A 56,523-nucleotide genomic window follows, 5' to 3' on the forward strand; every position below is an offset into this window, starting at 1 on the left:
AGCCAGGCCTGCCGTCGGCTGGGCATCCGTCATCGCCGGACACGGCCCTATACGCCGCGAACCAACGGCAAGGCGGAGCGCTTCATCCAGACCGCCCTGCGCGAGTGGGCCTACGCCTTCACCTATGCCACCTCGGAGGAGCGCAAACGCCACCTGCCCCGGTGGATCCATGACTACAACTGGCACCGCCCACACGGTAGCCTGAACAAACAGCCACCCATCAGCGTCCTCGGGCTACCTGAGGACAACCTTGTGAGACTCCACACCTAGAGCTTGGGCTCGCGCCGGATCCTCCGTCTGGGTGCGGTTACTCGCCGGAAGCGTGAGCTTTCCGTTAGCCGCATTAGGGCGAAATCTGAACTGAATCACGGTTTGTGATCTGATACCGCTCGAACGGCGCCTGGTGAGATTCGGGCGATCATGACATCGGGGCGGTCGTTGCGCGGTTCCGATCGACACGAGAGGTGATGGATGGGACGAGTGACACGGTGGGCGCTGGTGGCTGCGGTCGGGATGGCCACGATGTTGGCGGGGGCCGCCAAGGCCGACGAGGTTTCCGAGCTGCGACTCGAGAACCGCTCCAGTGAGGCACTGCAGGGGACCATTACGGTCCTGCACGGATCGGCGGATTATGAACAACGGCAGTTCAGGCTTGCCCCCGGCGCCAGCGAGGAATTCGTCTGGGACGGCTGGTATGGGAACTACGCGTATCAACTGGACGGGGGCGACCTGAATTCGGTTCGGATGTCGTTGCCAGGATATGCCTCCTATTACTCCAGTGAAGTCGAGATCACCTGGTATGACGATCAGGATGAACTGAGCCACCGGGTCGAGTGCTCCAAGTCTTGCCGGTGGCCGTGAGCCGCCTCCGCTTCGCGGCTGTCGAGCAGCTTCCAGGCAAACGTATGCAGAACCCAATTACAACGGCACCGCGGCACCGTTGAGGCCCTCGCCCTTTCACGGGGGAAGCTGAACGGCTGTCTGATGGATTCGACAATTAGGAGAAAAGATGAAAAAGCGACTGGCTACGATGATGCTGCTCGGTGGGGTGATGCTCGGCGCGACCGCGAACGCTTCTACGATTTGTGTGTGCGTGGGTATAGGAAGTACCGGAAGTGGCTGTGGTAGTGGCGCAACCGGTGCGAACTTCGGGCAGTATTTTGGAAATGTGAGCAACTCGGATCTGGACTCGTACCTGCGCGAGCATCATGCCGAACGGCTCAGCAGTGGTGCCAGCAGTAGTGAGTATTCGTCCCAAACCGGTTGGCTGTGCACTCGGGAACGACGTTAGGTCTCGGATCTAGACGAACCGCACGTGTTAGGTGACACGCGAGGCTGGCCAGCATGCTGGGTCACGGGTGTGCTGGCCAGCTTGGCGTTTGCAGTGTCCGCATGGGTTGTGATGCCCACGGCCGCTGCTTCTGCAGGTAGTTTCAATGTCCACGAATACGAGCCTGCCCCACTGTCGGGCAGCGAGTTGGAGTTGGGGCTGGCCGAGGCCATTGCCCTGGCCCTGCGGCGGAATACCCAGCTGCAAAGCGCGTATCTGGATCGCGTGGTGGATCAGTTGAATCTGGCGGTGGCCGAGGCGCAATTTCGGCCGCAGGGTACGATCGTATTGGGCGCCCAGCAGAACCGCGCGCCCGGGGACGATGCCGATACTCAGCGTTCGAGCACCCTCTCGCCCTCCCTGGATACCGAACTTCCGACCGGGGGGCGGATCGGTTTCAGCTGGAATCTTGACCAGGACCATGGCCTGGATGAGCCCGCCATCCAAACCTCGCGCAGCTCTCAACTTTCGCTGGACCTGAATCAGCCGTTACTGCGTGGCGGCGGCCTGGCGGTGGGTCGGGCTCCGCTGGAGATTGCCCGCTTGCAGGAAACCGCGAGTGCCCTGGGGCTGGAAGAGACGGTGGTCGGGACCATCGATAGTGTGATTGCGGCGTATCGCTCGCTGTTGCAGGGCCAGCAGCGCCTGGAGATTGCGATAGCATCCCTGGAGCGCACCGTTGAACAGCTGGAACGCAATCGTGCGCTGGTGGAGCGAGGGCGTATGGCAGCCAACGAACTGGTGCAGACCGAGTCGCGCCTGGCCAATCAGCGCTTCAGTGTTAGCCAGGCCGAAGACGCCGTGGATCAGTCGCGGCTGGAGCTCCTGCGACTGCTCAACCTGGGGCGTGACACGCGCCTTCGTCTGCGTGACACGGTCGAGCTGGAGGCGCTTGAGAGCCTTCGCGTTCGATCTCCCTCGCTGGAAGCGGCCACATCGATTGCGCGTGACAACCGTCCGGATTATTTGCGCCTGCGGATCGCGCGCGAGATCGAATCGATCGGGCAGATGCTGGCCGAGAATGAACACCTCTGGAGACTCGATCTGAATGCCTCGCTGGATGCCGGGGCGACCGGGCGAAGCGCTCGGCAGGCCACCGGTTCGACGCTTGACGAGCGTCCGGGATATGCGTTGGGGCTGGAGTTGGAGATCCCGATCCTGGATCCGGAGCGGCCGGTTCGGCTGCTTGAGTCCCGCATTCGCCTGCAGCAATCGGAAATCCAGTTCTCCGAACGAGAGGTCGAGCTGGAGCTGGAAGTGGAGCGTTCCCTGAATGATCTGAACAGTCGCTGGCAACAGTTGGGCTTGGCGCAGCGTTCGCTGGAATTGGCGCGCGAAAGCCTGGAGATCGAGCGTGAGCGGCTGGCCGTGGGACGGACGACGTCGTTCCAGGTCAATGCAACCGAACAAAACCTCCAGCAGGCCGAGCAGAGCTTGTTGGACGCTGTGATTGCGTATCTGAATGCGCAGACTGCGCTGGACCGGGCGCTGGGGACCACGCTGGATAGCTGGGGGCTGTCGCTCCCTGACGCAGGAGTGATGCCATGAGCGACAGTCCAGTTATGTTGAGTCAGCAGATCCTGGATTCGATGGCGGATGGGGTGCTGGTCGTCGACGCCTCTGGCGCGATCACAACCTTGAATCCCGCCGGGGCGGCGATTCTCGGGTTACGGGCCGATGAGGCAGAAGGACGCAGCCTGGCCGAGGTGTTTATCGGAGAAGAGGGCTACGCGGCCTTCGTCGATGCTTTGTTCGAGGCGGTCTATTCCGGTGTGATGCAGCCCGACCAGATGGTGTCCATCAGCGTGGGTGGGCACGTACGTTCGCTGAAATTGACCACCTCCTATCTGGCGCCCCGGCAAGCCGGGGGCGAGCGCGCCGTGCTCGCGGTGTTTACGGATGTGACCGACCTGGAGCAGGCACGTCAGGCCGAGCAGAGCCTTTCCGATGAGCTGCGCGGCAAACACAAGGAATTGCAGGACGCCTTCCTGGAAATCGAGGCGAACAGCGAGGCCTTGCAGCAGGCGTACCGCCGTTCCGGCCGCATGCGGCTGATGATGACGGCCGCCGTTGTGGCCGTGTTTGCGGGTGCTGGGTACTGGGCCATTCCGAACGCCGCGTTGCCCGAATTTGGTGCCAGCGATGCCCCGGTCGTCGACGCCACTCAGCCCGGAGCGTTCGAGGTGCAATCGCGCGCGGTGGAAAGCACCACGAGCTTTTCCGGGCGGTTTCGTCCGGGCGATGTCATTACGCTGGTCAGTCCTTTCGAGTCCACCGTGGTGGCCCGTCACGTTGAGTATGGCGAGCGGGTGGACGAGGGTGATCTTCTGCTGGAACTCGATTCGACCGAAATCGATATCCGCTATCGGCGTGCACGCAGCGACCTGGCGGATGCCGAGTCGGAGCTTGAGGACCTGGAGGACTGGGAGCAGGGCCGCGAGATGGCCAGTTCACGCCGCAGTCTGAGGCAGGCCGAACGCAATTTGAGTAACGATCAGCGCGAACTGGATGATGTCGAGCATCTATTCGAGCGTGGCATCGTTCCCGAGCGCGAGTTGCGGGCGGCCCGGGAGCGAGTGGAAGAATCCCGAGTGCGGGTCGAGGCCGCGCGAGAAGACCTTGCGGAGACCTCGCGTCAGGGCGGTGAACGGGCGATTGCGCGGGCGCGAGTCGAGGTGGAGAACGCGCGCGCGGAGTATGAGCAGGTACAACGCCAACGTGATGGGGCCCGCGTGTATGCCCCGGTCGATGGCGTCGTTCTGGCGCCCCTTGGCGAGGACCGGGATGACGGCGAGCGGGTGGAGGCTGGGGGGCGTGTGTCCAGTGGTGCCGCTCTGCTGGCGGTGGGCGACCTGTCTTCCCTGGAGATCGAAGGCACCGTTGATGAGCTGGATATCCATGACGTCCAGGCGGGCCAGTCGGCCCGGGTGAACGTGGTGCGAGGCGGGGGTGACCCGATGCCGGCCCGGGTGTCCTATGTGTCTTCGCAAGCGCAGGAGGGGAGCGGACGAGGTCTGCCATCGTTCCGCCTGGTCGTGCGTATTGATGACCTCGACGACCAGGACCTGGAACGGATTCGGGTGGGGATGTCCGCCTCCGTGGATGTGATCACGCAGCAGGATTCGGATGCGGTGGTCGTGCCCCATGCCTATCTGGGCGGGAGCGGGTCGGAGCGTTGGGTCCTGCGGCAGACATCCAACGGCTCCGAGCGCATCGCGGTGGAACTCGGCCGGTCCCGATACGATGGGGTCCAGGTGCGAAGCGGCGTGGAACCCGGAGACCGGCTGTTGCCACCCGGGGGTGAAGTTTGATGTCCGCGGCGCAACCGCTGGTTAGCCTGCAAGACGTCCATCGCTCCTATCGCGTCGGACCCACCGATGTGCACGTCCTGCGCGGAGTTCAACTCGAGATCCACCGGGGTGAACTGGCCTCGCTGATGGGGGCTTCCGGCTCCGGCAAGTCCACGCTGATGAACATCATCGGGATGCTTGAACGCCCGTCTTCGGGTGATTTCTTTTTCGAGGGTCGGGACGTGCTGCAACTCGCGCCCGATGCCCTGGCGCATTACCGCAATCAGCAGATCGGTTTCGTATTCCAGACCTTTCACTTGCTGCCGCGACTGACGGCCCTGGATAACGTGGGGCTGCCGCTGCTGTATCAGGACGTGAGCAAGCGGGAGATGCGTCGCCGTGCGCGCGAGATTCTGGGTCGAGTCGGCATGGGTGATCGCGTTGATCATCGACCCAACGAGCTCTCCGGCGGCCAGCGCCAGCGGGTCGCGATTGCGCGTGCACTGGTGGGGAACCCTTCCGTGGTGTTGGCGGATGAGCCCACCGGTGCGCTGGATTCGAGTGTGGGCCGCGAGATCATGGATTTGTTCCACGAGCTGAACGGCGAAGGCGTGACCGTGGTGATCATCACCCACGACCCGGCCATCGCACGGGAGTGTCCCCGGCAACTGGTCATCCGGGACGGTGTGGTCGCCGGCCCGGAGCAGGTGCCGGCATGAGGCTGGGGATGCTCCTGGGCGAGGCGAGCCGCAATATTGTGGCGACCAAGCAGCGCTCCCTGCTGGCGCTACTGGGGATCGTGATCGGCACGGCCTCGGTTATCGCGATGCTGAATGTCGGGTCCATCATGCACAACGCGGTGCTGGAGCAGTTTCGCGCGATGGGGACCAATGTCATCAATATCCGACAGCGCTACGCCACGGATGAGGACGACCCCGCGCGTAACCAGCTGGACCTTGGACTGGCTCGGGCATTGGGGCCGGCCCTGCCGCAATTGATTCAAGTCGCGCCATTTGATTCTGCGAGTGCGCAACTGCGAGCGGGCGCGGAGACCCAGAATGTCCGGCTGACGGGGGCGACCGAGGCGTTACAGGGGCTCTTGCGGGTGCGCCTGGCCGCCGGGCGCTGGGTCTCCGAGCTGGATGGGGTGGAGCTCCAGGGTGTGGTCGGTTCCGAGGTGGCATCGAACTATGCCGCGCAAACCAACCAGCCGCTGGAAGTGGGTGACCGAGTGGGGCTGGACGGCTACACCATGACGGTGGCCGGAATCCTGGAGCCGTATCCACGAGGCGGCGGGGTGAGTCCGATCTCCCCGAACCGGACGATCTTTCTGCCGATCAAAGCCTTGCAGCGTTTCGATGCCGATAACCAGCTGGAAGGCATCCTGGCGCGTGTGCATCCACAGGCCGACCATCAGGAACTGGCGCGAACCATCGAGACCTGGGTGGAGGAGCGCGCCCCGGGGTTGCCCGTCGAGGTGAATAGTGCCGAACAGTTGCTGGCCAACATGGAGCAGCAAAGCCGCATGTTCACGATCATGCTGGGCGCGATCGGCAGTATTGCGCTCATCGTGGGGGGCGTAGGGATCATGAACATCATGCTGGTATCGGTCACCGAGCGACGCAAGGAGATCGGCATTCGGCTTGCCATCGGGGCCCGCAATGCCGACATCCGTCGCCAGTTCCTGGTCGAGGCGGTCATGCTGTGTCTGCTGGGCGGTGTCATTGGGGCCGCGTTGGGAACCGGGGTGGCCATCGCCTTTGCCCATTTCACTGGTAACCCGTTCGTGGCGGCACCCATGGCGGTACTGCTGGGCGTTTCCGTCTCCACGCTGACGGGGATTGCCTTCGGGTATTACCCCGCCCTGCAGGCCTCGCGGCTGGATCCGATCATCGCACTGCGTAGCGAGTAGAGCGTCCCCGCCGGCGCCAGCCACGATGGAGGCTGGCCAGCAGGACCAGCACGGCCAGGCCGTGAATGAAGCGGTCGCCATGGCGCTGGTAGAAAGGGCGCTCCGCCACGGTGTGGACCACGATGCTTTGAGTCGTGCTCCGCCACTGTGGCGTCTCGCTACCTGGCACCACTCGGCCCGTCGCGTCGAAGACAGCCCCGCCCCCGGTGTTGTGCAGCATGACCAATGGACTGCGGTTCTCCAGGCTGCGTGCGCGCGCGATGGCCCGGTGCGCATCCGCGGCGCGCGGCGAACCGAACCAGGCGTGATTGCTGATGTTCACGATGATCCCCGCTTGCCCCGACAGGTTCTCGCGCACGAGGTTGGCGAACAGACTCTCGAAACAGATCGTCGGGGCTAGGTGCACCCCGTCGGGCCCGGTCAGGGACGGTTCCGGGTGTCCCGGGCTGAAGCGTGAGGCATGTGGCAGGCGCTCGCGTAGCCAGGGCAGTTGCGCTTCGAACGGCAGGTATTCGCCGAATGGCACGAGCTTGCGTTTGCGGTAGGTCCCGGACAGGCCGGCCCCAGGCTCGAACAGTAGGGCGACGTTGTGAGTGTCATGGGCCGGGTCATCCCGGTGTTCGGTCCCGTTGACCAGTATGGGTACCCCGATCTCGTCGGCCAGGGCGGCAAGGGCGCGATGCCCCCAGGATTGCGGAGCCGCCTGAAGCGTCATGGCCGCCTCGGGCCAGATCACCAGATCCAGATCCGGGTCGGTCTTGTGCAACTTGCGGGTCTGCGCAATGGCGGTGTCGATGTCGTTGTTTCGATCGGCCATCGGCATGTCGTCGCGCCGCACATGTACCGGGATATTGGGCTGTACCAGGCCCAACCGGGTGCTGTGTTCCGGAGCGGCCCGTTCCAGTGCATCCAGGCGCAGGCTCCCGTAGGCCAGCACGGTCACCACCAGCAAGCCGAGCAGTACGGGCGCGACTGGGGTGAGCGTGTGGCGACTCACCGCGATCAGCATGCCGGCGGCGAGAAAGCCGATCGCGGCCGAGAAAAAGAGCAGCAGGGGCATGCCGCCCAGATCGACGACTTGTGCCAGCAGGGGGTGGGCGAGCAGGGCGTAGGCAAAATGTCCGGGAACGACCTGCGGCGAGAAGGACAGGACCACCGTCAGCAGCCCCGCTGCGAGCAGGGCCTCAGCGGGACGTTCCAGGCGCAGTGCAAGTGCGGCGACGGCACCGGAGAACAGCGCGTAGGGTGCTGCGTGCAGGAGCGCCAGCCCCAGCACCATCAGGCTGCCAAGGATCCATGGGAAGCCGAGCCAGGCTTCGGTGCCGGATACGACCCATCCGAGCGATGGCAGCCAGTAGCCCAGGCCCGCCAGAAGGCCGGTCGTAGCGGATGCGCCGATGGTCAGGCCCTGCAACGCGAGCCCCAGAAGGGCAATGGATATCAGGACGAAGGCCCCGGGCAGGGGGCCCTCCGGAAAACTCAGGTGAAAGAGAACCGCGGAACCTGCCAGCAGGCCCGCACGCGCGAGTGCGGACAGGGCGGACCGCTGGATCACGGGTGCCGTAACGGTGGGTGTGGCGGAGCTGCTTGGCGGATTAGCGTATGCCGAGGCGGTTCGGACAGCCGCCGCCGCTGTAGTTGATCTCGGTGATCTCGACCTGCCCGGAGACTACGTGAACCTCCGAACGGTGGCTGAAATCCAGCCGCTTGCTCTCGCCTTCGCGCCACTGTTCCCGGTCGCGGGCTGTGAGTGTGAGACTTTCCATGTGCGAGTCTGGGTCCATCACCATTGCATATCCCTGCAGGGTGCTGTCGGCAAGTCCGCGGAATCCGATGCACCCGGTGGCGAAGCTTTGCGTGGCGAGCTGCACGCTGTCGCCGCTGCGCAGGACGTCCCCTTCATTGGCGGAGCTGCCACCCCCTGAGGCGACCGCAGAGGATAGGGTCACCGAGGCGAACGAAAGCACGATCGCAGTGGTGAACAGGCGAGAAACTGGATTCATTGCGGATACCGGGTTGGGGTGGGGGTGCAGGTTTGCCCTGCCGTGGCCATCAGCCGACGCGCAGTCCGAGGCGATCGGGGCAGCCTCCGCCGCTACGGTTGATCTCCGTTATCTCCACGGAGCCAGAGAGCACCATGATTGCCGAGTTACGGAAGTCGAACCGTTTCGTCTCGCCTTCGCGCCAGCGCTCCCGATCGCGGTCCTTGACCGTGGTCGTGAGGCCTCCACGGTAGGACTCGATGATCTGATATCCCTGCACCTCACTATCGCTCAGGCCCCGCAGTTCCATGCAGCCGGTGGAGCCGATCAAGGCCTTTACGCGGGTCTGGTCCCCCGCGCGCAGCACGTCACCTACGTTGGCGCTGCTGGTGTTCGAGGCCAGGCTGGATCCCGAGGTAGCCACCAAGGCAAATGTCATGCTCAGCAATAAGGCGCGTCGTATCGGTAGAGGGATCATTTGGACGTGGCCTCCGTGCTTGTTCGCCGTTGAATGCGAGCCAGCCTAGCATGGGCAGTGCCGACACCTTTATACGGCGTGAGTCCAACGTAAGGTGAGGTGTTTTGGGCGGGGATGAAGCCTCCGGGCATACGCCGGATGACCGAGCCACGATGCGGATCTCAATCGATGTATGCGGATGTGTCTGTTGTCCTGGATGGGATCGCCAGATCCCAGCGTTCGAGCACGATGCCCATCGCCCGATCCAGTTCGGTCTGGGCGTTCTGGTAGTTGATGGCGGCATCCAGCAACGCCTGCTCCGCCTCCCGGAGCTCGCGCTCCACGCTTTCGACCTCGAACCCCGAGGAACGCCCGACTGCGAGCTTTTCCTGCTCGATCGCCACGGCCTGTTGTGCCAGATCCAGCGCTTGTTCGGCCAGATGGAGTTGATCCCGTCGGCTCTCCAGCGCCCCAAGGGCACGTTCGACCTCGATGCGGATGGATGTTCGGAGTTCCTGGGTCCGCAGGCGCGCCTGACGCTGCTCCACCCGTGCCGCGCCAAGGCGTTGTTGGCGCGTGTGCCGGTCTCCCCAGGGGATGCTGAGGCGCAGGCCCAGGGAGTGGCCTGGAGACTCTTCGAAGCCGCGCTCGATGGCTCGAGTGGTGGACGGGCTATCGCCCCGCAGCTCGACCGAGGCGGACACATCCAGTTGCCAACGGTTGGCGTCCTCGGCCAGCGTTCGATCGAGAGCGGTCAGTCGTTGCGTGACCAGCGATTGGCGAAATTCCGGACTCCGATCCAGTGCCGTATCCATCGCGCTTTCGAGGGGGGGTGTATCGGCGAGGAGTCCGTCAATGTCGTGGACATCAATCGCGTCCTGCGGCTCGAGCCTCACCCCGGGTTCCAGCCCAATCAGTCGAATCAGATCGAGCTCGGCCTGATCCCGGCGCTCCTGGGTCTGCGCCTGCTGTAGCTCTTGACGCGCAAGGCTCTCGCGCGCCGGGGCCAGATCCGCCGCTGCCAGCCGACCGCGTTCCACCAGCTCCGTCCGGTTTTCCAGCTCTTGGCGACTTCTTTCCAGGGCGAGCTCGGCGAGTTCGACCCGCTGGTTTTCCAGGATCAGGTTGCGGTAGGCCTGAATTACCTGGGCGAGGGTGCTGATGACCTGGGACTCCAGGGCCAGTACATTCTGTTCCTCGTTCAGGTGCGCACGTTCCACTGGCGCCCGGCCAATCTCCAGACCGCCACCGCGCAATAGCGGCTGGGTGATGTCCAGCGTGACTGCGGAGGCGCTGTCTGGCGGGGTGTTGGGCGCGTCGGATTCGAGTACCCGTTCAATCCGCCAGTTCAGGCCCGCCTGCGCGCCGGTGGGAAGCGCGAGGCTGGCACTTGGATTGACACTGGCGGTGCGGGTCCGCACGCCGTTCGCGCCCGCTGTACGCTGCTCGCGAGCTTGAAGCGTCACGGCGCTCCGGGGATGAAAGGCTTGGTTGGCCAGATCCAGATTGGCCCGGTCGACCACACGGCCCAGGTACGCGCCGCGCAGTGACGGATTGCGGGCAAGCGCGACCTGCAAGGTCTCGCGCAACGTCAGGCGCAGGGGCGCGCTCCCGGCTCGCATGCGCGATTCAATTGCGGAGTCGGCCGCCGCGACTGCGCGGTCCGGGTCGCCAGGGTTCGCCGGGTCAGCCGCGGCGGTCGTCGCCAGGATCAGGAGGCAGCCGAAGAGGGCAGGATGTTTGAACAAACGCATGGCTGGCGGGAGGGGAGCGCGATCTCGATCAGCGGGTGAGTTTCCGGCGACCGCCCGCAAACCTGCGCGCCATCCCATGCAGGCAGTATCCCAAGCCGACCCTTATGCAGTAAAGCTGCGGCTCGACCGGCCGCAGGGGTGCCGGCATTGACCATCATCGGGAATGGATCCCGATCCTCGACCCGACCGCAGCGCGAAGAGCGCACGTCGGTACCTGTCGGCTTGAAGCGCAAGCGAGGGCGGTGTCATGGAAATCGCGAAGGCGGTCTCGTACTCTGGCACGCCATTCGTCCATACCCTTCTGGAGACATCGTGGCCAACATCCTGAACCCGTACGCCGACGATCAGCCGGAACCGAAACACATCGTGCTGCGTGCCCGTAGCGGCCAGGCGGTCTCCGCCGAATTTACCCTGCAGGATCGGCGAGGGCGCCAGAGCGCGGCGGAATATCTGTTCCATCTCTATTCCACCATCAAGCAGAAGCTGGACGAGCCGGTCCTGGACACCGCCGCGCCATCGCCGGACGACCAGGCCGCCATGCAGCGATTGATCCTGTACTCCGCCGGCGCCCACGACACCATGTTCGGCACCTTCAATGGTTCCAATACCTCCTCGGAGATGCCGGAGGAGGAGCGCAACGAGTTCGTGGAAATCTTCCTGCTGGCCTGCGCCACGGTCATCGAGGGCCAGCGGATCACTGTCGACCTCCAGCGAGGCTTCATCACCGCCGAGGCGGCCTGAGCATAAGCCGGGGTCAGGCTTTTCCTTTTGACCCACCTACACCAGAGAGGCAAAAGGCAAGGTCTGACCCTCCGGGCTACGAAAGGCAAGGTCTGACCCTCCGGGCTGCGCCCCGCCAGTGAAAAGCCCGGAATTCAGGCTAAGGCCATGCGATCCGGCTATCCAAGGCTGGCGCAGAGCTGCAGTAGGAACCCGGTAGACATTACCGCGAGTCCAAGGCCAGTGATGAGGCGCCGCCGCCGCACCTTTTTGGTAGGCGGGAGCCGGTAGGTTTCCGCTTCAGTGGTGGCGTGCTGATAGCCGAACCCAGCCTCGGATAACACGTCGCGGCGACTCCATGGCAGCTGCACCAAGGCGGCCGCCAAGGCGCCACCGAAGTTCAGGGCCATACCCCATTGCGCAAGATCCATCGTTCCCCCTTGGTTGGGCTACGGACAAGCCCATCCAGTCAGAAGCACGCTACCCGTACCCAGCAATACGCCGACAAAGATGCCACCAAGTACCTGAGCAGAAGCCTGTTGCAAAAGGCCGCGCCACCAAGTCGCCTTGGCTTGTACCGCCGTTTCCTGTGCTTCCCGGTGCCGTAGAACTTCGCGCATCACGGCCCGGGCGTCACGCTGATACTTCCCGCTCGGCCGATCCAGGAAGATGCGTAGTTCACTCAGCGGCGCCTGTTCGGCTTCGCTACGGAAATGCGTCTGTTCTTCTGCCGCGGTGTCGGCCGTGGAGTTGCAGGCATCGCGCAGCCGCGATTGCCAGTCCCGGTCGCTGCTGTCTGTTGCCATAGTTGCCCCTCTTGGTGGTGGTGCCCTGACCATAGCCGGACGGCCCGGCCTCGCAAAGTAAAACGCCCCGGAAGACCAAGCTGCCGGGGCGTTTCTTGCGTGGTTCGGCCACTCTGGAAAACCGCTTCCCATGTGCTTCCCAGCCCCTGTGGGCGCTGTCTTTGGTGCTGCCGAAAAGCGTGTGACTAACGGTTTATGTGGTGGGCCCGGTCGGACTCGAACCGACGACCAAGGGATTATGAGTCCCCTGCTCTAACCAACTGAGCTACAGGCCCGTATTCGGGGAGGGTACAAACGACTGCGGCGCCATTCTACCCGGAAAGGCAGGGATGGCGCCGCAGCGGCAGGGCAGGTTCCGGCTGTTTGGCCGGGACGCCGGTTACTCGGCGTCGGTGTAGGTGCGCAGCAGTTCGGCGCGGGTCGGGTGGCGCAGCTTGCGCAGGGCCTTGGCCTCGATCTGACGGATGCGCTCGCGGGTGACGTCGAACTGCTTGCCGACTTCCTCGAGGGTGTGGTCGGTGTTCATGTCGATGCCGAAGCGCATGCGCAGGACCTTGGCCTCGCGCGGGGTCAGCGTGGACAGGATCTCGCGTGTGGCCTCGGTGAGGCTTTCCTGTGCGGCGGACTCGGACGGCGAGGCGACCTTTTCGTCTTCGATGAAGTCGCCCAGGTGGGAGTCTTCATCGTCGCCAATCGGGGTCTCCATGGAGATCGGTTCCTTGGAGATCTTGAGCACTTTGCGGATCTTGTCCTCGGGCATCTCCATGCGCTCGGCCAGCTCTTCCGGTGTGGCTTCGCGGCCCATCTCCTGCAGCATCTGACGCGAGACACGGTTGAGCTTGTTGATGGTCTCGATCATGTGCACCGGAATACGGATGGTGCGGGCCTGGTCCGCGATGGAGCGGGTGATGGCCTGACGAATCCACCAGGTGGCGTAGGTCGAGAACTTGTAGCCGCGACGGTATTCGAACTTGTCCACGGCCTTCATCAGGCCGATGTTGCCTTCCTGGATGAGGTCGAGGAACTGCAGGCCGCGGTTGGTGTACTTCTTGGCGATGGAGATCACCAGGCGCAGGTTGGCCTCGACCATTTCTTTCTTCGCGCGCCGGGCCTTGGCCTCGCCAATCGACATGTGGCGATTGATCTCCTTGATCTCGGAGATGTTCAGGCTGGCCTCGTGTTCGATCTCGGCCAGCTTTTTCTGCAGGCGTACGATTTCTTCTTCGTGCTGGGCCAGGGCGGTGGTGTACTTGCCCTTGGCCTTGCAGGCCTCTTTCACCCAGCCGGTGTTGGTCTCGTTCTTCGGGAAACTGTCGATGAACGCCTTGCGCGGCATCTGCGCCTGGCCCACGGCGAGATCCATGATCCGGCGTTCGTGGCGACGGATGTGGTCGATGCTGCCGTGCAACTGGGTGGTCAGCTGGTCGACCATGCGCGGGACCAGCTTGAACTCCATAAAGTACTTGGCGGTGGCTTCGCGCGCGGCGGCGTAGGCCTCGCGGTTGCCTTTTTCGAAGGCCTTGTTGGCTTTGGCGTGGAGCTTGCGTAGCTTGTCGAAACGGGCGCGGGCCTCTTCCGGGTCCGGCCCGGTATCCACCGGCTCGGCGGCCTCTTCGTCATCCTCGGCGTCTTCGACCTCGTCGACGATGGCGTCCAGTTCGGCCGCGGCCTGTTGCTCGGCTGCAGCCGCGGCGGCGGCCTTCAGTTCGTCCTGCGCCTTTTGAGACTGCTCCGGCGTGACCAGTCCCCGAGCCACGGCTTCGCCATTGGCATGGTCGCTCGGGTCGATGAAGGAGATGACCAGGTCGGTCAGGCGACTATTGTTCTCGACGATCTTGTCGTATTCGTGGATCAATCGTTCGATCGCACCCGGATGATGGGCCAGCGCGAACAGGACCTGCATCAGGCCCTCTTCGATGCGCTTGGCGATGCGGATCTCGCCCTCGCGGGTCAGCAGCTCGACCGTACCCATCTCGCGCATGTACATGCGAACGGGGTCGGTGGTGCGACCGAAATCGCTATCAGCGGAAGCCAGCGCGGCCACGGCATCTTCGGCGTCCTCGTCGGCGGAGACGGAGCCGTCGGACAGCAGCAGGCTGTCGGCATCCGGGGCCTGCTCGTGCACCGCGATGCCCATGTCGTTGATCATCGCGATGATGTCTTCGACCTGGTCGGAATCGATGATCGAGTCGGGCAGGTGGTCGTTCACCTCGGTGTACGTGAGGTATCCCTGCTCCTTGCCCTTGGCAATCAGTTCCTTGAGCTGGGATTGCTGCTCTTCACGATTCATTCGTCAGTACTCCGAGGGAAGTCGAGTCGGCCAAAAATTAATCCTACATTGTAGCAGAAGATTCTTATATTGCTGGCTGCCCGACCGATTCTCCGGTCAATGGGCGCTGCGCGGCCGGTTCCATGCCTTGAATCATGTGGGCAAATGGCGCCGCTTCAAGGTGCGTCCGGGCTATCGAGGCGCGTCGAATCTCTGTAGCTGCTCGGTAAGACGGGCGAGCTCGGCGCGTTGTTCCGTGCCGAGTTCGCTCCCAGGGCGAGTCAGTTCACGAATTCGGGAACGATAGTGTTGACGCAGGAGCTGCCGGGCGCAGTCCAGCGCCGTCTGCCGGGTGACGGCCTCCTCGCCGTCCTCCAGCTCCTGGTGAGCCAGTGCCATCAGGCGCTGGAAGTGACGCTGCTCGCGAAAACGCTCCAGCAGACCGGCCGTGTGGCGGTCCGGGTTCTCCTCCAGGGCCGCGAGCAGGTCGCGCAGCGTGGTGGCGGCGACTCCGGGCAGTTCGACGAGCTGGCGGAATTCGGGCTGGTTCCAGTCCAGCTCCGGATGTTGCAGCACGCGCGCGAGCAGGGCGCCCCACAGGGCGGGCGGGGTTTCGCCGTTGGCACCGCCCCGGTTTTCCTGGGAGGTGGCTGGGAGGTCGCGGTCCGGGCCGGTGTCAGCGGCGCGTCCGAGTGGAGTTGGCTGCTCGGCCAGGACCTGCTCCAGGCGTTCAGGGCTAAGCCCAGTCTCCTGCCCGATGCGCTCGACCAGTTGATCCCGGAACAAGGGGTCACGGGTGGTGGCCACCAGTTTCATGGCCGCGTGGGCGAAACGGGTGCGACCTTCGGCGGTATCGGTGGGGTGCTCGTCCCGTTGTAGACGCACCAGGGTCTCGGACAGGGGCAGGGCTCCGGCCAGGCGTTCCTCCCAGTCGGCAAGGCCGTCGCGCAGGACCAGGCTGTCGGGGTCGTCGCCCTCCGGCAGGAACAGTACGCGCACCTCGCGTAGGCCCTGTATTGCGGGCAGGGCCTCGGCCAGCGAGCGCCAGGCTGCGCGACGGCCCGCGGCGTCGCCGTCGAAACACAGGGTAATGCGAGAGACCTGACGGAACAGGCTGTCCAGATGGGCGCGGGTCAGGGCGGTCCCCATGCAGGCCACGGCACGGCGAAAGCCTGCGCGCGCCAGGCCGACCACGTCCATGTAGCCCTCAACCACGACGATGTCGTCCAGTCGTGTGCCGGCTTTGCGCGCCTCGAACAGGCCGTAGATGGTCTGGCCCTTGTGGAAGACCTCGCTCTCCGGGCTATTCAGGTACTTCGGCTCGCCGTCCTCGATCAGGCGCCCGCCAAAGCCGGTGATGCGGCCGCGCCGGTCGCGGATCGGGAACATGATGCGCGACCGGAACCGCTCGCGAATGCCGCCGTCGTCGCGTCGCGCGGCCAGTCCGGCATCCACCAGCTGCTGCGGCGTGAAGCGTGGCTTCAGTGTTTCGATTAGCCCCGAGGGCGGCGCCCAGCCGATCTGGTAATCCCGAGCGGTGGCGCCGTCGATACCGCGGTTCTTGAGGTATTCGACTGCCTTCGGTGTCTGGCGCAGCTGCTGCACGTACCACTGCGCGGCGGCGTTCAGCGCGTCATACAGCGGCGCGTGGGCCTCGCGTCGATCGTCCCCGTCGGTCTCGCGCGGCACCTCGAGGCCGGCCTGGTCGGCCAGCTGTTCGATCGCTTCGGGGAAGCTGAGGTTCTCGTACTCCATCAGGAAGCTAATGGCGGTGCCGTGCGCGCCGCAGCCAAAGCAGTGATAGAACTGCTTTTGCGGGGAGACATAGAACGACGGCGTCTTCTCGCCGTGGAACGGGCAGCAGGCCGCGAACTCGCGCCCGGCCTTCTTCAGGCTCACGCGGCGCTGGATCACCTCGACGATGTCGCTGCGCTCGAGCAGCTCGTCGATAAATGCCTGTGGGATGAGGCCTGCCATGGTGTCGCCGGGTATTCCTCGGGGATGTGCTCGTCGTCAGGTTCGCATGATAGCCCAGCGTCGGGCCGCAACACGTCACTGCGGGACGCCGCAGCCGACGCGGCGAGTCCCGGTGGTCTCCGGGGCGGACGCCGGGGTTGCCCGTGGAGATCGCCACGTCGCTTCGCTCCTCGCGATGACGCTACTTTCTACCTCCCCGTCATTGCGAGGAGCCTTGGGCGACGAAGCAATCGGTATCCGTCAGCCTCCGGTCGCGGGAGGGTGTCCGGGTGCTGCCTGGTAATTGAGAGCGCAGCGAAGCAATCGCTTGACGCTGTGTTCTGGTGGCAGTTCCTGGAGATTGCTTCGCTGCGCTCGCAATGACGGGTTTTTTGGCACTGCAAACAAAACGGGCCCCGTGAGGGGCCCGCATTACAATACCGCCGGGTGGCGGATCAGGCGGCCTGGCGCAGGTTGGCCAGCAGGCCCTTCAGCTCGGAGGCCTTCGGCTTCACCAGCCAGAACGAGCCCTGGTAGTCGTCGAAGCGTTCCAGGATCTCGCGGCCCCAGGCGCTGTCGGTCTCGTGCACGAACTCGGTAATGAGTTCCTCCAGGTAGTTCCGGTGCGCCTCCATGTCCTCGATGTCGAGGCGATGCAGGTCGATCAGCTCGTTGTTGATGCGGTCGGGGAAGTCGTTCTCCCGGTCGAGCACGAACGCGAAGCCACCGGTCATGCCCGCGCCAAAGTTGATGCCGGTGTTGCCCAGCACCACCATCACGCCGCCGGTCATGTACTCGCAGCCGTGGTCGCCGATGCCTTCCACCACCGCAAGCGCACCCGAATTACGCACGCCGAAGCGCTCGCCGCACTGGCCGGCCGCGAACAGCTTGCCGCCGGTGGCGCCATACAGGCAGGTGTTGCCCATGATGGTGGTGTCCTGGCTGGCGAAGCTGGAGCCCTCCGGCGGACGGATGACCAGCTTGCCGCCGGTCATGCCCTTTCCGACGTAGTCGTTGGCATCGCCTTCCAAGTACAGGTGCAGGCCACCGGCGTTCCAGACGCCGAAGCTCTGCCCGGCCGTGCCCTTCATGCGCACGGTGATCGGGGCATCGGACATGCCCTGATTGCCGTGGCGCTTGGCGATCTCGCCGGACAGGCGCGCGCCGATCGAGCGGTCGGTATTGGCGACGTCGAAACGGTACTCGCCACCGGCCTTGTTCTCGATCGCCTCGAGCATCTCGGCGACCATCTTCTCGGCCAGCTCGCCTTTGTCGAACGGCTCGTTCTTCGGCTCCTTGCAGAAGCGCGGCTTGTCGGCGAGGCCGCCGCTGGCCAGCAGGCCGTTCAGGTCCAGGTGTTGCTGCTTCGGCGCCTCGCCCGGCAGGACCTCGAGCAGATCGGTGCGGCCGATCAGGTCGGTCAGGCTGCGCACACCCAGCTTCGCCATCCACTCGCGGGTCTCGCGGGCGACGAACTGGAAGTAGTGCATGACCATCTCGGGCAGGCCGATGAAGTGGTTCATGCGCAGCACCTTGTCCTGCGTGGCGACACCCGTTGCACAGTTGTTCAGGTGGCAGATCCGCAGGTACTTGCAGCCCAGCGCGACCATCGGGCCGGTGCCGAAGCCGAAGCTCTCGGCGCCCAGGATCGCCGCCTTGATCACGTCGAGGCCGGTCTTCAGGCCGCCGTCGGTCTGCAGGCGCACCTTGTCGCGCAGGTCGTTGCCGCGCAGGGTTGCGTGGGTTTCGGTCAGGCCCAGCTCCCACGGGGTGCCGGCATACTTCACCGAGGTCAGCGGGCTGGCGCCGGTGCCGCCGTCGTAACCGGAGATGGTGATCAGGTCGGCGTAGGCCTTGGCCACACCGGCGGCGATCGTGCCGACCCCAGCCTCGGAGACCAGCTTCACCGAGACCAGCGCGTTCGGGTTGACCTGCTTGAGGTCGAAGATCAGCTGCGCCAGGTCCTCGATGGAGTAGATGTCGTGGTGCGGCGGCGGCGAGATCAGGGCGACGCCCGGATTCGAGTAGCGCAGCTCCGCGATCATCTTGTTGACCTTGTGGCCCGGCAGCTGGCCGCCCTCGCCGGGCTTCGCGCCCTGGGCGACCTTGATCTGCAGCACCTCGGCGTTGACCAGGTAGTGCGGGGTTACGCCGAAGCGGCCGGAGGCCACCTGCTTGATCTTGGACATGCGCTCGGTGCCGTAGCGGGAGACGGCCTCGCCGCCCTCGCCGGAGTTGGAGCGCCCACCCAGGCGGTTCATCGCGGTGGCCAGGGCCTCGTGGGCCTCCGGCGACAGCGCGCCCAGGCTCATGCCGGCGGAGTCGAAGCGCGGCAGGATGTCGGTCTCGGGCTCGACCTCGTCGACATCAATCGGCTCGATGTCGTCGCGCACCTTCAGCAGGTCGCGCAGCACGGTCACCGGGCGTTCGTTCACCAGGTCCGCATATTCCTTGTACACGCCGTAGTCGCCGGACTGCACGGCGCGGTGCAGGGTCTGGATCACGTCCGGGTTGTAGGCGTGGTACTCGCCGCCGTGGACGTACTTCAGCAGGCCGCCCTGGCCGGCGCTCTTGCGCGGGTTCCAGGCGCGCTTGGACAGCGTCTCCAGGTCCGCTTCGATGTCGGCGAAGCGGGTGCCCTGGATGCGGCTGGTGGTACCCGTGAAACAGGTGTCCACGATCTCGTCGGCCAGGCCGACAATCTCGAACAGCTGCGCCCCGCGGTAGCTGGCGATGGTCGAAATGCCCATCTTGGACAGGATCTTGAACAGGCCCTTGTTGATGCCGCGGCGGTAGTTCTGCGCCAGGGTCAGCGGGTCGGCATTCGGGATCTCGCCGGACTGGCACATGCCGTGCAGCGCGGAGTAGGCCAGGTAGGGGTAGATCGCGGTGGCGCCGTAGCCGAGCAGGACCGCGAAGTGATGCGGGTCGCGGACGGTGGCGGTCTCGGCGACGATGTTCGCGTCGGTGCGCAGCTTGGCCCGGATCAGGGCGTGGTGTACGGCGCCCACGGCCAGCGCGGCCGGGATCGGGCGGCGTTCCGGGTCGATGCCGCGGTCGGACAGCACCAATACGACGGCACCGTTGCGAACGGCCTGTACCGCGTTGTCGGTCAGGGCCTTGACGGCGTCTTCCAGCGAACCGGAGTGGACGTCGTAGTTGAGGTCCATGCGCTCGACGCGGAAGGCGTCTTCGGTCTGGTTGCACAGCTCGCGGAACTTGGCCTCGGACAGCACCGGGGAGTCGGATACCAGGCGATGGGCGTGGTCCGGGGTCTCCTCGAACAGGTTCTGCTCGCGGCCGAAGCAGGTTTCCAGCGACATCACGATGCTCTCGCGCAGCGGGTCGATCGCCGGGTTGGTGACCTGGGCGAACTGCTGGCGGAAGTAGTCGTACAGCGAACGGGTGTGCTGCGACAGCACCGCGAACGGGGTGTCGTCGCCCATCGAGCCCACGGCCTCCTGGCCGGCCTCGGCCAACACGCGCAGGATCTGATCACGCTCCTCGAAGGTGACGTCGAACAGCTTCTCGTAGGTCTCGAGGCGCTCGGGGGGCATCGGCTCGCCGGAGAACAGCTGGTTGTCGTCCAGCTGGCTCTTCAGGTGCTTCACATGCGCGCGCAGCCATTGGCGGTAGGGCTGGCGGGTGCGGTTGATGCGGTCGATGTCCTCGGGCTGCAGCAACTCGCCGGACTCGGTGTCCACCGCGAGCATCTGCCCGGGCTTCAGGCGGCCCTTGGTGACTACGTCCTCGGGGGCGTAGTCGTAGACGCCGATCTCCGAGGCCAGGGTGATGTGGCGGTCCTTGGTGATCACGTAGCGCGCCGGGCGCAGGCCGTTGCGGTCCAGGGTGCAGGCGGCGTAGCGGCCGTCGGTCAGCACGATCCCGGCCGGGCCATCCCAGGGCTCCATGTGCATGGAGTTGTATTCGTAGAAGGCGCGCAGGTCGGAGTCCATGTGCGCGACGTTCTGCCACGCCGGCGGGACCAGCAGGCGCATCGCACGGAACAGGTCCATGCCGCCCGCCAGCAGGACTTCCAGCATGTTGTCCAGGCTCTGCGAGTCGGAGCCTTCCAGATTGACCAACGGCTCCAGTTCGGCCAGCTCCGGCAGCTTCTCGGTGGCGAACTTGTGCTGGCGCGCGACCGCCCAGTTGCGGTTGCCCTGCACGGTGTTGATCTCGCCGTTGTGGGCGAGGAAGCGGAACGGCTGCGCCAGCCCCCACTGCGGGAAGGTGTTGGTGGAGAAGCGCTGGTGGAACACGCAGATCGCGGTTTCCAGCTCCGGGCGCTTCAGGTCCGGGTAGAAAACCGGCAGGTTCTCCGGCATCACCAGGCCCTTGTAGGAGACCACCTGGGAAGACAGGCTGGGCACGTAGAACACCGGGTCGTCGCCCATCGCGATCTCGGCGCGACGGCGCACTACGAACAGGGCGCGTTCGAAATCGGCCGCGTCCATGTCCGCTGGTGCATTGATGAACACCTGCAGGATATGCGGCTGGCTCTTCAGTGCCTCGTCACCGCAGGCCTCCTCCGGGTTCACCGGGACTTCGCGCCATCCGGCGAGCTTCAGCGGGCCGCGTTCGATCGCGTTCTCCACGGCGCTGCGGGTTTCGTCGATCTTGGCCGGGTTGATGAACACGATGCCGGCGGCGAAGCGTTCGGCCAGCTCGATGCTCGACTCGGATGCCAGGGTGCGCAGGAAGGCCTCGGGGGTCTTCATCAGCAGCCCGCAACCGTCGCCGGTCTTGCCGTCGGCGGCGATCGCGCCGCGGTGGGTCATGCGTTCCAGGGCCTTGATCGCGGTGTCCACCACCCAGTGGCTGGCCACGCCGTCCATATGCGCAATGAGGCCGAAGCCGCAGTTGTCGCGTTCGAATGCGGGGCGGTAGAGGGTGCCGTTCAATTGGTTCTGTCGCATCGGTGAACTCCGGTCGCAGCGCGCGGGGCCGTACGCGGGCGCGGTACGTTGTCAGGGCCGTCCCTGGAAAAAGAACACGGAAAAAGGCGCAGGAATATAGCCGAACCGTCATTCTCCCGGCAAACCGGGGCCGGTCAAGTAGGCACGACACCCGCGCAGGTAAAGCCCGGCAGGGCTGTTCACCACGAAGTGCACGAAGGCACGAAGAAGGTCACTTCAAAAGCGTTTTGCACCACAGAGGGCACGGAGTGCACGGAGCAATTCAAGGTGGAAGGGCAAAACACATCGACCCCGCTTTGGCCCACCGACCATGCAAAGACTTTGCATTTCTCTGTGTGCTCTGTGCCCTCTGTGGTGAAAAGCTTTTGACCTTCTTCGCGCCTTCGTGTGCTCCGTGGTGAATAAGGCCCTTGATTAGTCGCGGACGACGTTCTGGACGGAGCCGATGGAGCGGATCCAGGGTTCGTCGCGGCGGACGGCCTCGGGCAGATCTTCAACGGCCCGTTCGGCGGCCGCACGGTCGGGGAATACGCCGGCGAGGATGACCACGAATTCGCGATCGTTGACACGGGTTGGGATATAGCGAATGCCGCCCAGCTCGTGCCGGTCGGCATAGGCTCGGGCGGCGGCCATGTCCTGTGCGGCCAGCAGCTGGATCGTGGCGCCGCTGCCGTCTTGATCATTCAACCAGCTGCGGTCATCACGCAGGCGGGTGGCATCCACGTCGTCCTCTGCCAGGTCATCCGAGGCCGGGTCGGGCTCCGGAGCTGGCTCTGACTCGGGTTCAGGCTCTGGTTCTGGGGCCGGTTCCGGTTCCGGCGTCGGCGCCGGTTCGGGATCTGGCTCCGTGGCCGGTTCTGCCTCGGCGGGCTCGGCGGGCGCCTCCGGCTCGATCTGCGACTCGGCTTCGGCTTCGGCTTCGGCCGGTGGAGGTAGATCCAGCGGGTCAGCGACCACGACTTCGTCGTCCGCCGGTGGCTCCGGCGTCTCGTCCTGCTCGGATTCAGTCATGCGCGGCTCGGGCAGGGGGAGCTCGATGATTTCGCCGTCGGCCGTGGTGGGCTCCGATTCCAGGAGCTGCCAGGCGACCGGGGCTGCGATACCCAGGGCCACGGTGATGGCGACGGCCGGTACGAACCAGCGCTGATTCCAGAACGCGACGTTCTCCGGCGCTGGGGGCGCCGGGATACCGCTATCGGGCTCGAAGCCGTCGGGGCTCGCTGGCGTTTCCGGGGTGTCCTGCACTGCGGATCCGGCCAGGGCCTCGGCGGCTGGTGTGAACTCGGTGTCGTCGGGCTCGCGGCTGGCGTGCAGGCCTGGCTCGGCGGTGGTCGTCTCGTCGTCGCGGGTGGCCACGAACGAGGGTTCCACCGATTCCTGGTCGAGGTTCGAAGGGGTGTCGTCGCCCGCGAGTGGTTCGGACTCGGCACTGTCGGCTTCGGCAGCGGCGCCAGCGGCCACGCCCGGTGCCGCGCTACTGGCGGCCGCCGCGCCAGCTCGGCGCTCGCTACGGCACTGGCGCTCGAGAAAGCTATTGGCCTCGCGGTTGAGGTTGCCAGGCAGACCCTGGCTGGTGGTTTGCAGGTGATGTACGGCGTCCGTGTCCAGCAAGCGGTCGGGGTCCGCCAGGCCAGCGGCCTGCAGGCGGTGACGCAGATAGGCCGCGGTCTGCTCCAGGTTGAACGCGCGCAGGCTGATGCGGGTGACCTGATCTTCGTCCGACGGGTCCGGCAGGTACAGGCGCCGGCGCAGCAGCCCGGTGGAGCCGACCAGGACGATGCGTGGGGCGCGCCCATGCTTGGCAAGGACCTCGCTGCGCATGCGCATCAGGTTGTTGACAATATCGGTGCCGACTAGATGGGCATCGTCCATCGCGATCACCGGGTCGGCGCCATCCGTCACCCGGTCGGCGAGCAGTTCGGTCAGGGCACGGTCGGGGTCATCGGCATTCTTCGAGCGCAGATAGTTGCGAATGGTGTTGTCGACCGACTCGAACTGGGTGTTGATCCGCGCGCGGAAGGCGATCAGATCGAACGGCTCGGGCAGCATTGCCAGCAGGCGCATCAGCTGCAGGCTGCGCCCGGAGCCGTTTTCACCGGTCATCAGGACGACGGCGCCGGGTTCGTTCAGGGCCGCCCGCGCGGACTCCAGCAGGCCGTCCAGCAACGGGTCACTGTAGACGAAGGTCTCGTCGGGGGCTTCGTCAAACGGCGGCGTGTGCAGGCCGAGTTGTTCCAGACATTGTTCGGAGAGCGCCATTGCGAGGCCTTCAGGTCAGGGAGCCGAGATCGAACAGGCGGTGGTGTTCGCGGATGGCATGACGATCCGTCATACCAGCGATGTAGTCGGCGATCGCGCGCTGCGGCCCGTGCGGATCGTGTGCAGCCATCTCGTCGGCCAGGCGCTGGAAGTGCTCGGGCATCAGGCGCGGTTCCGATTCGAATGCGGCAAACAGGTCGTGGATCAGCTGGCGGGCCTTGTGCATCACGCCGTGTACCTGGTGGTGATGGTAGAGGTTCTCGCGCAGGAAGGCCTTCAGTTCACGTGCCTGCGCGTGCATCTCCGGGCTGAAACGGATCAGCGCGGTGTCGGCGCGGCGCACATCATCGGGGCTTTGCGGCCGCTGCTGGTCGATGGCCGCCTGGGTGGTCGCGACCAGGTCGCTCACTAGCGCATCGATCATGCGACGCACCGTCTCGTGCTGGACTCGGCGGGGCTCCAGACCGGGGTAGTGGGCCTGTACCGCCTCGTGGCACCCACGAAACAGCGTGACCTCGGCGAGGTCGCCCAGGGTCAGCAGGCCCGAGCGCAGGCCGTCGTCGACATCGTGGTTGTTGTAGGCGATCTCGTCGGCCACGTTGGTGAGCTGGGCCTCCAGGCTTGGTTGTTCCTTCTGCAGGAAGCGAACGCCGATCTCGCCCAGCTGCCGGGCCTTGTCCGGCGAGCAGTGTTTGAGGATGCCCTCGCGCGTCTCGAAGGTCAGATTGAGGCCGTCGAAGTCGGCATAGTGGCGTTCCAGCAGGTCGACAATGCGCAGGGACTGCAGGTTGTGCTCGAAACCGCCATGCTCGCGCATGCAGGCATTCAGGGCGTGCTGCCCGGCGTGCCCAAACGGGGTGTGGCCGAGATCATGCGCCAGGGCAATGGCCTCGACCAGGTCCTCGTTCAGGCGTAGCGCACGGGCAATGGAGCGCCCGATCTGGGCGACCTCCAGCGAATGGGTCAGACGATTACGGAACAGGTCGCCTTCATGGCTGATGAAGACCTGAGTCTTGTACTCCAGCCGGCGAAAGGCGCTGGAATGAACGATGCGGTCACGGTCGCGCTGGAAGTCGCTGCGGTGGCGCGGGGCCGGTTCGTCCTGGGCGCGACCGCGTGAATGCGCGGGGTCGCTCGCGTAGGGCGCCAGGCCGGGGGCCGCGACGCTAGGGGTGGCCATCGCTTCAGGCAACACGGGCATGCTCGTGCAGGGTGTGGTCCAGGGCGGTCTGGTCGAACTCGTCGGTCAGGACGGCCTCGCCAATACCGCGCAGCAGAACCAGGCGCAGTCGACCGCTGGCAACCTTCTTGTCGATCGCCATCAGTTCGCGGAAGCGATCCGGGGTCACGGCGGCAGGTGGCTCCAGGGCCAGGCCGGCGCGCTGGATCAGGGCCTCGGCGCGTTCGCGGCTGACGCGGTCCAGCCAGCCCATGCGTTCCGACATGCGTGCGGCCATGGCCATGCCGGTACCGACGGCCTCGCCATGCAGCCACTCGCCGTAGCCCATGCCGGCCTCGATGGCGTGGCCGAAGGTGTGGCCCAGATTGAGCAGCGCGCGGATGCCGCCCTCGCGTTCGTCGGCGGCGACGACCTCCGCCTTGCAGGCGCAGGAGCGACGGATGGCGAAGGCGAGCGCTTCCGGATCGAGCGTGCGCAGGCGATCGATGTGTTCTTCCAGCCAGGTGAAGAATTCGGCGTCCCGAATCAGGCCGTACTTGATGACCTCCGCAAGACCCGCTCGCAGCTCGCGCTCGGGCAGGGTTTTCAGGGTGTCGGTATCGATGATGACCGCGCGCGGCTGGTGGAAGGCGCCGATCATGTTCTTGCCCAGTGGGTGATTGACCCCGGTCTTGCCGCCTACCGAGGAATCCACTTGGGCGAGCAGGGTGGTCGGGACCTGTACGAAGTCGATGCCGCGCTGGTAGATCGCCGCGGCGAACCCGGCGATGTCACCGACCACGCCGCCGCCCAGGGCGACGATGCGGCTGCCGCGATCCAGGCGTGCCTCCAGCAGGCGCGTCAGGATGGTCTCGACCGTGGCCATAGTCTTGTATTGTTCGCCATCGGGGAGCTCGATCCACAGAGGCTCCCCGCTGATGCCGCAATCCGCGAGGCTGCGGCGTAGGGCATCACCATGCAGGGGGGCGACCGTGGTGTTGGTCACTACGGCGACGCGCCGGCCTTCTACTGCGGGGCGCAGCCGCTGCGGCTCGTTCAGTTGGCCCGGTCCAATGTGGATCGGGTAGCTGCGCGCACCCAGTTCTACGTTCAGGTTTTCCATGCGGGCCATCATAGCGTGCGCCCCGGCGACGGCGTAAGCCGGTGTGGTCGGATGCTGCGGATCGCTTCACGGACTTTTGCAATCGGTGCAGGTTGGATTACCATAGGGAGTTCTGCATGGTCGCCCGCAGTGTTTGGCGGCCTGTTTTGTTGATTCTGTTTTGATCGAGAGATCCTGCATCCGTTTCGGAGATTGTATGCCGCACGTACGAGTTCGTGAGAATGAGCCCTTCGAGGTTGCCCTGCGCCGTTTCAAGCGCACCTGCGAAAAAGCCGGTGTGGTGGCGGAAGTCCGCCGTCGCGAGTATTACGAAAAGCCGACCACCGAGCGCAAGCGCAAGGCTGCGGCGGCCGTGAAGCGTCAGCTGAAGAAGAATTCCCGCGATATGACCCGTCGGGTGCGTCTGTACTGAACCTTTGTTCGGGCTTGTGCCCGGACCCGAGGACCCCAAGATGACGCTCAAGTCGCGCTTGCAGGATGACGTGAAGAACGCCATGCGAGCCCGGGAGAAGGAACGCCTGGGTGCCTTGCGCATGATCCAGGCCGAGATCTCTCAGTTCGAGGTGGACGAACGTCGCGAGGCCGACGACGACGCCGTGCTGGCGATCCTCAATCGGATGCTCAAGCAGCGGCGCGATTCCATCGACCAGTACCAGAAGGGTGGTCGTGAGGATCTGGCTGAGCGCGAGGCCGCCGAGGTGGTGATCATCGAGGCGTACATGCCCGAGCCGCTGGATGCGGCCGCGCTGGACCAGCTGGTGAGCGAGGCGATTGCCGAGACGGTCGCCAGCGCTCCCGGCGACATGGGCCGCGTAATGGGCGTGCTGAAACCCCGGGTCTTCGGGCGCGCGGACATGGGCCAGGTGAGCCAGAAGGTCCGCGCCGCCCTGCAGCCCTGACCACGGGCCGGCTCTCCGGTCGAACTCCCCGGGCCGCTCTGCGGCCCCTACCCCGATTCCGTCGGAGCGAGTGTTCCATGGCTTCCAATCCGATGCAGTTCCTGGACCTCCCGCGCCAGGATCCCCAGAAGACTCCCGCCGAGATCCGGATCCACGAGTTCGGCGAGATCATCGGTCAGTTCGATCCGGCGACGGCCGGGCAACAGGCCGGCCGCTGCCTGGCCTGCGGCAATCCCTATTGCGAATGGAAGTGCCCGGTCCACAACTTCATCCCGAACTGGTTGAAGCTGGTGGAAGAGGGCAACCTGTTCGCCGCGGCGGAGCTCTCGCACAAGACCAACTCCCTGCCCGAAGTGTGCGGCCGCGTATGCCCGCAGGATCGTCTGTGCGAGGGCGCCTGCACCCTGAATGACGGTTTTGGTGCAGTCACCATCGGTTCGGTCGAGAAATACATCACCGACGAGGCCCTGAAGGCCGGCTGGCGCCCGGATCTGTCCGATGTGACGCCGACTGGCAAGCGCGTCGCGGTGATCGGCGCCGGTCCGGCGGGGCTTGGCTGCGCCGATATCCTGGCGCGCAACGGCGTGCAGGCGGTGGTGTTTGATCGCTACCCGGAGATCGGCGGCCTGCTGACCTTCGGCATCCCGCCGTTCAAGCTGGAAAAGCAGGTCATCCGCACCCGCCGCGAAATCCTCGAAGGCATGGGCGTGGAATTTCGCCTGAATACCGAGATCGGTCGTGACATCGCGATGGATGCCCTGCTGGAGGAATACGATGCCGTGTTTCTTGGCATGGGGACCTATACGGCCATGCAGGGCGGCTTCCCGGGCGAGGATCTGGAGGGCGTGTATCCGGCCCTGCCGTTTTTGATCTCCAATATCCGCCAGGTGATGGGCTGGCCGCAGGACGATGGCGGCGAGTTCATCGACATGGCTGGTCAGCGCGTGGTCGTGCTGGGTGGCGGCGATACCGCGATGGACTGCAATCGCACCTCCATCCGCCAGGGTGCGGCATCGGTGACCTGTGCCTACCGTCGTGACGAAGAGAATATGCCGGGTTCGCGCAAGGAAGTCGTGCATGCGCGCGAAGAGGGCGTGCAATTCGAATTCAATGTGCAGCCGGTGGAGATCGTCGGCGACGGCAAGGTCGAGGGTGTGAAGGTCGTGCGTACGCAGATGGGCGCACCCGATGAGCGCGGACGTCGTCGACCCGAGCCGGTCCCCGGCTCCGAACATGTGATCCCCGCTGATCGCGTGCTGGTCGCCTTCGGTTTTCGCCCGTCACCCTCCGACTGGTTCGCCGACTACAAGATCGGTATCGATGAAGGCGGTCGCGTGCAGGTCGCGGGCGAGCATGCCTTCCAGACCGGAAACCCGAAGGTCTTCGCCGGCGGCGACATGGTGCGCGGCTCGGATCTGGTGGTCACCGCTGTCTTCGAAGGCCGTGAGGCCGCCGAAGGCATCCTCGAATACCTCGGCGTTTGAGCCTTTTGATGCCCAATTCCCTGAAGAACGACCGTCTGCTCCGTGCCCAACTGCGTGAACCGGTGGACCGGCCGCCGATCTGGATCATGCGTCAGGCCGGGCGCTACTTGCCCGAATACCGCGAGACGCGTGCCCAGGCCGGCAACTTCATGAGCCTGTGCCAGAACCCCGAGCTGGCCTGCGAAGTCACCATGCAGCCGCTGCGCCGGTTTCCCCTGGATGCGGCGATCCTGTTCTCCGACATCCTGACGATCCCGGATGCGATGGGCCTGGGGCTGTACTTCGAGACCGGCGAGGGTCCGCGCTTCCGCGACCCCGTACGTTCGCTGGATGCGATCGAGAACCTCCCGGTGCCGGACCCGGAACAGGAACTGCGCTACGTGATGGACGCCGTGCGCTTGATCCGTCGCGAACTGGACGGCCAGGTCCCGCTGATCGGATTCGCCGGGAGTCCGTGGACACTGGCAACCTATATGGTCGAGGGTCAGGGCTCGCGCGACTTCGCCGAGACCAAGCGCCTGATGTATGGCGAGCCGCAGGCGATGCATGCCCTGCTGCAAAAGGTCGCGGACTCGGTGACCGAGTACCTGAACGCCCAGATCCGCGCCGGCGCCCAGTCGGTGATGATCTTCGACACCTGGGGCGGATCGTTGACCCCGCGGGCCTACCGCGAGTTTTCGCTGGCGTACATGCAGCGGATCGTGGATGGCCTGATCCGCGAGAATGACGGCCGTCGCGTGCCGGTGACGCTGTTCACCAAGGGTGGCGGGGCCTGGCTGGAGATCATGGCGGATACTGGGGCGGATGCCCTCGGGATCGACTGGACCATCGAGATCGGCGAGGCCAGTCGGCGGGTCGGTGACCGAGTCGCCTTGCAGGGCAATCTGGACCCGTCGGTGCTGTATGCGCCCGAGTCGGTCGTGCGCGAGGAGACGTTGCGAGTTCTGGACGGCTTCGAAGGCGATACCGGGCATGTCTTCAACCTCGGGCACGGTATCCATCCGGGTATCGATCCGGAGCGTGTCGCCGCGATGGTGGACACCGTCACCAAATACCGACGCTAGTCCGCCCGGCGCGAGCGTACGGCCCCGTTACTATTCCACCGGGGCCGCCGCCTCTTCGGCGCCGGTATCCGCCAGTATCCTCTCTACGTCCGCGCGGGTTGCGCGTTGCATCGGGCGGCCGTCCACCGGCGACGGTGGCGCCTGGCGCATGCCGTCCAGCGGGAATACCGTGAGTTCCACATCGGTGTCGCCCGGTCCGCGGAAGGCGAGGAAGGGGATGCGCTGTTCGCGACCCTGCCGGCTGCGGTAACGGCGCTCGCCGGTCTCGCAGTGAATCCCCCGATCCCCCATCTCCAGGATGACCTCTTCGACTGTCTCGGCGAAGGCATGGAGGTTGATCAGCGGTTGCGACTCCACTAGACCTTGAAGGAGCGGGCCGACCAGTCGCGGTTCCAGGTGCTCCAGGCGTTCCATCACGACCAGTGTCGCTTCCAGGCGGCTGCGGTAGGCGGCGCGGCTGGCCGGAGTCGCAAACAGGCGGCTGCGTTCGATCGCGGCGTCCTGGATCTCCATGTTGCTAGGCATTTCATGGCGCGCATCGACGCCCAGGTGTTCCGCCGCCTTGCGCTTGGCCAGCCCGAAATCCCGGATCCCGTCGTCCAGCATGATGCGCGCGGCTTCTTGCGCCAGTTCCTGGCGGACACGCGAGGGGGCCGACATTTAAAAGACCAGTTCGGGGTCTTGGCCGGTTTCGCTGCCATTTCCGCTTCCGCGCCCCGGCATGGCGTGGCCGCGTTCAGGGATCTGGTTCGGTAGCAGCCATTGGTTGCGGGCGCCTGGGGCGTCGTCGCTGGGTGCACGTTGACCATTGGGCAGGATCGCGGTGCGCACGACGTCGTCGGGACGTTCCACCGGGCGTTCCGGCTGATCGGCAAGTACGTTCCCCATGAAGCGAGTCCAGATGGGCAGGGCCGCGCGGCCCCCGCTCTCACGCCGTCCCAGTTCGCGATTGTCGTCAAAGCCAATCCAGGCGGTTGCGACCAGCTCGGCATTGAAGCCGGCGAACCAGGCATCGCGGTAGCTATTGGTGGTGCCAGTCTTCCCGGCCAAATCGGATCGCCCCAGTTCCATCGCGCGGCGCCCGGTGCCGGAGGTGATGACGCTGCGCAGCATGTCGCTCATCTGCCAGGCAACGCCCGGCTCCAGAACCGGAACCGGGTCCGTGTACTGAAGCGCGCCGCCGCTTGCGACCAAAGGCAAGTCCTGTCCTTTCGGGTTCTCGCAGGGGGCAGGGCAGGCCCGTTCGGTGGCGGCCTCGTACAGGACTTCGCCGTCCACCGTCTCGATCCGAGAGATGATCCAGGGGCTGTTGAGTCGGCCGCCGCTGGCGAACACGCCATAGGCGTTGTTCAGCTGGAGCGGGGTGAGGGTCCCGGTCCCCAGGACCATCGAGAGGTTGTCAGGCTGTGCCTCCTGGTCCAGGCCAAAGCGGGCCAGTTCCTGGTGCACATTGCGGGTCCCCAGGGTGTTGAGCAGGCGGATGGACGCCAGATTGCGGGAGTTCGCCAGCGCCTCGCGCAGGGTGGTCTCGCCGTGGAAGCGCCGTGTGTAGTTTTGCGGTCGCCATTCGGCTCCGAGGGCGGGATCGTCAAACACCATGGGCGCGTCGATCACCGTCCCATCAGGCCGGTGCCCCTGACGCAGGGCCAATGAATAGACCAGCGGCTTGAAGGCGGAGCCGGCCTGCCGCTGCGCCTGTGTGGTTCGGTCGTAGCGATTCTCGAAGAAGTCGAAGCCGCCCGCCAGCGCAAGAATGGCGCCATCTTCTGGCGATTGCGCGATGACGGCGCCCGTAACTTCCGGTTTTTGGGCCAGGCGCCAGCGGCCGTCGACGTAAGGGCGCACGCGAATTACGTCGCCGGGGGCGAAGTCAGGCGAGCCCGCCCATTCGCGATCTTCCGGCCGGATTTCCAGTTCCCCGATCGGACCGCCGTCGACCTGCAGCACGCCTTCTCCGGATGGTTCCAGGACAACGGCCGGGAACAATAACCGTCCATGGACCCCTATCGCCTTCAAGGCGCGCTCGCGGGCGTCGGCATCCTCCAGAGTGGTGGAGGGAATGCGCATCTCCGGGCCGCGAAAACCGTGGCGTTCGTCGTATTCCAACAGACCCTCCCGCAGGGCCTGGTTCGCGGCCTCCTGCTGGCGGGCGTCGATCGTGGTGTGTACCTGAAGACCCCGTCGGTAGGCCTCGTCTCCCCACAGGTTGACGACCATCTGGCGAGCCATCTCGGCGACCCAGTGGGCATCAATCTCGGTGGCAGCCGTATGGCGCTCGGACAATACTGGCCGCGCCAGCGCTTCTTCGAAGGCTTGTTCGTCGATCGCACCGGTCTCCAGCATCCGCCGCAGAACATAATTCCGCCGGATCTCGGCGCGTTCGGGACTGGTGACGGGATTCGTGGTCGACGGGGCCTTGGGCAGGGCGGCAAGCGTGGCGATCTCGTCCAGTTCCAGTTGGTCCAGGGAGCGTCCGAAGTAGACCCGGGAGGCCGCTTCGATCCCGTAGGCACGCTGCCCAAGGTAGATCTTGTTCAGGTATAACTCGAGAATCTCGTCCTTGGTCATTTCCTGTTCCAGGCGAATGGCCAGGAAGATCTCCCGCAGTTTGCGCTCATACGTCCGCTCGCGCGTCAGGAAGATGTTGCGGGCCAGCTGCATGGTGATGGTACTGCCGCCCTGGCTGCGTTCGCCGCCAGTCGAGACGACGTTGAGCGCCGCGCGCGCCAGGCCCATCACGTCGACGCCCGGGTGGTCATAAAAGCGCTCGTCCTCCGCGGCGATGAACGCCTCGCGGACTTGCTGGGGGATGGCATCCATTGATACGGGGATGCGCCGCTCTTCGGCGAATTCGCCCATCAGGCGTCCGTCCGCGCTGCGAACCTGCAGGGGCGTTTGCAGGCGCACATCGCGCACCGCATCGGCCTCGGGGAGGGTCGGCGCGTAATGAACATAGAGGGCCGCCAATGCAATGGACAGGCCGATTCCGGCTGCCAGAATCAGGGCCAGCAGCGCCGTAATAATCTTCAAGACCGGATTCATGACAGTAAAAAAAGTGAGGCCAAGGTGAGAAGTCGCATTCAATGCGACTTGCAACCTTGAAGTCGCGGTGTATATTGTGAACGAGCTAGCATACGTGATTGTAACGCTACCAGTTACTTTCGTTGGGGTATACAGGGGGATGTGTGCTGAGTCTCGGAAAATCCAAACAAGGGGTCCTGGGCGTGGATATCAGCTCAGCAGCCGTCAAGGTGCTGGAGCTGGCGCGACAGGGTAAGGGCTACCGGGTCGAGGCCTTTGCGGTCGAGCCACTCCCGGATGGCGTGATGGTCGACAAGGTCTGCCAGGACACCGAAGCCGTTGGGAATGCGTTGGCACGGGCCGTTAAGCGCTCTGGGACGCGGCTCAAGCAGTGTGCGATGGCCGTCCCTTCCTCCGCTGTCATTACCAAGACGATTCAGATGTCGGCTGGGCTGGGTGATGCGGAACTCGAGGGCCAGGTCTTTGTGGAGGCGGATCAATACATCCCCTACACCCTGGAAGAGGTCAACCTGGATTTTCAGGTCCTGGGCCCGAATGACAAGAACCCGCAGATGGTCGACGTGTTGGTCGTCGCCTCTCGTCGTGAGAACGTCGACTCCCGCGTGGCGATTGCCGAGGCCGCCAAGCTCACCCCTGAAGTGGTCGATGTCGAGGCCTATGCCATCGAGCACACCGCGGAACGGCTGATGGAGCAAGTTCCCGATAGCGAAAACAAGCCGATCGTGGCGGTGGTCGATGTGGGCTCGTCGGTGACAGCCGTCTATGTGGTCAGTCAGGGCGAGGGTGTGGTCTACACCCGCGAGCAGAATTTCGGTGGGCGCATGCTCACCGAAGAGATCATGCGCCGCTACAGCATGAACTATCAGGAGGCTGGTTCCGCGAAGATGAGCGGTGATCTGCCGGCCGACTACGCCAGTTCCATCCTCGAGCCCTTCAAACAGACGATGGTCGATCAGATTCAGCGCCTGCTGCAGTACTTCTATGTGACGCGCCCGCAGGACACGATCGACCACATCTTGCTGGGCGGTGGTTGTGCCGCCATACCGGGCGTGGATGAACTGCTCGAGGAAGCGGCTGGGACGCCGGTCTCCATTGCCAATCCATTTCGCGGTATGGCACTGGCCAAACGGGTCAACCAGGAACGCTTCGCCAATGACGCCCCGGCGCTAATGACGGCCTGTGGCCTGGCCATGCGGGGGTATGCGTCATGATCTATATCAACCTGCTTCCCTGGCGCGAGAAGGCCCGCGAACAGCGGCGCAAGGAATTCTTTACCGCGGCGGGTGGTGCCGCGGTTGTGGGTATTCTGCTCGCCTTTGCCGGTTACAGCTTCATGGGCGCATTGATTGACCATCAGCAGTCACGCAACCAGATGTTGGAAAGCGAGATTCGCCAACTGGATCGCCAGATCGCCCGCATCCGTGACCTCGACGATCAGCGAGAGGCGTTGATCGCACGGATGGAGGTCATTCAAACCTTGCAGTCACAGCGCCCGGAGGCGGTGCACCTGTTTGACCAGTTGGTCGAGACGCTACCCGAAGGTACCTATCTCAACGAGGTTCGCCAGGAGGGGGAGAATGTTCGCCTGGTGGGTCGCTCCGAGTCGAACACCCGGATCTCAGCGCTGATGCGTCGGCTCGACGCTTCGCCCTGGCTAGGTGGCTCCAACCTGCAAATTATCGAGACCCGTGAGGAGGGTCGCCTCCAAGTCCGTGACTTCCGACTGGATGCCACGCAGACCCGGCCGGATGCCGAAGAGGAGGGCTCCTGATGGATCTCAATGAACTCAAGCAGGTCGACTTCAACAACATTGGCGAAGCCTCCTGGGGTGTCAAGGGCTTGATCCTAGTCGTGATCGTTCTGGCGATTCTCGGCCTGTCCTACTACCTCTTCATCAGCGATCAGCGTACCGATCTCGAACGTGCGGAGAGTCGCGAACTTCAGCTTCGCGACGAATTCGAGGACAAGCAGCAACGGGCCGCCAACCTCCAGGCCTACGAGGAGCAACTCGAAGAGATGGAGCGTATGTTCGCCTCCCTCCTGGAGTTGCTGCCGAGTAGTGCCGAGATCCCGAGCTTGCTGGTGGATATTTCACAGACCGGTTTGCAGGCGGGGCTTGAGATCGAGCTGTTCGAGCCGCGCGGCGAGAACCGTCGCGATTTCTACGCCGAGGTTCCCATCCGTCTGCGCGTGCGGGGTGGTTACGAAGACCTGGCGGAATTCGTTAGTGGTGTCTCGGCACTACCGCGGGTCGTGACCATGCACAACATGTATATCCGCCCGGGCAATTCCGATAACGACTTGCTGATGGATGCGGTTGCGCGGACCTATCGCTATCTGGAGGAGAACTGATGAAACCTTCTTCCTCGCGAGCGATTGGGCCCTGGTTGGGGCTTGTCCTGATTGGCGGCCTGCTGCTGTCGGGTTGCGCACAGGACAACCGTGACCTTCAGCAGTACATCGCCGAGATCAAGGAGCGCCCGGGGAGCGGGATCGAACCGATTCCGACTCTGGAGCCGCACGAGCCCTATCTTTACCCCGGTCATACGCGCTCGCCTTTCGACTCCTCGGTGATCGCGCAGCCGGAACTGGCCGCAGCCGAAGGCGAAGCCGGCGATGCCGAGCTTGATGCCGATCGACCGCGCGAATTCCTTGAAGGCTTCCCTCTCGACTCGCTGCGAATGGTGGGGTCGCTGGAGCAGCACGGCACACGCTATGCCCTGGTGCGGACGCCGGACCGTGGCATCCAGCGTGTCACCGCGGGGAACTACATGGGCCAGAACCACGGGCAGATCGTCGAAATTACGTCCACCAAGATCAGCTTGATCGAAGTGGTACCGGACGCCTTCGGCGGCCACGTGGAGCGCGAGAACTCCGTGGCGCTGAGCGACTAGCGGTTGGGGGAGAAGAACATGATGACGAGTATTCGCCGCACGACCGGCACAACCAACAGGGGATTCAACATGGGTTCTTCCATGCGCGCGTTCGCCGCCACTGTCGTGGCCGGCCTGCTGTTCATGGTGTCGCAGGGGGTGGCGGCCACCGAGCTGGAAGAGATTCGGGCCGGCAGTCTTAGCGGCGATCGGGTGCAGGTGAATCTCCGATTCTCGGATACGCCACCCTCCGACATCCGGGCCTTCGCGATCGACTCGCCGCCGCGCATCGCGCTGGACCTGCCGGAAGTGGGTAACGCCCTGCCGCGCCGCGAGACCGAACTGAACGTGGGACCGTTGTTGCGCGCCAGCACCGTGGAGGCAGGGAACCGCACACGGGTCGTCCTGAACCTGACCCAGGCATCCGAGTATCAGACCCGCGTGGAAGGTAACAACCTGATCCTGACGCTGGGACGTGGGGTATCCGAGGCGGACGCGCAGACCCAGCAGGTCGTGGATCGCGCAGGTGAGCCGACCACCACAACGCGTAGCGCTCGACCGATGGAAATCACCGGCATCGATTTTCGTCGCGGTGGTGAGGGAGAGGGCCGCGTTGAGGTCGATCTGTCCCGCTCCGGTGCGGAAATCGATGTCCGCGAGCAGGCTGGCCGGATCGAATTGACCTTCCCGCGCGCCATGATCGATGAATCGTTAGAGCGGCGCCTGGATGTGGTCGACTTCGCGACCCCGGTCCATACCATCGACACCGTGTCCGAGCGCAACCGCGTCCGCATGGAGGTCGAGGCTCGAGGTGAATACGAAATCCTGTCGTATCAAAGCGACCGCCAATTTGTGCTTGAGGTGGCCCCGATCTCCGAAGCCGAGCGCGAGGCCCGCGCCCGGGAGGAAGAGGAGTTCGCCGGCGAGCGCCTTTCGCTCAATTTCCAGGACATCGAAGTACGCTCCGTCCTGCAGCTGCTCGCCGACTTCACCGATCTCAATATCGTGGTCAGCGATACCGTTGGCGGCAACATTACCTTGCGCCTAAATAACGTCCCCTGGGACCAGGCGCTGGACATCATCCTGCGCTCGCGCGGCCTGGACAAGCGCATGGACGGTAACGTGCTCTATGTGGCCCCTAGCCAGGAAATCGCAGCCCGCGAACGTCAGGAGATGGAAGCCGCGCGTGATCGTCAGGAGCTGGAGCCCCTGCGAACCGAATTCGTGCAAATCAACTTCGCCCAGGCCGAGCAGATCGCTTCCCTGATCCGCGGTGGAGATGGCGGCGAATTCCTGTCCGAGCGTGGCAGCATCACGATCGACAGCCGCACCAACACCCTGTTGATCCAGGATACGCAGAGTCGGATAGAGGACGTTCGACGCCTCGTTTCGACCCTGGACGTGCCCGTTCAGCAGGTACTGATCGAGACCCGAATCGTGATCGCGGAGGATACCTTTAACCGTGAACTGGGGGCTCGTTTCGGTATCAGTGGGTCGCGCGGAACGGACCGGCGCACGCAACTGGGTGTGGGTGGATCCCTGGATGGAGCCAGTAGTGCTCGCGGGGCGCCTGGTGGGACTCCGTCCGGCGCCAGTGAACGAGCAGGGGGCGTTGCTCTGGGGAATCGTTTGAACAGCTCTCTCCCGGCTGGAAGTAGTGCCGGTAGCGCTGGTCTCAGTATCCTTCGCAGTGGCGTTCTGCTGGATCTCGAGTTGTCGGCCCTGCAGGTCGAAGGCCGTGGCGAGATCATTTCCAGTCCGCGGGTCATCACCGCCAACGGGCAGACGGCCACGATCAAGCAGGGTGAGGAGATCCCGTATCAGGAGGCGACCGCTTCTGGCGCGACCTCGACCCAGTTCATCGAGGCTGTGCTGTCGACCGAGGTGACTCCTCAAATCACGCCGAACGGCAACGTAATCCTCGACATCAAGGTGACCAAGGACGAGCCGAGCCAGCGTGTGATCCTGGGCGTGCCGGGGATCAACAAGCGGGAGGTCGAGACCCAGGTGTTCGTCGGCAACGGCGAGACGGTCGTGCTGGGCGGCGTGTATGAGATCGACAGCCGCACCAATCTCGAAAAGGTGCCGTTCTTCGGGGATATCCCGTTCCTTGGGAATCTGTTCCGCAACCGATCGACCGAGAATACCAAGGCGGAACTCCTGATCTTCGTGACCCCGCGCGTGCTGGACTAACCATCACCCGCGGCTTCGGGCGGCTGCCGTCCGAAGAACTTTCTGAGAGCCGGGGCGTGTCCCCGGCTTTTCTTTGGGTGGCCCAGCCAGTAGCCTTGGCGTCCATGCAGAACATCGTACTGGTAGGTCCCATGGGGGCCGGCAAGAGCACTATCGGTCGCGGCCTTGCGGGGCTGTTACGCCGCCCGTTCTTCGACACCGATCAGGAGATTCAGCGTCGCACCGGCGTGGATATCCCGACGATCTTCGAATTCGAGGGCGAGGCCGGTTTCCGCAAACGCGAGACGGCGATGTTGGAATCCTTGCTGGAACAGGAGGGCGCCGTGATTGCTACCGGCGGCGGGATTGTCGAGCGCCCGGAGAATCGGGAATGTCTGCGCGACCAGTTTGTGATTTACCTGCGTGTGCCGGTGGAGGAGCAGTTCCGGCGGACGCGGCGCAACCGCAAGCGCCCGTTGATCGCGGAAGCGGCGGATCCAAGGGCCCGTCTACAGGAACTCTTCGAGGTTCGCGACCCGCTTTACCAGGAAGTGGCCGACCTGACCCTGGAGGGCAAGGGGCGCCGCGTGCGCGATGCGGTGCGAGGGGTTTGCGCGGCCCTGCAGATGCAGCGCCCGGACCTCTGCCAACCCCGCTCTGACAGCTAGCGTTTTTTCACCACGAAGCACACGAAGGCACGAAGAAGGTCAAGGGCAATTCACAGGGAGACTGGAAGAAAGTCTTGTTGGGTTGGAGGCGGTGCTCTTAGGGCTATTGTCTCGCTTCCAATCTTTTGTTCTTCCTGTTGATGTCCTCCTGTTGTGGTGGCGGCGCCTGGTCTAGTGGCGAGTTTTGTCGCCGGCGTTCGGGACGAACATGCCGTCTTGGGAGGGAGCGGCGCGGCGGCCGTGGGATGCGTGGTGGAACAGGAGTCGCCAGCGCGAATCCAGCAAGTGCCAGGTCTGGCTGATCAGGATGGTCCCCGTGGCGGCGACGTCCCCTGGGCGGGTGATCGCCTCCTCGATGACGATACTAATAGTATCTCCGGTTTGGTGGCGTCCCACGATCTTTGGTTCGATGCCGATATTGAGCTCGCGGGCGAAGACCAGTAGCCAGCTCTCCATGACCTCGGCTACGCCGCGGTGGGCGCGTGGGCTACCCGGGTGGATGCAGACGATATCGGGGCGTTCGCCCCATAGCCGCATCATCTGTTCGATGTCGGCGGCGCGGAAGGCGGCATAGTATTCCTCGATGCAACGATCGACTTCCGCTGTCATCAGTGCATGCCCCCGCTAGGCCACTCGGCCGTGGGTTCCGGGTCCGGACTGGCATGGTGGAGTACCATGCGCCAGCTGTCCCCATCCTCGCGGTAGCCGTTGGTTGCCAGCATCACCCCGCGCCGCTCACCGTGGACGTAGAGGTTCTCCCGCAATACATGGAGCGCCAGGTCATCGCCATGGATGACGGTGCATTGGGTCCGATGGATGATGACCCCGCGCATGCCAGGAAGGATGTCGTCCCAGCTTTCCAGGATGATGTCCGTCCCCTGTAGGCGTTCCCCACCGGGGTGGATGCAGACGCACTCCGCGCTATCGTGCCAGACCGCGCGCATCCGCTGCGGGTCGCCTGCCTGAAACGCCTCATAGAAGGCCGTTTCCACGGACTCGGGAGAGGGGAATGTGGACATACGGGCGGGTCCTCCGGGGAACGAAGCACCATTGTCGCAGGCGGACCGGCCGATGACGAATGCAGGAGTGCGTCCGAGGGTGACGTCCAGGGCGCAAGCGGTGAGAATGGCGCCCCTTTCCACTCACATGGAGTCGGCATGGCACGCATCCTCGCCACAGGCATTGTGACGCTCGACCACACGCTGGATGTTGCGGCGTTCCCAGCCGAGGACGACGAGGTGCGGGCGCTCTCGAGCACCTCGCAGCCGGGAGGAAACGCGACCAATACCGCGTTGCTCCTGGCGCAGTTCGGGCATCGGTCGGAGCTTGCGGCCGTGATCGCCGAGGATGCCACGGGAGAAGCGCTACGTGAGCGCCTGCAGTCCGCTGGACTGGCGGTGGATCACTGTGTCCGCCGACCCGGGGTGACCCCGACGTCGCACATCCTGCGCTCGCGGGCGAACGGCACTCGAACGATTGTGCATTATCGGGATCTGCCCGAGCTTCAGGCGGACGATGTCGCGTCGATTCCCTGGTCGGAGTACGACTGGCTGCATTTCGAAGGACGTAATCCGGAGGCCCTGGCAACCATTCTAAGTGGCGCGCGCCAGAGCCTATTCGATCAGCCGATCTCGCTCGAGCTGGAGAAAGCCCGCCCCGGCCTCGACGAATGCCTGGAGTATGCGGACGTGCTGATGCTGTCTCGCGATTGGGCGGCGACCATGGCGGACACCCCCGAGGCAGCCTTGCGGCTGCTGGCTCGGCGATTCCCTGATCGCCTGGTGACGTTGACGGCCGGGAGCGCCGGGGCCTGGATCGCGGCCCGGGGTGAAATCCATCACTGTGCGCCGACACCGGGGCTGCGGGTGGTCGACAGCGTTGGTGCGGGGGATACGTTTAATGCCGGGTTGATACACGCACTGGTCTCCGGCGAGCCGCCGGAGCAAGCACTAACGGCTGCGGTGCGGTTGGCCGAACGTAAGCTCAACCAGGTGGGTCTTGACGGTCTGGGAAGCGCGCTGGCCGACTAGGCCGCAAGCTCGGTCAGGTCTGGCCCAAGAGGTCAGGCCTCTTCACCAAAGCGGTCGGCCACCAGTTCGGTCAGAGCGTCCAGCGCGTCTTCGGCGTCCGCCCCACTGGTTTCGATGGTGACTTCGCTGCCCTGGGCCGCGGCCAGCATCATGACGCCCATGATGCTTTTGCCATTCACTTCCTGATGATTGCGTGAGACCGTCACGTCCGCGCTGTACTGGCTGGCCAGGCTGACGAACTTGGCCGCGGCGCGTGCATGCATCCCCAGGCGATTAACGATGGGGACTACGCGCTGCGGCATCGCTGCACTCCTGATCGCAAAGAAGGATTCCGTCGTGGCCACCGGACAGGGCCTTGTTGACCAGCTCGGTCAATGGAAGATGTTGGTAGTTGAGGACACGGACCAGCATGGGCAGGTTGATTCCGGCGATCACCCGCGCATTGGCGCCGCGGGCAACCCGGCTGGCCACATTCGAGGGGGTCGATCCAAACATGTCGGTCAGGATCAATACCCCGGATCCGGTGTCCAGGGTGGTGAGCCGCTCGCGGGCGCGGGCCCGGACCTCGTCGGGGTCGTCATTCTGCGACATCGCCATGGATTCGCAGTTCTCGGGCAGGCTCCCGAGCATGCTTTGCGCGGTCTGCAACAGGGTGTCGCCCAGGTTTTGATGCGTGATCAGAATGAGACCAACGCCCATGGATCTGCTCCGATTGCGGGTTCCTGAAGGGCCGTGTACCCGTGCCCGGCGTTCGCTCAGGGAGACCCGGATTTAAGCGGGGTCCCCAGCTCCCGGTGACGGGTGCTAACAGTAACATGTTCCTGGCCTTGCCACGCCCCCGTGAGGCGTTCTACCAGGTAAACCGACCGGTGGCGTCCGCCGGTGCAGCCGATGGAGACCGTGACATAACTACGATGGTCCTCGAGGAGGCGGGGCAGCCACTGCGAGAGGAAGGCCTGAATACTGTCGAACATGGCCGCGACCTCCGCGTGTCCCTCGAGGAAGTCGCATACCGGCTGATCGCGTCCGGTAAGTCCGGCCAGGTCGCGCTCGTAGTAAGGGTTGGGCAGACAGCGCACATCGAAAACGAAATCCGAATCCATGGGCGCGCCGTGCTTGAATCCGAACGACTGGAATAGCAATGAAAGTTCGTGTTCTCCGCGCTCCCCGATGCGGTCGCGCAGGGTACGGGCCAGGTCGTGCATCGACAGCCGCGAGGTATCGACCGTCAGGTCGGCCTCCACGGCGACGTGCCCCAGCCATTCCCGTTCGCGTTCGATCGCGTCCACCAGTGGCACGCCGTCGCGCGCCAGCGGGTGGCGTCGTCGCGTCAGGTGGTAGCGCCGCAACAGGACCTCGCTGGACGCTTGCAGGAACAAGACCTCCACCTGGATGCCATCCTGCCGCAGCTGGGCCAGTAGGTCGGCGAAGCCCTTGAGGGCGTCCAGGCCGCTTCGCACATCCACGCCGACGGCCAGATGACGGTCGCCCTCGGTGTCGTAATGGCCTTGCCGGACCTGTTCGATCAGGCCTGGCAGCAACGGCAAGGGGAGGTTGTCGACGCAGAAGTACCCGGCATCCTCCAGGGTATGCAGGGCCACGGTCTTGCCGGAGCCAGAGAGGCCACTGACGATCAGCAGGCGCATAGTGGCGTCAGCCCTCCGGGTCCGGATTGGGTACGGTGGTCGCGGGCACGGCGCGATGATAAGGGGGTTCGTCGGCCTCACCGCTCATCTGGCGGCGCTGTCGCGCCCGCAGGTCGTCACCCGCGATGTAGCCCTGGATGTGCAGCATGTGGTTGCGCACGGCGGCCTCGATCATCACCGCGATGTTGCGGCCAGGGGCCACTGGCAGGCTGATCAGGGGCACGCGCAGTCCGAGGATGTCGATCTCGCCCCGGCGTCCGTTCAGTCGGTCATCGGGCACCGGTGAAGGCTCGCCATGATCACGCAGGTCGATGATCAGACGGAGGTACTTGCCACCCTTGATGGCTGAATCGCCGTACATGGCGCGGATGTTTAGAACTCCAAGCCCGCGAACCTCGAGCAGGTCCTGGAGCAGTGCAGGACAATGGCCGCGGACGATATCCGGGGCAATCCGCGCGAATTCGGGGGCATCGTCGGCGATCAGGCGATGCCCGCGGGAGATCAGCTCCAGCGCGACCTCGCTTTTGCCAACGCTGGAGGCGCCGCTGATCAGGACCCCAATGCCGAGGATCTCCATGAACACGCCGTGGCGAACCTCGAAATGGGCGAGGCGTTGCTGCAGGAAGTATCGCAACAACGAGATGATCTCGTGGCTGCTGCTGCCCGAGCACAGAATCAGGGGCAGCGCGGCCTGAGGAACGTCGGGCATTTCCGAGAACGGGCAGGTGTCTTCGGCGAAGATCACGGCCGTGGTTCCGGTGCGGGCCATCTCCAGGATCAGGTCATTGCACTGGCGGTCACTGAGACTGGAGATGTAGCGGGATTCGAAGTCTCCGATGACCTGGATGCGGTTGGGTCGGATCAGGTTGAGGTGCCCGGCCAGGGGCAGGTCGTCGCCATCCTCGCCCACCAGTTTGCGGTCGGCGGCCGCGTGTTCACCATGCACAAAGCGCAGATCCAGACGGTTGCCCATCGCCTGGATCAGGCTTTCCACGGTGATGTCCCGGGCGATTCCGCCTTCCCCTAATGCCTCGTTCATGGCCTCCGGCGTGGGCCGGCCTCCCGCTGGTCGACGTATGGGTAGCCCGTCTGCAAGGGCCTAGCCCTCGCTGAAGCGGCCCACGAGTTCCTGCTCCAGAGCCGACGCATCGCCGGCTCGGCGCAGGGCGGCAATCGTGTCCGGCTGGGACAGGCCGCGTGCGAGCTGGGCAAGCAGGTTGAGGTGATCGTTGGTCGCGGCTTCCGGGACGAGCAGGGCGATCAGGATATCGACCGGCTCGTGATCCATTGCGTCAAAATCGACACCCTGCTCCAGGCGCAGCACGGCCACGCGCGGCGTCGCAAGATCGGGCAGCCGGCCGTGAGGGATGGCGACGCCATGCCCCAGGCCAGTGGAGCCCAGCTTCTCGCGGGCGGACAGGGCCTCGAAGATCGCGCTGCTGGCCGGCCCCTCGGCGTCACCGCCGGCGGCGAGGAGCTCCGCCAGTGTCTCGAGGGCCCGTTTCTGGCTGGAACACTCGGGCTCTAGACCAATGCGGTCGGCGGTGATCAACTCGGCAATGGTCATGGATCAGGAGGCCTGCTCGCGGTTGCGCTGGGCACCCTCGGCGCGGTGGTGATCCTTGACCTTTTCCTTGTGCTTGATCAGCTGACGGTCAACCTTGTCGATCAGGCCGTCGATGGCTGCGTACATATCGTCGTGGGAGGCCTCGGCATGGATATGGTTACCGCTAACCTGGAGATTGGCCTCGGCCTTGTTGTGCTGACTCTGATTCTTCTCATGGGTCAGCACGACGTGGACATCGATGACTTTGTCAAAGTGGCGCTCCAGCTTCGCGAACTTCTCGTTGACGTATTCGCGCAGGGCGTCGGTCAGGTCGACATGGTGGCCGGTCAGATTGATCTGCATGGTTGGGTCTCCTTGGGTTACTTGCTGCCGGTGGGCATGGAAGCCATCTGCCGACGTTCGCTGGATGAGGGGATATGCATGGCCTCACGGTATTTGGCCACGGTACGGCGTGCCACGTTAATGCCTCGATCCGCGAGGATCTGGGCGAGCCGGGCATCGCTGAGCGGCTTGTTCGCAGGCTCGTCGCCGATCAATTCGCGAATCATGGCACGGATGGCGGTGGCCGAACACTCACCGCCATCGTTGGTGCCGACGTGGCTGGAAAAGAAGTACTTGAACTCGAAGACCCCGCGCGGGGTGTGCATGAATTTCTGTGTGGTCACGCGCGAGATGGTCGACTCGTGCATCTCCAGGATCTCGGCGATGTCGCGGAGGATCAGCGGCTGCATCGCAACCTCGCCATGTTCGAGAAAGCCCTGCTGGCGGAGCACGATCGCCTCGGCGACTCGGAGCAGGGTGTCGTTGCGACTGTGCAGGCTCTTGAGGAACCAGCGCGCTTCCTGCAGTTGATCGCGCATGAAGGCGCTGTCGCGGGCGTCCGAGACCTGACGCACCATGCCGGCATAGAGGTCGTTGATGCGGATGCGCGGGGCGATCTCCGGGTTCAGCTCCACCCTCCAGCCATCGACCGTGTGGCGCACGTAGACATCCGGGACTACGTATTCCGAGGTGGCCGTACTGATCTGGGCGCCAGGACGTGGGTTCAGGGTGCGGATCAGATCCAGTGCGCGTGCCAGCTCGTCCGGGTCGCGCACGCCGGACTGGCGTTGCAGTGCCTTGTAGTCGCGCTTGCCCAGGCTGTCCATGCCGTGCTCCAGGATGGCGCGCGCGGCTTCCCGGGCCGGGGCATCCGGGGCGAGCTCGCGCAGCTGAATCTCCAGACATTCGCGCAGGTTGCGGGCGCCCACGCCCAGCGGGTCGCATTGCTGGATCCAGTGCAGCACGGCTTCGATCTCGTCGACCCCGACGGGTTCTTCCTCGCCACGACTAATGGTCTCGGCCAGGGTCTCGAGGTCGCCTTCGAGATAGCCGTCAGGGCTGATCGCATCAATCAGGGCCGCGCCGATGCGCTGGTCGCGCGGGGTCAGATGGCTCAGGTGCAGCTGCCATAGGAGGTGGTCCTGCAGGCCCTCGCCGCCGTCGTCGCTGGTGTTCTCCAGCGGGTCGCGGTCGTCCAGGCCCTTGGGGGCGGTCGGTGGCTCGTAGATGTCGTCCCAGCGGCTGTCGGTCGTCAGCTCCTCGGGGATGACGTCGTCGCTGGTGGTGGTGGCCTCCATGCGGTCGCCCTCCACCAGTTCGCCCTCTTGGTCGAGGCGCTCGGTATTCGGATCGGCGTCCTCGTCCTCCACCTGTTCGAGCATGGGGTTGCTCTCCAGCGCCTGCTGGATTTCCACCTGCAACTCAAGCGTGGACAACTGCAACAGACGGATCGCCTGCTGCAGTTGCGGGGTCATGGTGAGCGTCTGACCCAGCTGTAGATTGAGGCCGGGTTTCAGCATTGTGGTGTCGGGTCGAAAGTGACCATACGTGAAATCTTAAAGCCTGCCTCGTGGTTTGTGCACTGGCCGCGCGACGTGTGCGTCGGAATCACAGGCGGAAATTCTCGCCGAGATAGACCCGGCGAACCTGAGGGTCGGCGAGCAGCTCGTCGGGTGTCCCGGCGGCCAGCAGGCGCCCCTCGCTAAGAATATAGGCCCTGTGGCAGATGCCGAGGGTCTCGCGGACGTTGTGATCGGAGATCAGTACCCCGATTCCGCGGCGGGCAAGGTGTTCGATGACGGCCTGGATGTCCCCCACCGAGATCGGATCCACCCCGGCAAAGGGTTCGTCCAGGCAGATGAACTGGGGATCGCCGGCCAGGGCGCGGGCGATCTCGGCCCGCCGACGTTCGCCACCGGATAGCGAAATGCCGGGGCTGTGGCGCACGGTCTCTAGCTGGAACTCCTCGATCAGGGCGTCGCCGATGCGCCGGCGTTCATGGCGGTCCAGTCCGGGGCGCAGTTCCAGCACGGCCTGCAGGTTGTCCCAAACGCTCAGGCGTCGGAAGATCGAGGCCTCCTGCGGTAGATAGCCCAGGCCGGCGCGGGCCCGCACATGGATCGGGGCGCGCGTGATGTCGCGCTCGCCCAGGGTAATGCGTCCGGCATTGGGGCGGATCAGTCCGACCAGGCTGTAGAAGCAGGTGGTCTTGCCCGCACCGTTCGGGCCCAGCAGGCCGACGACCTCGCCGGGAGCCAGATCGACGTCGACCTGGTCGAGGACGGTGCGCTTGCCATAGCGTTTGGTCAGTTCACGTCCGATCAGACGGTCGTGGGGCGCGCCTGCGGTCGCCGGTTGGCTGGGGGTGGTGTTCATTCGTCGTCGCGCGGCTGGATGGTGATGCGCACGCGTTCGCTGTCACCGTCGCCGCGCTCGGCCTCGATCACGTCCGTTGCCAGGTCGTAGGTAATGCGTTTGCCGCGTGCCTCTTCGTTGGTCGTGATTACGTGCGCCTGATCGGTAAGGATCATGCGGTCCTCGTTCAGCAGGTAGTCGATGCGCAGGGCGGTGGCGATGCGCATTTCGCCGGTCTCGGGATCCGGGGACTCCAGGCGCGCGGGTTCCCCGTGGGCCTCCATTTCGTAGGGGCGGCGATCACGGGTACGTACGTAGACCTTGTCGGCCTCCAGGGTCATGTCGCCACGGATCACGACCACGTCGCCGGTGTAGGTCCCCAGGCCCTTGCGTTCGTCCATCTCCGCGCGGTCGGCCGTGATCTCGACCGGCAACGACGAGCCCGAGCCCTGCTGGGCCAACACCGGACTGGCCAGGAGAAACAGCAGCAGGAATCCCGCCCCGACGATTGCCGGGTGGCGCTGCGGGCTACTCAGTCTCGGGGTCATGCGTGGAATCCTCCTCGCTCGTCTCGCTGTAGAGCGAGTACACGGCATGTAACAGCTCTATGGTATCCGCTTGCGAGTCCACGCGCAGGCCGGTCCCGCGTTGGAAGAGGCCTGGCTGATTCAGCGTTGAGAGTGCATCGGACGTGGCCACCATGGTGTCTGTTGCGACACGGACATCCCGCGAGTCGATGATGGTCTCCACGCGATCGCCGCGCGCCGGCTGAACGCCCTGGGTGGGGCCAACCAGGTCCAGGGTGGCGTCGGCAGGTTGGTGCAGGGCGGCGGGCGCGGTCCAGCGCCATTCGATGTCGCCGTCGGCAAACAGGTCAAGGTCCGGGTCGTCTACCCACTGCGGGCCGTCGCGGCCGAACTCGCGCAGGCGCGAACCGCGCAGGCGGTGGGTCAGCTCGCCGTCGTCGCCGGTCGCATGCAGCGTGAATCCGTCGATCTGCAGGGTCACCTCGCCCCCAGGCGGGGTGATCTCGGCGGTTGTGGGGCCTGCGCCCGCCAGCGTGAACAGGACAAACGGCAGCGCCAGGCCGTACCGGTTGCGTATCCGCCCGGTCATCCGTTCAGGTAGGTCTCGAGCAGGGCGTCCAGCCGGTCCTGCGCGGCCAGCAAGCCCTCGCAGGCCTCGCGCACGGCGCCGCGCCCGCCGTGGGCCTCGGTGACCCACTGGGCGTGGCGGCATACCAGCGGGTGGGCGTCCCCGACCGCAATCCCGAGCCCGACCCGCTGCATGGCCGGCAGATCGACGATGTCGTCGCCCATGAAGGCGGCTTCCGCCGGGTCATGGCCGGTGCGCTGCAACAACTCGTGCAGGGCCGCGCCCTTGTCGCGGCGGCCCTGGATCAGGTGCTCCACACCGAGGTCCCGCATGCGGTGTTCGACCACCCCGGAGGTGCGCCCGGTCAGGATGGCGATGTCGAGACCGCCGTCCAGTGCCAGGCGGATCCCGTGGCCGTCGCGGCTGTTGAAGGCCTTGTACTGCTCGCCCGCGTCGCCGAGGAACAGGCTGCCGTCGGTGAGCACGCCGTCTACGTCCAGGATCAGCAGGCGTACGGCCTGCTGGCGGGTGCGCAGAGTCGCGGCATCCAGGTTCATCAGGCCACCCCGGCGCGCAGCAGGTCGTGCATGTTGATCACGCCGACCAGGTGCTGGTCAGCGTCGGTGACCGGCAGGGCGTTGATGCGCCGGCTCTCCATGGTTTCCAGGGCTTCCACCGCCAGCCAGTCGGGCTGCGCGGTGTGGCCGCCGGTGGTCATCGCCTCGCCGATGGTCAGGCCGTCCAGGCTGTGACCGGCGTCCAGGGTGCGGCGCAGGTCGCCATCGGTGAACACACCCTGGATGCGGTCGTCGGCGCCGGCCACGATCACCAGCCCAAGGCCCTTGCGGGTGATCTCGAACAGGGCATCCTTCAGCGGGGCCTCCGGCGTGATGCGCGGGATCGCGTCGCCGGTGTGCATGATGTCCGCGACATGCACCAGCAGCCGCCGGCCCAGACGGCCGCCAGGGTGCGAGCGGGCGAAGTCGTTGGCGGTGAAGCCGCGTGCATCCAGTACCGCGACCGCCAGCGCGTCGCCCATCGCCAGCGCCGCGGTAGTGCTGGAGGTGGGTGCCAGGCCCAGCGGGCAGGCCTCGCGCTCGACGCTGACGTCGAGGTGCACGGTGGCGTCGGCGCCCAGACGCGAGCCGGGGTTGCCGGTCATCGCGATCAGCGGCACGCCCAGGCGCCGGATCAGCGGAAGGATGGTGAGGATCTCGTCGGTCTCGCCGGAGTTCGACAGCGCGATGACCACATCCTCGCGGGTAATCATGCCGAGGTCACCGTGGCTAGCCTCGCCTGGGTGCACGAAGAACGCGGGGGTGCCGGTGGAGGCCAGGGTCGCGGCCAGCTTGCTGCCGATGTGCCCGGACTTCCCCATGCCGGTGACGATTACGCGGCCCTTGCACTTGAGGATGCAGCGGCAGGCCTCGAGGAAGCTGTCGTCGATGCGTCGGGCGAGATTGCGCACGGCCTCGGCCTCGTCTTTGAGGACGGCCAGGGCCAGGTTGCGAGTGGTTTCGGGGTTGAAGTTCATGCGGTTGCCGTAATTCCCAAATATACAAGGTAGCTTGCGAAGGCGACGAGGAGAAGGGCGCCCTGCCAGCGCAGGATCTGCCCGCGGCGGCCCACGGCGATCAGGAACAGGGCGACCGTCAAGGCCAACATGACCGGATAGTCGCGTGCAAGTACGTCGGCGTCGATTGCCAGCGGCGCGATCAGGGCCGGAACCGCCAGCACGGCCAGTAGATTGAACAGGTTGGAGCCGACCACATTCCCGATCGCCAGTCCGGCCTCACGGCGGAAGGCGGCCACGACGGAGGTGGCCAGCTCCGGCAGGCTGGTGCCCACGGCGACGATGGTCAGACCGATCACCAGGTCGCTGACCCCGAGTTGTTCGGCGACCTCGACGGCGCCCCAGACCAGGGCCTGGCTGCTGGCCAGCAACAGAAGCAAGCCGAACACCAGCCACGCAATCGCCGGGCCGAGGCGGTTGCTGTCCGGGATCGTCTCGACCATGCCGCGCACCACCTCCGGGGTGTCCTCTCCGAGGGTTTGTTGTGCGCGTCGGGCGCTCAGTGCCATCCAGATGGTGAATGCGACCAGGCCGGCGAGCAGGGCGAAGCCTTCCAGTCGCCGCAGTTCCCCGTCAATCAGCAGGAGCAGGACGCCGAAGCTGACCAGCAGGAGGATCGGCAACTCGCGCCGCACCATGCCACGCCCGATCGCAAGTGGCGCGATCACTGCGGCGGCCCCCAGTACCAGCCCGATGTTGGCGATGTTCGAGCCGATTGCGTTGCCCACCGCCAGCCCTGGGTTGCCCTGCAGACTGGCGAGCACCGAGACCACGATCTCGGGCGCCGAGGTGCCGAAGGCGACGATGGTTAGACCGATAATCAGCGGACTGACCCCGACCCCGTGCGCGAACGTCGAGGCGCCGAACACGAAGCGGTCGGCGCTCCAGGTCAGCAGGATTAGACCCATGATGATGGCGATCAGGGGGAGGGTCATGGACAAATCGGGTCCGGCAGAGACGGGGCTGGCAATTGTAGCGGATCGGGTGGAGGGTCAGTCGCGCAGGCGTTTCAGGCACTCGGCGGTGGTCACTTGTGGTGTCCAGCCGAGGTGTTCGCGGGCGCGGGTGCAGTCGAGTTCCAGGGGGCCGTCCAGTCCCTGGACCCAGCCGGGATCGCCTGCGCGGGCGGTCAGGCGCCAGGCCAGCGGGTGCAGGGCGCGGATCAGCCTCAGGGGCACGGGGATTGCCCAACGCCGCTGGAAACGGGCCATCGCCCGCAGTGACCAGACCGGTTCGGCGCCCAGGTTGAAGATCCCGGCGGTGCGAGTCGTTACGCTGCGCACGATCGCGGCCGCGGCATCGTCTTCCCACAGGATTTGCACCGGCTGCTCGTCGCCGGCCGGGTAGAGCCGGCCGCGGGCAATCTGCAGCAACAGTGGGTGAGCGTGCGGGCCAACAATCGCTGGCGGCCGCAGGATGGTCGCGCTGCACTCGGGATACTTGCGGGCGAGTGCGAGCAGGGCCTGCTCCACGGCGACCTTGTCCTCGGCATAGGGAAAGCGGGGTCGGGTCGGGTGGTATTCACCGAGCGGTTGCGGGCTGTCCGGCCACGGGCCGTAGACCGCCGCGCTGGACAGGAACACGATGTGGCGCACGCCGGCGTTCACTGCCGTGTGGAATGTGTGCTCACTGAGGGCAACGTTTTGCTGCCGCACCCAGCTGCGGTCATGCCGGCGCTGGCCACCGTGCCCGCCCATCAACTGAAAGGCCAGGTGCACTAATGTATCCACGCCGTTCAGGTCATCGGGCTGGAGCTGCCCCAGGTCGAGCACGCGGGCATCAATCGTGGCACCGTCACCGGGGCGCGGAAGTGCGGGGGCGGCCCGGTCCAGGGCGCGGATACGCTGGATCGACGGTTCGCGTGCCAGGGCGGGCAAAAGCACTTGCCCCAGGCACCCGGCGGCGCCGGTCACGGCAACCTGCATTGTCCCGTGTTTCCTACGTGGCCGTGCGGGCGGCGGTGGCCGGGGGCGCGGCGGCGAATGCCGGCATGACCTCTTCCGCAAAGCAGTCCATGGATTCCTCGGCCAGCGCCTGCGGCACGGCCCCGGCGCCGAAGGCGAGCAGGACTTGATTGACGCCAGCCTCGCGCAGGGCTTCGATGCGCTCGCGGCACTCCGCCGGCGTGCCGACCAGGGTCATGCCTAGCATGTCGAGGACTTTCAGGTTGATCCCCGCCTTGACCAGATGGCGGAAGCGACCCAGAGAACGGTAGTAGTCGTAGCCTTCGATCAGGCGTTCCAGCACCGGCAGGGTCTGCTGGAACATGTGGCGATAGAACCACTCGAAGGCGGGCTTGGCCTCGCGCCGGGCGCGCTTTCCATCCGGCAGGCATAGCACGCCCAGGGTCATGCCGACCCGAGGTGGATGGGCGATGTCGGAACGCGTCGCGTCCCAGGCCTCGTGGTAGAGGCGGATGTCCTCGCGGATCATCTGCCACGGCTTGAACGGCCCGGCCAGTGCCCCGATGCCCTGCTGGGCGGCCCAGGTAAAGGACTCCGGGCTGACCGCGGCGGTCCAGATTGGCGGGTGCGGCTCCTGCACCGGACGCGGCATTACCGGCACGTCGTCCAGGTGATGGAACGGACCGTCCTGCGTAATCCGGCCGGTTGCAAAGGCCTGGCGCAGGGCGTCGAGCCCGGCATCGACCCGCGCACGGGACTCGCTCATCTCGGCGCCGAATGTGGCATATTCGCGCGGCGAGAAACCGCGCCCGATGCCGAGGTCCAGGCGCCCGCCGGAGAGCTGGTCCAGCATGCCGACCCGCTGCGCTACGCGCAGCGGGTGGTGATAGGGCAGCGGGACCACGCCCAGGCCGAGCCGCAGACGTTCGGTGCGCTGGCTGGTGGCGGCCAGAACGAGGTCCGGTGCGGTGGAATGCGAGAACTCCGGCATCAGGTGGTGTTCCACCAGCCAGGCGGTGCCGAAGCCGAGGCGATCGGCGCGCTCCCACAGGCGCAGGGTGTTCTCCAGCACCTCCGCCTCGGAGGTGTGCAGGAAGTCCGGCACGGAGAGCTCGTGAAACAGGTCGAAACGCATGGCGCCAACTGTGCCGCGCGCCAGGGCGCGATACAAGCACACTGCTTCGGACTGCGGTTGCGGTCACTCAGGAGACACATGACGAATACAGCAACGATGCCACTCAGGCTACACGCTGCGGGCGTGGCCGGGCCGGGCGAGGACTGGTGGGATCGCTTCTTCCCCGAAGGTCTGCCGCAGGAGTGGCAGCTCGAGTACTACACCCATTATTACAGCCGGCTCCTGCTGCCGGGTGTGGTGTGGGCGAACGCCGAGCCGCCCTTTGGTGACTGGGCCGAGGCGGTGCCATCGGCCCTGCGCCTGACGCTGGAATGGCCGGCCGACCTCGCGCCGAAGGCGGGCGCCGAACAGGTGCGGGTGTTGGCGCAGGCGATCGGGGACCGCCTGCAGGCGGTCGCGCCCGGCCCCATGGGGCCAGAAGGGGTCGCGGCAATCCGTGCGGCCATGGAATCGGTCGGGCTTGGCCATGTGCGTGTCTACGAGGCGGGTGAGTCACGCCCACTCGCCAGTGCCGAGGCGGCCTGGTTCTATCCGCCGGGGCTGAACGATCAGGGCGGTGCCTGGCAGGTTGAGCCCCGGGCGGGTCTTGATGCCCCGGGCTGGCGGGCGCTGGTTGAGGCCCTTAGTCAGGCGGGAGGCACGGGCGAGACCCTAGTCTTCCTGCGGGCGCGCCCGGAACGCTTGTCCGACTTTCGCACCATCGCCGCGTTGCTGGGTGTGGGATGAAGGCCGCACCCAAGGGTTTGACGGGCCTCGGGAGGGCGGCCAGACTCCACCATTCCTGGGGCCGAACCGCGAGGAGCGCGCGTGGCTGAGCCGGCAGTGGAAGACAGTCCGCACATCGTGATCGAGAACCTGCGTTTCCGGCGCGGGCGCAAAATGATCTTCGATGATCTGTCGATGCGTATCCCGCGTGGACAGGTGACTACCGTGATGGGGCCCAGTGGTAGCGGCAAGACCACATTGCTGCGTTTGATCGGTGGGCAGCTGCGCCCGGACAAAGGGCGTATCTGGGTCGATGGTCAGGAAGTCGCCAAGCTCTCGACGCGCCGCCTGTACGCCCTGCGCAAGCGCATGGGCATGCTGTTCCAGAGTGGTGCCCTGCTGACCGATCTGACGGTCTTTGAGAATGTCGCCTTCCCGCTGCGCGAACACACCGATCTGCCGGAAGACGTGTTGCACACCTTGGTGCTGTTGAAACTGGAGGCAGTGGGGCTGCGTGCGGCGCGCGATATGGATCCGGCCACGCTGTCCGGCGGTATGGCCCGGCGTGTGGCACTGGCGCGGGCGATCGCGCTGGATCCGGACCTGATTCTTTATGACGAGCCGTTCACCGGGCTGGACCCGATCACCATGGGGCAGATCGTCAGTCTGATCCGCCGGACCAATCAGAGCCTGGGCTTGACCAGCGTGCTCGTGTCGCACGACGTCGCCGAGGCGATGGCGATCTCCGACCAGGTGGTGCTGATTGCCGATGGCCGAGTGGTGGATGCGGGGCCCCCGGACGAACTGGAGGCCCGCGCCTCGGACTGGAGCGCGCAATTCCTGCAGGGACGCCCGGACGGGCCGGTGCCGTTCCATTATCCGGGGGCCGCCTACCGCGAGGATCTGCTGGGCCACGAGGAGCGCCGCGATGACTGACGCGATCGCCTCCCTTGGGCGCTCCTCGATCAATGCCCTGGCGGTGTTCGGTCGGGCCTTTGTGTTCCTGCTGCGGCTACTGGCCAGTCTTGACGTGGTGGTTCGCCGGTTCGGGCTGACGATGGTGCAGATCTATTCGGTTGGTGTCCGTTCGCTGGTGATTATCGTGGTCGCCGGTTTGTTCGTCGGCATGGTCCTGGCATACCAGGCCTACATCACGCTGGTGAACTTTGGCGCGGCCGAGGCCCTGGGTGGCGTGGTGGCGCTGTCGCTGGTGCGCGAGCTGGGTCCGGTGGTGACCGCGCTGCTGTTTGCCGGACGCGCCGGGTCCGCGCTGACCGCGGAGCTGGGCCTGATGAAGACCACCGAGCAGCTCTCCGCGATGGAGATGATGGCGGTGAACCCGTATCGCCGGATCTTCGCCCCGCGTTTTGTCGCGGGGTTTGTCTCCATGCCGCTTCTGGCGGCCATCTTCAGCGCGGTGGGCGTGATGGGCGGCTACCTGGTCGGGGTCGGCCTGTTGGGCGTGGACAGTGGGGCCTATTTCTCGCAGATGCAGTCGGTGACCGACTGGAACGAGGATGTGCTCTCCGGCGTGATCAAGAGCATCGTCTTCGGTTTCGTGGTGACCTGGATCGCAGTGTTCCAGGGCTTCAACGCGCAGCCGACCTCCGAGGGCATCTCGCGCGCGACCACCCAGACCGTGGTGGTCTCTTCGCTGGCAGTGCTGGGTCTCGATTTCATCCTGACCGGACTGATGTTCGGCGCGGGCTGATCAACAACGTAGGTGGTAATGATGAAAGTACGTTTCTTCGAACTGGCGGTCGGGGTGTTCGTCCTGCTGGGCATCGGCGCGCTGTTCTACCTGGCCGTCCAGGTCAGCAACGTCACCGATTACCACGACCGTGATACCTACGAAGTGACCGGCTACTTCGACAATATCGGAGGGCTGAAGACACGGGCTCCGGTCACGGTTTCTGGCGTGCGTATCGGGCGGGTGGTGGATATTCGTTACGATCCGGAGCGTTTTCGCGCCGAGGTGGTGCTGGCGATTCGGTCGGAACACGACTACCTGCCGATGGACACCCAGGCCGCGATCCATACCGCGGGGCTGCTCGGTGAACAGTACATCGCGCTGGAGCCGGGCGGTGACTACGAGACCCTGCAGGATGGCGACGAGGTGATGTTCACCCAGTCCGCGCTGGTGCTGGAGAACCTGATCGGCCGATTCATGACCAACATGGGAAGCGATTGATCGCTTGGCCAAGACAAACCAGGAGCTTTGCAGATGAAATGGTTGCGTGAACGAATGCTGATCCTGCCGCTGGCACTGCTGGCCTTGATCCTGCTGGCGCCGGCGCACGCCCAATCGGGCAATCCGACGGAAATGATTCAGGAGTCCATTGACGAGGTCTATGAAATCCTGCGCGCCGACCGGGAGCGGGCACGGGATGATCCGGACTTCGTGATTGGTGTCATCGAGGACAAGATCCTGCCGGGCGTGGATGTCAACGGCATGGCCCGCCTGGTCCTGGCGCGTCACTGGCGCGATGCCTCCAGTGAGCAGCAAACCCGCTTCACCGAGGCCTTCACCCAGACTCTGCTGCAGGCGTATGGCGGGCAGCTGGGCGAGCACCTGGACAAGGATGTACGTGTGATCGAGCGGCGTTCGCGTCAGGACGAGCGTATGGCCGTGGTGGCCACCGAGATCGTCATGGGCTCGGGGCAGTCGAACATCCAGGTCAATTATCGTCTGCGCCCGGTGGACGGCGAATGGAAGGTCTTCGACGTCGAGGCCGAGGGCCTCAGCTTCGTCGGTAACTTCCGCACCCGCTTCAACGAAGAGATCAACCGCGATGGTCTGGAGGCGTTGATCGAACGCCTGGAAGACGGTGACGAAGCCCTGATCGAAGATGCGGTGGGTGATATCACCACTGACAACGGCGATGGAGACCAGTGAGCGACGCGCGCATCCAGGCGGACGCCAGCGGGTTGGTGCTGAGTGGTCCGCTGACGTTTGCCACGGTCCCCGACCTGGAGGCGCGAGCCCGTGAGCTGGGCGCCGCGTTGCCCGAGCATGCGCGGGTCGATCTGACGCAGTCCGCCCGCATCGATAGTGCCGGGGTGGCCTTTTTGGTGATCCTCTGGCGGCGCGCCCGGGAACAGGGCCGCACCCTGGTCTTCGAGCCGATCCCGGACGGGTTGCGCCCGCTACTCGAACTCTACGACCTCGAGGCGATCATTACGGACTCGTCCGCCCGTTCTGTCGCCTGACCCACCGCGAGATCGAGTGAACGGGCGAGCCCGGCTCGGATTCGTTATCATGGCGCGTTTCGCCGGACCAAGGTCGGTTGGGCGATGAATTCGGGCATCCCATGGACAAGTTGATCATTACCGGAGGCGGACCCCTCGAGGGTCAGGTCTGGATCTCCGGGGCCAAGAACGCCGTGTTGCCGATCCTGTCCGCCACCTTGCTGGCGGACGGGCCAATGACCATTGGCAACGTCCCGCACTTGCAGGACGTGACCACGACCATGGAGCTGCTGGGCCGCATGGGCGTGAGCTTGACGGTCAACGAGCGCATGCGCATCGAGGTCGATCCGACCACGCTGACCCAGTGTGTCGCCCCGTACGACCTGGTCAAGACCATGCGTGCCTCCATCCTGGTTCTGGGGCCGTTGCTGGCTCGCTTCGGCGAGGCCGAGGTCTCGTTGCCAGGCGGCTGCGCCATCGGTTCGCGCCCGGTGAACCTGCACCTGAGAGGCCTGGAGGCCCTGGGTGCCGAGATTGATGTTGACGGTGGCTATATCCATGCCCGCGCGGATCGCCTGAAGGGCGCGCGCATCGTCTTCGACCAGGTCACCGTGACCGGTACCGAGAACCTGCTGATGGCCGCGACCCTGGCCGAGGGCGAGACCCTGATCGAGAACGCCGCGCGCGAGCCGGAGGTGACCGATCTGGCAGACTGCCTGACCGCAATGGGGGCGAAGATCCAGGGCGCCGGCACCGACACCATCCGGGTGCAGGGCGTGGAACGCCTGCACGGTTGCGAATACGACGTGATGCCGGATCGTATCGAGACTGGCACCTTCCTGGTCGCCGCCGCGGTGACCCGCGG

55 protein-coding genes and 1 tRNA gene (1 of these 56 only partly in view) are annotated in these 56,523 nt (G+C 65.1%); 25 read left to right on the forward strand and 31 right to left on the reverse strand.

Translation table 11 applies throughout. The features are described 5' to 3' along the window. From D002_RS0101465 to D002_RS0101490, 6 genes are all read left to right on the forward strand, one after another. A partial coding sequence (locus D002_RS0101465; RefSeq protein ID WP_018140139.1) for an integrase core domain-containing protein occupies positions 1-270 on the forward strand: 270 nt, incomplete at its 5' end. A 201-nt stretch (positions 271-471) separates the two neighbouring features. Next, a complete protein-coding gene (locus tag D002_RS0101470; RefSeq protein WP_231362906.1) occupies positions 472-861 on the forward strand; it encodes a hypothetical protein in 390 nt (129 codons plus the stop codon). A gap of 523 nt (positions 862-1,384) precedes the next feature. Continuing rightward, on the forward strand, positions 1,385-2,878 hold the full coding sequence (locus tag D002_RS0101475) for a TolC family protein (RefSeq protein ID WP_369772002.1): 1,494 nt from the start codon (positions 1,385-1,387) through the stop codon (positions 2,876-2,878). After that, positions 2,875-4,641 carry a PAS domain S-box protein gene (locus tag D002_RS0101480; protein WP_026181435.1) on the forward strand — a complete coding sequence of 589 codons (1,767 nt, stop codon included), beginning with the start codon at positions 2,875-2,877 and terminating at the stop codon, positions 4,639-4,641. Before D002_RS0101475 ends, D002_RS0101480 begins: the two co-directional genes overlap by 4 nt. Continuing rightward, entirely contained in the window at positions 4,641-5,339 is a 699-nt protein-coding gene (locus tag D002_RS0101485) for an ABC transporter ATP-binding protein (RefSeq protein WP_018140143.1), read from the forward strand. The genes D002_RS0101480 and D002_RS0101485 overlap by 1 nt, the downstream gene beginning before the upstream one ends. Before the next feature lie 8 nt (positions 5,340-5,347). After that, positions 5,348-6,532 carry an ABC transporter permease gene (locus tag D002_RS0101490; protein WP_018140144.1) on the forward strand — a complete coding sequence of 395 codons (1,185 nt, stop codon included), beginning with the start codon at positions 5,348-5,350 and terminating at the stop codon, positions 6,530-6,532. Here the strand turns inward: D002_RS0101490 and lnt are convergent. The 4 genes from lnt to D002_RS0101510 form a co-directional block, all read right to left on the reverse strand. Then, a complete protein-coding gene (lnt, locus tag D002_RS0101495) occupies positions 6,510-8,045 on the reverse strand; it encodes an apolipoprotein N-acyltransferase (protein WP_026181436.1) in 1,536 nt (511 codons plus the stop codon). The genes D002_RS0101490 and lnt overlap by 23 nt on opposite strands. An 82-nt stretch (positions 8,046-8,127) precedes the next feature. Continuing rightward, on the reverse strand, positions 8,128-8,535 hold the full coding sequence (locus tag D002_RS0101500; protein WP_018140146.1) for a hypothetical protein: 408 nt from the start codon (positions 8,533-8,535) through the stop codon (positions 8,128-8,130). 49 nt (positions 8,536-8,584) lie between these two features. Beyond that, entirely contained in the window at positions 8,585-8,992 is a 408-nt protein-coding gene (locus tag D002_RS0101505) for a hypothetical protein (RefSeq protein WP_038044967.1), read from the reverse strand. 161 nt (positions 8,993-9,153) lie between these two features. After that, positions 9,154-10,725, reverse strand: a complete 1,572-nt coding sequence (locus D002_RS0101510) for a TolC family protein (protein ID WP_018140148.1) — start codon at positions 10,723-10,725, stop codon at positions 9,154-9,156. 312 nt (positions 10,726-11,037) lie between these two features. On the opposite strand from D002_RS0101510, the gene D002_RS0101515 reads away from it, so the two are divergent. Next, positions 11,038-11,466 carry a hypothetical protein gene (locus tag D002_RS0101515; protein ID WP_018140149.1) on the forward strand — a complete coding sequence of 143 codons (429 nt, stop codon included), beginning with the start codon at positions 11,038-11,040 and terminating at the stop codon, positions 11,464-11,466. 428 nt (positions 11,467-11,894) lie between these two features. On the opposite strand, the gene D002_RS0101525 is transcribed toward D002_RS0101515, so the two are convergent. The 8 genes from D002_RS0101525 to aroB all read right to left on the reverse strand — a co-directional run bounded on the left by D002_RS0101525 (position 11,895) and on the right by aroB (position 25,948). Next, complete coding sequence (locus D002_RS0101525) at positions 11,895-12,251, reverse strand: hypothetical protein (RefSeq protein WP_018140151.1); 357 nt, start codon at positions 12,249-12,251, stop codon at positions 11,895-11,897. Positions 12,252-12,449: 198 nt separating this feature from the next. Then, positions 12,450-12,526: transfer RNA gene (locus tag D002_RS0101530), tRNA-Ile, on the reverse strand. 104 nt (positions 12,527-12,630) lie between these two features. Then, complete coding sequence (gene rpoD / locus D002_RS0101535; protein ID WP_018140152.1) at positions 12,631-14,541, reverse strand: RNA polymerase sigma factor RpoD; 1,911 nt, start codon at positions 14,539-14,541, stop codon at positions 12,631-12,633. Between the two features lie 171 nt (positions 14,542-14,712). Beyond that, entirely contained in the window at positions 14,713-16,497 is a 1,785-nt protein-coding gene (gene dnaG, locus D002_RS0101540; RefSeq protein WP_018140153.1) for a DNA primase, read from the reverse strand. A gap of 434 nt (positions 16,498-16,931) precedes the next feature. Beyond that, positions 16,932-21,395, reverse strand: coding sequence for a glutamate synthase large subunit (gltB, locus tag D002_RS0101545; RefSeq protein WP_018140154.1), 4,464 nt, complete (start codon positions 21,393-21,395; stop codon positions 16,932-16,934). A 414-nt stretch (positions 21,396-21,809) separates the two neighbouring features. After that, entirely contained in the window at positions 21,810-23,654 is a 1,845-nt protein-coding gene (locus tag D002_RS0101550) for an AAA family ATPase (RefSeq protein WP_018140155.1), read from the reverse strand. Positions 23,655-23,664: 10 nt separating this feature from the next. Continuing rightward, a complete protein-coding gene (locus D002_RS0101555) occupies positions 23,665-24,834 on the reverse strand; it encodes a deoxyguanosinetriphosphate triphosphohydrolase (protein WP_018140156.1) in 1,170 nt (389 codons plus the stop codon). Positions 24,835-24,838: 4 nt separating this feature from the next. Next, positions 24,839-25,948: a 3-dehydroquinate synthase gene (gene aroB / locus D002_RS0101560; RefSeq protein ID WP_018140157.1), complete on the reverse strand. Its 1,110-nt coding sequence runs from the start codon at positions 25,946-25,948 to the stop codon at positions 24,839-24,841. 184 nt (positions 25,949-26,132) lie between these two features. Between aroB and rpsU the strand changes: the two genes are divergently transcribed. The 4 genes from rpsU (at position 26,133) to hemE (ending at position 29,383) form a co-directional block, all read left to right on the forward strand. Further along, positions 26,133-26,348 carry a 30S ribosomal protein S21 gene (rpsU, locus tag D002_RS0101565; protein ID WP_012981683.1) on the forward strand — a complete coding sequence of 72 codons (216 nt, stop codon included), beginning with the start codon at positions 26,133-26,135 and terminating at the stop codon, positions 26,346-26,348. Positions 26,349-26,388: 40 nt separating this feature from the next. Further along, positions 26,389-26,835 carry a GatB/YqeY domain-containing protein gene (locus D002_RS0101570; protein ID WP_018140158.1) on the forward strand — a complete coding sequence of 149 codons (447 nt, stop codon included), beginning with the start codon at positions 26,389-26,391 and terminating at the stop codon, positions 26,833-26,835. Positions 26,836-26,912: 77 nt separating this feature from the next. Next, the gene (locus tag D002_RS0101575) at positions 26,913-28,319 is read left to right on the forward strand and encodes an FAD-dependent oxidoreductase (RefSeq protein ID WP_018140159.1); all 1,407 of its coding nucleotides are present in this window, start codon (positions 26,913-26,915) and stop codon (positions 28,317-28,319) included. Between the two features lie 8 nt (positions 28,320-28,327). Next, the gene (gene hemE / locus D002_RS0101580; RefSeq protein ID WP_018140160.1) at positions 28,328-29,383 is read left to right on the forward strand and encodes a uroporphyrinogen decarboxylase; all 1,056 of its coding nucleotides are present in this window, start codon (positions 28,328-28,330) and stop codon (positions 29,381-29,383) included. 30 nt (positions 29,384-29,413) lie between these two features. Here hemE and D002_RS0101585 read toward each other — a convergent pair whose 3' ends face one another. Both D002_RS0101585 and D002_RS0101590 read right to left on the reverse strand, forming a co-directional pair. Next, positions 29,414-30,043 (reverse strand): hypothetical protein, encoded by a 630-nt coding sequence (locus D002_RS0101585; RefSeq protein ID WP_018140161.1) that lies wholly within the window; start codon positions 30,041-30,043, stop codon positions 29,414-29,416. Beyond that, positions 30,044-32,425: a penicillin-binding protein 1A gene (locus D002_RS0101590; RefSeq protein ID WP_018140162.1), complete on the reverse strand. Its 2,382-nt coding sequence runs from the start codon at positions 32,423-32,425 to the stop codon at positions 30,044-30,046. It abuts the gene before it with no gap. Positions 32,426-32,568: 143 nt separating this feature from the next. Between D002_RS0101590 and D002_RS0101595 the strand changes: the two genes are divergently transcribed. From D002_RS0101595 to D002_RS0101620, 6 genes are all read left to right on the forward strand, one after another. Beyond that, positions 32,569-33,636, forward strand: a complete 1,068-nt coding sequence (locus D002_RS0101595) for a pilus assembly protein PilM (RefSeq protein WP_026181438.1) — start codon at positions 32,569-32,571, stop codon at positions 33,634-33,636. Continuing rightward, entirely contained in the window at positions 33,633-34,196 is a 564-nt protein-coding gene (locus D002_RS0101600) for a PilN domain-containing protein (protein ID WP_018140164.1), read from the forward strand. Before D002_RS0101595 ends, D002_RS0101600 begins: the two co-directional genes overlap by 4 nt. Next, a complete protein-coding gene (locus D002_RS0101605; protein WP_018140165.1) occupies positions 34,196-34,777 on the forward strand; it encodes a type 4a pilus biogenesis protein PilO in 582 nt (193 codons plus the stop codon). Before D002_RS0101600 ends, D002_RS0101605 begins: the two co-directional genes overlap by 1 nt. Next, positions 34,777-35,319, forward strand: coding sequence for a pilus assembly protein PilP (locus D002_RS0101610; protein WP_018140166.1), 543 nt, complete (start codon positions 34,777-34,779; stop codon positions 35,317-35,319). Before D002_RS0101605 ends, D002_RS0101610 begins: the two co-directional genes overlap by 1 nt. Positions 35,320-35,337: 18 nt before the next feature. After that, the gene (pilQ, locus tag D002_RS0101615) at positions 35,338-37,491 is read left to right on the forward strand and encodes a type IV pilus secretin PilQ (RefSeq protein WP_026181439.1); all 2,154 of its coding nucleotides are present in this window, start codon (positions 35,338-35,340) and stop codon (positions 37,489-37,491) included. Positions 37,492-37,595: 104 nt separating this feature from the next. Further along, on the forward strand, positions 37,596-38,138 hold the full coding sequence (locus tag D002_RS0101620; RefSeq protein ID WP_018140168.1) for a shikimate kinase: 543 nt from the start codon (positions 37,596-37,598) through the stop codon (positions 38,136-38,138). Between the two features lie 171 nt (positions 38,139-38,309). Here the strand turns inward: D002_RS0101620 and D002_RS0101625 are convergent, their stop codons facing one another. Together D002_RS0101625 and D002_RS0101630 are read right to left on the reverse strand one after the other, a co-directional pair. Next, the gene (locus D002_RS0101625) at positions 38,310-38,747 is read right to left on the reverse strand and encodes a nuclear transport factor 2 family protein (protein ID WP_018140169.1); all 438 of its coding nucleotides are present in this window, start codon (positions 38,745-38,747) and stop codon (positions 38,310-38,312) included. Then, positions 38,747-39,157 carry a nuclear transport factor 2 family protein gene (locus tag D002_RS0101630; protein WP_018140170.1) on the reverse strand — a complete coding sequence of 137 codons (411 nt, stop codon included), beginning with the start codon at positions 39,155-39,157 and terminating at the stop codon, positions 38,747-38,749. The genes D002_RS0101625 and D002_RS0101630 overlap by 1 nt, the downstream gene beginning before the upstream one ends. 138 nt (positions 39,158-39,295) lie before the next feature. Here D002_RS0101630 and D002_RS0101635 point away from each other — a divergent pair, with 138 nt between their 5' ends. Beyond that, a complete protein-coding gene (locus tag D002_RS0101635; protein ID WP_018140171.1) occupies positions 39,296-40,168 on the forward strand; it encodes a carbohydrate kinase family protein in 873 nt (290 codons plus the stop codon). A gap of 32 nt (positions 40,169-40,200) precedes the next feature. Here D002_RS0101635 and D002_RS0101640 read toward each other — a convergent pair whose 3' ends face one another. The 15 genes from D002_RS0101640 to D002_RS0101710 all read right to left on the reverse strand — a co-directional run bounded on the left by D002_RS0101640 (position 40,201) and on the right by D002_RS0101710 (position 51,764). Further along, entirely contained in the window at positions 40,201-40,470 is a 270-nt protein-coding gene (locus tag D002_RS0101640) for an HPr family phosphocarrier protein (RefSeq protein WP_018140172.1), read from the reverse strand. Continuing rightward, entirely contained in the window at positions 40,442-40,867 is a 426-nt protein-coding gene (locus D002_RS0101645; RefSeq protein WP_018140173.1) for a PTS sugar transporter subunit IIA, read from the reverse strand. The genes D002_RS0101640 and D002_RS0101645 overlap by 29 nt, the downstream gene beginning before the upstream one ends. Positions 40,868-40,923: 56 nt before the next feature. Beyond that, positions 40,924-41,814: an RNase adapter RapZ gene (gene rapZ / locus D002_RS0101650; protein ID WP_018140174.1), complete on the reverse strand. Its 891-nt coding sequence runs from the start codon at positions 41,812-41,814 to the stop codon at positions 40,924-40,926. A 7-nt stretch (positions 41,815-41,821) separates the two neighbouring features. Continuing rightward, a complete protein-coding gene (gene hprK, locus D002_RS0101655) occupies positions 41,822-42,853 on the reverse strand; it encodes an HPr(Ser) kinase/phosphatase (RefSeq protein WP_018140175.1) in 1,032 nt (343 codons plus the stop codon). A 60-nt stretch (positions 42,854-42,913) separates the two neighbouring features. Then, entirely contained in the window at positions 42,914-43,381 is a 468-nt protein-coding gene (locus D002_RS0101660; protein WP_018140176.1) for a PTS sugar transporter subunit IIA, read from the reverse strand. A gap of 3 nt (positions 43,382-43,384) precedes the next feature. After that, entirely contained in the window at positions 43,385-43,723 is a 339-nt protein-coding gene (gene hpf, locus D002_RS0101665; protein ID WP_018140177.1) for a ribosome hibernation-promoting factor, HPF/YfiA family, read from the reverse strand. 17 nt (positions 43,724-43,740) lie between these two features. Beyond that, positions 43,741-45,222 (reverse strand): RNA polymerase factor sigma-54, encoded by a 1,482-nt coding sequence (locus tag D002_RS0101670; protein ID WP_018140178.1) that lies wholly within the window; start codon positions 45,220-45,222, stop codon positions 43,741-43,743. A gap of 88 nt (positions 45,223-45,310) precedes the next feature. After that, on the reverse strand, positions 45,311-46,078 hold the full coding sequence (gene lptB, locus D002_RS0101675; RefSeq protein WP_018140179.1) for an LPS export ABC transporter ATP-binding protein: 768 nt from the start codon (positions 46,076-46,078) through the stop codon (positions 45,311-45,313). Then, positions 46,075-46,605, reverse strand: coding sequence for a lipopolysaccharide transport periplasmic protein LptA (gene lptA / locus D002_RS0101680; RefSeq protein WP_018140180.1), 531 nt, complete (start codon positions 46,603-46,605; stop codon positions 46,075-46,077). Before lptA ends, lptB begins: the two co-directional genes overlap by 4 nt. Next, positions 46,586-47,173: an LPS export ABC transporter periplasmic protein LptC gene (gene lptC / locus D002_RS0101685; RefSeq protein ID WP_018140181.1), complete on the reverse strand. Its 588-nt coding sequence runs from the start codon at positions 47,171-47,173 to the stop codon at positions 46,586-46,588. The genes lptA and lptC overlap by 20 nt, the downstream gene beginning before the upstream one ends. Further along, positions 47,170-47,709: an HAD family hydrolase gene (locus D002_RS0101690; protein WP_018140182.1), complete on the reverse strand. Its 540-nt coding sequence runs from the start codon at positions 47,707-47,709 to the stop codon at positions 47,170-47,172. Before D002_RS0101690 ends, lptC begins: the two co-directional genes overlap by 4 nt. Further along, on the reverse strand, positions 47,709-48,686 hold the full coding sequence (locus D002_RS0101695; protein ID WP_018140183.1) for a KpsF/GutQ family sugar-phosphate isomerase: 978 nt from the start codon (positions 48,684-48,686) through the stop codon (positions 47,709-47,711). Before D002_RS0101695 ends, D002_RS0101690 begins: the two co-directional genes overlap by 1 nt. After that, positions 48,683-49,660, reverse strand: a complete 978-nt coding sequence (locus D002_RS0101700; protein WP_018140184.1) for a calcium/sodium antiporter — start codon at positions 49,658-49,660, stop codon at positions 48,683-48,685. The genes D002_RS0101695 and D002_RS0101700 overlap by 4 nt, the downstream gene beginning before the upstream one ends. Positions 49,661-49,717: 57 nt before the next feature. Beyond that, complete coding sequence (locus tag D002_RS0101705; protein WP_018140185.1) at positions 49,718-50,650, reverse strand: NAD-dependent epimerase/dehydratase family protein; 933 nt, start codon at positions 50,648-50,650, stop codon at positions 49,718-49,720. Positions 50,651-50,663: 13 nt separating this feature from the next. Continuing rightward, positions 50,664-51,764: an LLM class flavin-dependent oxidoreductase gene (locus D002_RS0101710; RefSeq protein WP_026181441.1), complete on the reverse strand. Its 1,101-nt coding sequence runs from the start codon at positions 51,762-51,764 to the stop codon at positions 50,664-50,666. A gap of 78 nt (positions 51,765-51,842) precedes the next feature. Here D002_RS0101710 and D002_RS0101715 point away from each other — a divergent pair, with 78 nt between their 5' ends. The 7 genes from D002_RS0101715 to murA form a co-directional block, all read left to right on the forward strand. Then, entirely contained in the window at positions 51,843-52,490 is a 648-nt protein-coding gene (locus tag D002_RS0101715) for a hypothetical protein (protein ID WP_026181442.1), read from the forward strand. A gap of 81 nt (positions 52,491-52,571) precedes the next feature. Next, the gene (locus D002_RS0101720) at positions 52,572-53,405 is read left to right on the forward strand and encodes an ABC transporter ATP-binding protein (RefSeq protein WP_018140188.1); all 834 of its coding nucleotides are present in this window, start codon (positions 52,572-52,574) and stop codon (positions 53,403-53,405) included. Beyond that, positions 53,398-54,180 (forward strand): lipid asymmetry maintenance ABC transporter permease subunit MlaE, encoded by a 783-nt coding sequence (mlaE, locus tag D002_RS0101725; protein WP_018140189.1) that lies wholly within the window; start codon positions 53,398-53,400, stop codon positions 54,178-54,180. Before D002_RS0101720 ends, mlaE begins: the two co-directional genes overlap by 8 nt. Positions 54,181-54,201: 21 nt before the next feature. After that, positions 54,202-54,660: an outer membrane lipid asymmetry maintenance protein MlaD gene (gene mlaD, locus D002_RS0101730; RefSeq protein ID WP_026181443.1), complete on the forward strand. Its 459-nt coding sequence runs from the start codon at positions 54,202-54,204 to the stop codon at positions 54,658-54,660. A 33-nt stretch (positions 54,661-54,693) separates the two neighbouring features. After that, positions 54,694-55,365: a phospholipid-binding protein MlaC gene (locus D002_RS0101735; RefSeq protein ID WP_018140191.1), complete on the forward strand. Its 672-nt coding sequence runs from the start codon at positions 54,694-54,696 to the stop codon at positions 55,363-55,365. Further along, positions 55,362-55,679: a lipid asymmetry maintenance protein MlaB gene (locus tag D002_RS0101740; RefSeq protein ID WP_018140192.1), complete on the forward strand. Its 318-nt coding sequence runs from the start codon at positions 55,362-55,364 to the stop codon at positions 55,677-55,679. The genes D002_RS0101735 and D002_RS0101740 overlap by 4 nt, the downstream gene beginning before the upstream one ends. A 101-nt stretch (positions 55,680-55,780) precedes the next feature. Then, on the forward strand, positions 55,781-56,523 hold the 5' portion of the coding sequence (gene murA / locus D002_RS0101745) for a UDP-N-acetylglucosamine 1-carboxyvinyltransferase (protein ID WP_026181444.1). Its footprint extends 517 nt past the window's final position; the window shows 743 of its 1,260 coding nt (coding positions 1-743); its start codon is at positions 55,781-55,783; the stop codon falls past the right edge of the window.

The organism is Thioalkalivibrio sp. ALJ7, from assembly GCF_000376865.1.
GTDB lineage: Bacteria > Pseudomonadota > Gammaproteobacteria > Ectothiorhodospirales > Ectothiorhodospiraceae > Thioalkalivibrio.

Coding starts and splice junctions, on each gene's coding strand:
- D002_RS0101470 (WP_231362906.1), top strand. CDS start 472: ATGGGACGAGTGACACGGTGGGCGCTGGTGGCTGCGGTCGGGATGGCC.
- D002_RS0101480 (WP_026181435.1), top strand. CDS start 2,875: ATGAGCGACAGTCCAGTTATGTTGAGTCAGCAGATCCTGGATTCGATG.
- D002_RS0101485 (WP_018140143.1), top strand. CDS start 4,641: ATGTCCGCGGCGCAACCGCTGGTTAGCCTGCAAGACGTCCATCGCTCC.
- D002_RS0101490 (WP_018140144.1), top strand. CDS start 5,348: ATGCTCCTGGGCGAGGCGAGCCGCAATATTGTGGCGACCAAGCAGCGC.
- D002_RS0101500 (WP_018140146.1), bottom strand. CDS start 8,535: ATGAATCCAGTTTCTCGCCTGTTCACCACTGCGATCGTGCTTTCGTTC.
- D002_RS0101505 (WP_038044967.1), bottom strand. CDS start 8,992: ATGATCCCTCTACCGATACGACGCGCCTTATTGCTGAGCATGACATTT.
- D002_RS0101510 (WP_018140148.1), bottom strand. CDS start 10,725: ATGCGTTTGTTCAAACATCCTGCCCTCTTCGGCTGCCTCCTGATCCTG.
- D002_RS0101525 (WP_018140151.1), bottom strand. CDS start 12,251: ATGGCAACAGACAGCAGCGACCGGGACTGGCAATCGCGGCTGCGCGAT.
- rpoD (WP_018140152.1), bottom strand. CDS start 14,541: ATGAATCGTGAAGAGCAGCAATCCCAGCTCAAGGAACTGATTGCCAAG.
- dnaG (WP_018140153.1), bottom strand. CDS start 16,497: ATGGCAGGCCTCATCCCACAGGCATTTATCGACGAGCTGCTCGAGCGC.
- gltB (WP_018140154.1), bottom strand. CDS start 21,395: ATGCGACAGAACCAATTGAACGGCACCCTCTACCGCCCCGCATTCGAA.
- D002_RS0101550 (WP_018140155.1), bottom strand. CDS start 23,654: ATGGCGCTCTCCGAACAATGTCTGGAACAACTCGGCCTGCACACGCCG.
- D002_RS0101555 (WP_018140156.1), bottom strand. CDS start 24,834: ATGGCCACCCCTAGCGTCGCGGCCCCCGGCCTGGCGCCCTACGCGAGC.
- aroB (WP_018140157.1), bottom strand. CDS start 25,948: ATGATGGCCCGCATGGAAAACCTGAACGTAGAACTGGGTGCGCGCAGC.
- rpsU (WP_012981683.1), top strand. CDS start 26,133: ATGCCGCACGTACGAGTTCGTGAGAATGAGCCCTTCGAGGTTGCCCTG.
- D002_RS0101570 (WP_018140158.1), top strand. CDS start 26,389: ATGACGCTCAAGTCGCGCTTGCAGGATGACGTGAAGAACGCCATGCGA.
- D002_RS0101575 (WP_018140159.1), top strand. CDS start 26,913: ATGGCTTCCAATCCGATGCAGTTCCTGGACCTCCCGCGCCAGGATCCC.
- hemE (WP_018140160.1), top strand. CDS start 28,328: ATGCCCAATTCCCTGAAGAACGACCGTCTGCTCCGTGCCCAACTGCGT.
- D002_RS0101585 (WP_018140161.1), bottom strand. CDS start 30,043: ATGTCGGCCCCCTCGCGTGTCCGCCAGGAACTGGCGCAAGAAGCCGCG.
- D002_RS0101590 (WP_018140162.1), bottom strand. CDS start 32,425: ATGAATCCGGTCTTGAAGATTATTACGGCGCTGCTGGCCCTGATTCTG.
- D002_RS0101600 (WP_018140164.1), top strand. CDS start 33,633: ATGATCTATATCAACCTGCTTCCCTGGCGCGAGAAGGCCCGCGAACAG.
- D002_RS0101605 (WP_018140165.1), top strand. CDS start 34,196: ATGGATCTCAATGAACTCAAGCAGGTCGACTTCAACAACATTGGCGAA.
- D002_RS0101610 (WP_018140166.1), top strand. CDS start 34,777: ATGAAACCTTCTTCCTCGCGAGCGATTGGGCCCTGGTTGGGGCTTGTC.
- pilQ (WP_026181439.1), top strand. CDS start 35,338: ATGATGACGAGTATTCGCCGCACGACCGGCACAACCAACAGGGGATTC.
- D002_RS0101620 (WP_018140168.1), top strand. CDS start 37,596: ATGCAGAACATCGTACTGGTAGGTCCCATGGGGGCCGGCAAGAGCACT.
- D002_RS0101625 (WP_018140169.1), bottom strand. CDS start 38,747: ATGACAGCGGAAGTCGATCGTTGCATCGAGGAATACTATGCCGCCTTC.
- D002_RS0101630 (WP_018140170.1), bottom strand. CDS start 39,157: ATGTCCACATTCCCCTCTCCCGAGTCCGTGGAAACGGCCTTCTATGAG.
- D002_RS0101635 (WP_018140171.1), top strand. CDS start 39,296: ATGGCACGCATCCTCGCCACAGGCATTGTGACGCTCGACCACACGCTG.
- D002_RS0101640 (WP_018140172.1), bottom strand. CDS start 40,470: ATGCCGCAGCGCGTAGTCCCCATCGTTAATCGCCTGGGGATGCATGCA.
- D002_RS0101645 (WP_018140173.1), bottom strand. CDS start 40,867: ATGGGCGTTGGTCTCATTCTGATCACGCATCAAAACCTGGGCGACACC.
- rapZ (WP_018140174.1), bottom strand. CDS start 41,814: ATGCGCCTGCTGATCGTCAGTGGCCTCTCTGGCTCCGGCAAGACCGTG.
- hprK (WP_018140175.1), bottom strand. CDS start 42,853: ATGAACGAGGCATTAGGGGAAGGCGGAATCGCCCGGGACATCACCGTG.
- D002_RS0101660 (WP_018140176.1), bottom strand. CDS start 43,381: ATGACCATTGCCGAGTTGATCACCGCCGACCGCATTGGTCTAGAGCCC.
- hpf (WP_018140177.1), bottom strand. CDS start 43,723: ATGCAGATCAATCTGACCGGCCACCATGTCGACCTGACCGACGCCCTG.
- D002_RS0101670 (WP_018140178.1), bottom strand. CDS start 45,222: ATGCTGAAACCCGGCCTCAATCTACAGCTGGGTCAGACGCTCACCATG.
- lptB (WP_018140179.1), bottom strand. CDS start 46,078: ATGAACACCACCCCCAGCCAACCGGCGACCGCAGGCGCGCCCCACGAC.
- lptA (WP_018140180.1), bottom strand. CDS start 46,605: ATGACCCCGAGACTGAGTAGCCCGCAGCGCCACCCGGCAATCGTCGGG.
- lptC (WP_018140181.1), bottom strand. CDS start 47,173: ATGACCGGGCGGATACGCAACCGGTACGGCCTGGCGCTGCCGTTTGTC.
- D002_RS0101690 (WP_018140182.1), bottom strand. CDS start 47,709: ATGAACCTGGATGCCGCGACTCTGCGCACCCGCCAGCAGGCCGTACGC.
- D002_RS0101695 (WP_018140183.1), bottom strand. CDS start 48,686: ATGAACTTCAACCCCGAAACCACTCGCAACCTGGCCCTGGCCGTCCTC.
- D002_RS0101700 (WP_018140184.1), bottom strand. CDS start 49,660: ATGACCCTCCCCCTGATCGCCATCATCATGGGTCTAATCCTGCTGACC.
- D002_RS0101705 (WP_018140185.1), bottom strand. CDS start 50,650: ATGCAGGTTGCCGTGACCGGCGCCGCCGGGTGCCTGGGGCAAGTGCTT.
- D002_RS0101710 (WP_026181441.1), bottom strand. CDS start 51,764: ATGCGTTTCGACCTGTTTCACGAGCTCTCCGTGCCGGACTTCCTGCAC.
- D002_RS0101715 (WP_026181442.1), top strand. CDS start 51,843: ATGACGAATACAGCAACGATGCCACTCAGGCTACACGCTGCGGGCGTG.
- mlaE (WP_018140189.1), top strand. CDS start 53,398: ATGACTGACGCGATCGCCTCCCTTGGGCGCTCCTCGATCAATGCCCTG.
- mlaD (WP_026181443.1), top strand. CDS start 54,202: ATGAAAGTACGTTTCTTCGAACTGGCGGTCGGGGTGTTCGTCCTGCTG.
- D002_RS0101735 (WP_018140191.1), top strand. CDS start 54,694: ATGAAATGGTTGCGTGAACGAATGCTGATCCTGCCGCTGGCACTGCTG.